This window comes from Streptomyces sp. A0642, assembly GCF_004795105.1.
Taxonomy (GTDB): Bacteria; Actinomycetota; Actinomycetes; order Streptomycetales; family Streptomycetaceae; genus Streptomyces.
Window position 1 is genome coordinate 1 of sequence record NZ_SSBL01000034.1, and the last position, 57,671, is coordinate 57,671.

Below are 57,671 nucleotides of genomic sequence, written 5' to 3' on the forward strand. Positions count from 1 at the left end.
GTAGTAGGTGCGGTCGGTTTCTTTGCCCGCCATCAGCTCGGCCACGGGCCCGTAATCGGCCTCGTGGCCTTCCTTCGCCGACTTGAAGTCCGCGGCCATTTCCTCGGCCTCGTTGGCGAGCGATTCCCGGCTCGGTGACCCGATCGAGGCCAACGCGCTGCTGGCCACCTACGGCCAGGACCGCGTCGAGCCGCTGCGGCTCGGATCGATCAAGTCGAACATCGGCCACACCCAGGCCGCCGCCGGTGTCGCGGGCATCATCAAGATGCTGATGGCGATGCGTCACGCGGAGCTTCCGGCGACGCTGCACGTGAACGAGCCGACGCCGCACGTCGACTGGTCCACCGGTGCGGTGGAGCTGATCACCGAGCACGGCGCCTGGCCGCAGATGGCGCGACCGCGCCGCGCGGCCGTCTCCTCGTTCGGCATCAGCGGTACGAACGCGCACGTGGTCCTGGAACAAAGGCCGGAGCCGGTCATGGCCGCCCAGCCCGCGGTGGCGGGGCTTCCGCTGGTGGTCTCGGCGAAGAACGAGGCGGCCCTCGCCGCCCGGGCCGGCCAGATACGTGAGCTGCTTGACTCGCAGAACACCGACCCGGCACGCGTGGCGTCGGCTCTCGCCACCCGCGTCCCGCACCTCCCCTTCCGGGCGACGGTCACGGGCGCCGGCCGGGACGAGCTGCTGGCGGGCCTCGACGCGCTGGCCTCCGGCTCGACCGCGCCGAACCTGGTGCAGGGCACCGCCGCGGGCACCGGCAAGACGGTGTTCGTGTTCCCCGGACAGGGCTCGCAGTGGCAGGGCATGGCCCTGGAGCTCTTCGACTCCTCCCCGGTGTTCGCCGCCCGGCTCATGGAGTGCGAGCAGGCGCTCGCACCGTTCACCGACTGGTCGCTGCTGGACGTGCTGCGCGCAGTGGAGGGCGCGCCCGGATTCGACCGGGTGGACGTGGTGCAACCGGCGCTGTGGGCCGTGATGGTGTCCCTGGCCGCGCTGTGGCGCTCGGTGGGCATCGAGCCGGACGCGGTGATCGGCCACTCGCAAGGCGAGATCGCAGCGGCCGCGGTGGCCGGCGCGCTGTCGCTGGACGACGCGGCGAAGGTCGTGGCGCTGCGCAGCCGGGCGATCGTGAAGCTGGCGGGCACGGGCGGCATGGTCTCGGTGGCCCTGCCCGCCGACGAGGTCCGCGCACTCATCACCCGCTGGGACGGCGCCATCGACATCGCCGCACACAACGGTCCGCGCTCCGTCGTGGTCGCCGGAGAGGTGACCGCTCTCGACGAGCTGGTCGCCCACTGCAAGGACAACAAGATGCGCGCCAAGCGCATCCCGGTCGACTACGCCTCCCACTCCGCGCACGTCGAGAGCCTGCGGGACGAACTTCTCGACGCCCTGTCCTCGCTCACTCCGCGCGCGGTCGAGGTCCCCTTCCTCTCCACCGTCACCGGTCAGCCGCTGGAGGGCACGGAGCTCGACGGCGCCTACTGGTTCCGCAACCTCCGCAGGACCGTCCAGCTGGAGGAGGCCACCCGGACGCTGCTCGACCAGGGCCACCGTGTCTTCATCGAGGCCAGCGCCCACCCGGTGCTGACCATCGCGCTCCAGGAGACGATCGACGACACGACCCACGACAGCGCCGTCACCGTGCCCTCGCTCCACCGTTTCGAAGGCGGACTCGACGACTTCCTCGCCTCCGCGGCGCAGGCCCACGTCTCGGGCGCCCCGCTCGACTGGACCGCGGTGCTCGGCGGCCCCGGCGCGGTCGTCGACCTGCCGACCTACCCCTTCCAGCGCCGGCGCCACTGGCTGGAGGGCCCGGTGACGGCCGGGGACGCGGGCGGGCTCGGCATGGCCGCCGAGCGGCACCCGCTCGTCGGCGCCGCGCTCTGGCTGGCCGACGCGGACAGGCTGGTCCTCAGCAGCAGGATCGCCCTGAACACCCACCCCTGGCTGGCCGACCACGCCGTGGCCGGCACCGTACTGCTCCCCGGCACCGCGTTCGTGGACCTCGCCATCCGGGCGGGCGACCACACGGGCCTCGACCAGCTCGACGAACTGACCCTCCAGGCACCGCTGGTGCTGTCCGGCCGAGGTGCGGTACAGCTCCAGGCCGTCGTCGACGCCCCGGACGAGGAGGGCCGGCGCGCGCTGTCGGTGCACTCCCGCCCGGAACCCGACTCCGACGACGCCCTGAGCCACCCGTGGACCCTCCACGCCACCGGCGTACTGGGCCACGCGGAAGGACCCCCCGACGTACCGGCCGACACCGCCTGGCCGCCGGCCGGCGCCGAGCCGGTCGACCTGACGGCGGCGTACGACACGCTCGCCGAGCGGGGCTTCCACTACGGGCCCGCCTTCCAGGGCCTGCGGGCGCTGTGGCGCACCGGCCGGGAGACCTTCGCCGAGGTCGCGCTCCCGGACGGCGTCTCCCCGGGAGAGTTCGGGATTCACCCGGCCCTCCTCGACGCCGCCCTGCACCCGCTGGCTCTCGCGGCCGACGGCCGCCTGGTGCTGCCGTTCGCCTGGACCGGCGTCCGGCTGCACGCGGCGAACGCCAGCGTGCTGAGGGTACGGATCACCCCGGAGGGTTCGGGCGCCGCCCTGTCCCTCGCCGACGCGAGCGGAGCGCCGATCGCCTCGGTGCGGACGCTCGGCCTGCGGGCCGTGGACCCCGCGCAGCTGACCGGCTCGGGCACCTCCCGGCGGCCGGTGCTCCAGGTGGAGTGGACGGCCGCTCCCAAGGCCGCCCCGGCCGCCGGGTGGGCCGTCCTCGACGACAAGGACCACGGTCTGCCCGCCCCCGGCGGCAGGTACGCGGACATCGCCGGCATCGTCGGGAACCCGCCGCTGGTCGTGGTCCCCCTCCCGGGCGAGAACGGCCCCGGCGCCGTGGCACACCAGGCTCTGCGGCTGGCCCAGGAATGGCTGGCCGAGGACCGGTTCGCCGGCTCGCGCCTGGTGTTCCTGACCCGTGACGCGACCACCGCCCGCACGGAGGCCGGACTCGCTTCGGCTCCCGTCTGGGGTCTCGTGCGTACCGCCATGACCGAGCACCCCGACCGGTTCGGCCTGCTGGACCTGACGGACCAGGACCTCTCCGAGGCCGAGCTCGGCCTCGCACTGGGCGTACCGGACGGGCAGGTGAGCCTGCGCGACGGGGCGTTGTTCGTACCCCGGCTGGTCAGGTCGCCCGAGGCGGACGACACCGTGCCCGCCCTGAACCCCGAGGGCACTGTCCTCATCACGGGCGCCACCGGCACCCTGGGGCAGCTTTTCGCCCGCCACCTCGTCGCCGAACACGGTGTACGGCATCTGCTGCTGGCGAGCCGCCGGGGCCGGGACGCGGCGGGCATGCTGGAGCTGGAGGCCGAACTCACGGCCCACGGAGCCTGCGTGTCCGTGGTCGCCTGCGACACGGCCGACCGTGCTTCGCTCGCCGCGATGCTGGACGCGATCCCCGCACCGCACCCGCTCAGCGCGGTCCTGCACACCGCCGGCGTCCTCGACGACGGCACCCTGCACGCCCTCACGGCCGGACAGCTCGACACCGTCCTGCGCCCCAAGGTCGATGCCGCACGGCACCTGCACGAGCTGACGGCCGGCCTGGACCTGGACGCGTTCGTCCTGTTCTCCTCGCTGGCCGGCACGGTCGGCACCCCGGGACAGGCCAACTACGCCGCGGCCAACACCTACCTGGACGCCCTCGCGCAGCACCGCCAGGCCCTGGGCCTGCCCGGTACGTCGCTGGCCTGGGGCCTGTGGGCCGAGGGCAGCGGGATGACCGGCCACCTGACCGACGCCGACCTCGCCCGCATGTCCCGGGGCGGCATCGCCCCCATCGGCAGCGAACAGGGCCTTGCCCTGTTCGACGCGGCCCTCGCCACCCGCCGGCCGGTACTCGTACCGGCGCTGCTCGACTACACCGGACTGCGGGCCCAGAACGAGGACGGCACGCTGCCGGCGATCTTCCGCAGCCTGGTGGTGCGGCGCGCCGCCGCCGGCGAAAAGCCGGGCGGCAACACCCTCCGGGAACGCCTGGCACCCCTGCCCCCCCAGGACCAGGAGCGCACGCTCCTCGAACTGGTCCGAGGCGTGGTGGCCTCCGTACTGGGGTACACCGACGCCGGCCAGGTCGCACCCGACCGGGCCTTCAACGAGCTGGGCTTCGACTCGCTCAAGGCGGTGGAACTCCGCAACCGGCTGAACGCGGCCACCGGCTTGAAGCTGGCCGCGACGCTGGTGTTCGACCACCCGAGCACCAGTGAGCTGGCCGGCTTCCTGAGGACCGAACTGCTGGGCAGCCCGGCCGCCGCCCCGGCCCAGACCGAACCCGCCCACACCGGACCGGCCGCCGGCGCCTCCGACGATCCGATCGCGATCGTCGCGATGGCCTGCCGCTACCCCGGTGAGGCCGGCTCCCCGGAGGAGCTGTGGACGCTGCTGTCCGACGAGCGGGACGCCATCGGCCCCTTCCCGGCCGACCGGGGCTGGGATCTGGAGAGCCTGTACGACGCGGACCCCGATCACACGGGCACCTCGTACACCCGGCACGGCGGATTCCTCTACGAGGCACCGCAGTTCGACCCCGACCTCTTCGGGGTCAGCGCACGGGAGGCCACCGCCATCGACCCCCAGCAGCGACTCCTGCTGGAGATCTGCTGGGAGGCCTTCGAGCGCGCGGGCATCGACCCCACCTCCCTCAAGGGCACCCAGACCGGTGTGTTCGCCGGCGTCATGGCCAACGACTACGCAGCACGCCTCAAGGACACCCCCGAGGGGATGGAGGGCTACCTGTCGGTCGGCAGCACGGTCAGTGTCGCCTCCGGCCGCATCGCCTACACCTTCGGCCTGCAGGGCCCGGCGATCACCGTCGACACCGCCTGCTCCTCCTCGCTCGTCTCCCTCCACCTCGCCGCCCAGGCACTGCGCAACGGCGAATGCGAGCTGGCCCTGGCCGGCGGCGTGACCGTGCTGGCCGCGCCCACCCTGTTCGTCGAGTTCAGCCGGCAGCGCGGCCTGGCACCGGACGGCCGGTGCAAGTCCTTCTCCGCGCGGGCGGACGGGGCGGCCTGGGCCGAAGGCGCCGGAGTCCTCCTGCTGGAGCGGCTCTCCGACGCCCGGCGCAACGGCCGCCGGATCCTCGGCGTGATCCGTGGAACCGCCGTCAACCAGGACGGCGCGAGCAACGGCCTCACCGCCCCCAACGGCCCCTCCCAGGAACGGGTGATCCGCCAGGCGCTGACCAACGCGGGCCTGACCACCGCGGACGTCGACGCGCTGGAGGCCCACGGCACCGGCACCACACTGGGCGACCCGATCGAGGCCCGGGCCGTACTCGCCACCTACGGGCAGGAGCGTACGTCCCCCCTGCTGATGGGCTCCCTGAAGTCCAACATCGGACACTCCCAGGCCGCCGCCGGAGTGGCCGGCGTCATCAAGATGGTCAAGGCGATGGAGCACGGCGTGCTTCCCAAGAGCCTCCACATCGACGAGCCCAGCCCGCACGTGGACTGGTCCGCGGGCGAGGTGGAACTGCTCACCGAGGCGGTGCCGTGGCCCGAGACCGGCCGGCCGCGCCGCGCGGGCGTGTCCTCCTTCGGCATCAGCGGCACCAATGCCCACGTCATCGTGGAGCAGCCGCCGGCCGAGGAGACATCCCAGGCGGCCGAGCCGATGCCGGTCGTGCCACTGCTGCTGTCCGGGCACAACGACGCCGCCCTGCTGGCACAGGCCGGCCAGGTGGGCGCGGCGCTCGCCGACGCCGGGCCGCAGGACCTGGCGGCGACGGGCCGGACCCTGGCCGTCGGACGCGCCGGCCTCCCGCACCGCGCCGTGGTGGTGGCCGCCACCACCGCCGAAGCGGCCGACGCACTCGCGGCACCGGCCGTGCGGGGCACACCCGTGGACGGGCGCACCGCCTTCCTGTTCACCGGCCAGGGCAGCCAGCGGCTCGGCATGGGCCGGGAGCTGTACACCGCCTACCCCGCCTACGCCCAGGCCCTGGACGCCGTATGCGCGGAGCTCGACCCATGGCTGGGCGAACCGCTCCTCGACATCCTCTTCGGTGCGGACCCGGCGCCGCTGGACCGGACCGGCTACGCGCAGCCCGCCCTCTTCGCCACCGAGGTCGCCCTCTTCCGGCTCCTCGAACACTGGGGCGTACGGCCGGACTTCCTCGCGGGTCACTCCATTGGTGAGCTGGCCGCCGCGCACGTCGCCGGCGTCCTCTCGCTGGCGGACGCGGCGCGGCTCGTCGCCGCCCGCGGCCGGCTGATGCAGGCACTGCCCGGCGGCGGCGCGATGCTCGCCGTACAGGCCGGGGAGCAGGAGGTGCTGCCGCTGCTCGCCGGCCGGGAGGACCTGCTGGACATCGCCGCCGTCAACGGCCCCGCCTCCGTGGTGCTCTCGGGCGACGCGGAAGCCGTCGAGGCCGTCGGCGCCGAACTCTCCGCCCGGGGGCGCAAGACCAAGCGGCTGCGCGTCAGCCACGCCTTCCACTCCCCGCACATGGACGCGATGCTCGACGAGTTCCGGATGGTCGCCAAGGGGCTCACGTTCACCGCGCCGGTCATCCCGATCGTCTCCACCCTGACCGGTCAGCCGGTCGGCGCCGGGGAACTGACCACGCCCGAGTACTGGGTCCGGCACGTCCGCCGGCCCGTGCGCTTCCTGGACGCGGCACGCGCCCTGGAGGCCGAAGGCGTACGGACCTTCCTGGAACTGGGCCCCGACGGCGTGCTCAGCGCGATGGGACAGGACTTCCTGGACGCGCAATCGCTCCTTATCCCGCTGCTGCGCGCCGGGCGCCCCGAGCCGCACACCGCCGTCACCGCCCTGGCCCACGCCCACGTACGGGGCGTGCCGGTCCACTGGCCCGCACTGTTCGGCGAGAACACCGGACCCGCAGCGGACCTGCCGACCTACCCCTTCCAGCGCCGGCGTTACTGGCTCACGGAAGGACCCGGCGGCGACAACGTCACCTCGGCCGGACTCGACTCCGCCCGGCACCCGCTGCTCGGGGCCGCGGTGCCGCTCGCGGACTCCGACGGCGTCCTGTTCACCGGCCGGATCACGGCCCGCAGCCACCCCTGGCTCGCCGACCACACCGTCGCGGGCACCCTGCTGGTCCCCGGCACGGCCCTGGTGGACCTCGCGCTCCACGCGGGCGCCGCACTCGGCTGCGAGCACCTGGAGGAACTCACCCTCCAGGCACCCCTGGCCCTCCCCGACGAGGGCGCGCTCCAGCTCCAGATCACCATCGGCGGCCCCGACGCGGACGGCCGCAGGCCCGTCGCCGTCCACTCGCGCGCAGAGGGAGAACAGGAGGACACGGCCTGGAACCGGCACGCCACCGGAACCGTGACGGCCGCCCTCACCGCCGTACCCGGACCCGATCTCGCGTCCTGGCCGCCGGCCGGCGCCGAACCCCAGCCGGTCGATGACCTGTACGACCGTCTCGCGGACCAGGGCTACGGTTACGGCCCCGCCTTCCAGGGCCTCCAGGCGGCATGGCGCTCGGGCGACGACCTCTACGCCGAGGTACGGCCGCCCGCCGACCCCGACGGATTCGCCCTGCACCCGGCAGTGTTCGACGCCGCGCTGCACGCACTGCTCCTGGAGGATTCGGCCGGACTCCGGCTGCCCTTCTCCTTCGGCGGCGTCCGGCTGACCGGGACCCGGAGCGGCACCGGCACCCTGCGGGTCAAGCTGTCGGCCGGCCCGGACGCGACGGTCGCGGTCGACATCGCGGACGAGACGGGTGCACCGGTGGCCACCGTCGCCTCGCTCGCCCTGCGCGCCCTGCCGGCGGGGACCGCGCTGACCCGGCCCCGCGATCAGCACGTGTACGCGGTGGAGCGGGCCGGTACGGAACTCTCCGCCGCCGGCGACCGGGGCATCGTGGTCCTCGGCGAGACCGCCCTCGGACTCGCCGCCCCGCACCACCGCGGTCTCGCCGAACTGGCCGCCGCGACGGCCGACGGCGCGGCCGCACCCGACGTCGTCGTCCTTCCCGTGGCCCCGGCCCCCGTCCACGAGACCGGCCGGGTCACCCAGGAAGTGCTGGCGGTCCTGCGGCAGTGGCTCGCCCCCGACGCGCCGGCCGGAGCACGGCTCGCCGTGGTGAGCACCGGGGAACTGGCGCACAGCGCGCTGTCCGGACTGATGCGGACCGCCGAGTCGGAACACCCGGGACGCTTCCAGCACGTGATCACGGACGGCCTGCCGGCCTCCCGCGAACTGCTGGCCGCGGCCCTGGCCGACCCCCGTCCGCAGCTCGAACTGCACCGGGGACAGGCCTACGTGACCAGACTCGCCAAGGTCCCGCACCCGGTGCCGGCCCCGGACACCGGCGACGTGTTCGACCCGGAACACACGGTGCTGATCACCGGCGGCACCGGCGCGCTCGGAGCCCAGGTCGCCCGCCACCTGGTGACCGGCCGAGGCGCCCGCCACCTGCTGCTCACCAGCCGGCGGGGCGGGGCCCAGGAACTGGTCGCCGAACTGACGGGACTCGGTGCGCGGGTACGGGTCGCGGCATGCGACGCGGCCGACCGCGACGCCCTGGCGGCGCTGCTCGCCTCGGTCCCGGACACCCACCCGCTCACCGCGGTCGTGCACGCGGCCGGAGTCGTCGAGGACAGCACACTGGAGGCCCTGAGCCCGCAGAGCCTGTCCCGGGTCCTGCGGCCGAAGGTGGAAGCCGCCTGGAACCTGCACGAGTTGACCGCCGGACTGGACCTGACGGACTTCGTTCTCTTCTCCTCCGTCGCCGGCCTGGTGGGCAACGCCGGACAGGCCAACTACGCCGCGGGCAACACCTTCCTGGACGCGCTTGCCGCACACCGGCACGCCGAGGGCCTGCCCGCCGTGTCCCTCGCCTGGGGCATGTGGCAGGACGGCATGGCGAACGACCTCGACGATGCCGACCGGGCCCGGCTCGCCCGCAACGGGATCCTGCCGATGCCGGCCGGCCAGGCCCTGGCCGCCCTCGACACGGTCCTGACCGCAGCCGGCGCACCACGGCCCGGCGCCGACGCGGTGCCGGGTCCGGTGCTCGCCCCGGTGGCGCTCGACCTCGCGGCCCTGCGCGGCCTCGGCGACGCACTGCCCGAGCTGTACCGGGGCTTGGTGCGCACCGGACGCCGGACCCCCCGGCCCACCTCCGCTCCGGCACCGATCCCGCTGGCGCAGCGGCTCTCCGGCCTGGACGGGGAGGAGCAGCAGCACCTGCTGCTCGACTTCGTCAGGGAACAGGTCGGCATCGTCCTCGCCCACCCGGCCCCGCGGACGATCGACGTCCAGTGCGGACTGCTGGACCTGGGCCTGGACTCCCTCACCGCGGTCGAACTGCGCAACCGGCTGAACATCGCCACCGGACTGCGCCTGCCCAGCACGCTCGTCTTCGACCACCCGAGCACCCGGGCCATCGCCGCGTACCTGCAAGGCGAACTGGCCGGCGAAACGCCGGACCCGGTCCAGGCGGCCCTGGACGTACTGGAGGCCGCTCTCTCGGCCGCAGGCCCGGCGGACGGCGACGGACAGGCAGGGACGTACGCCACGCGACTGCGCGGCCTGCTCCGCACGGTGGACGGCGGCCCCGACGCCGCCGACATCGATCTGGCGAGCGACGACCAACTCTTCGCAGCACTCGACAATGAACTCGGCAGGTAGACATGAGCAACGAGCAGAAACTCCGGGACTACCTCAAGCGGGCGACCGTCGACCTGCGGGAGAGCCGTCAGCGTGTGCAGGAGCTGGAGGAGCGCGCACACGAGCCGATCGCGATCGTGGGGATGGCCTGCCGCCTCCCGGGCGGTATCGCCTCTCCCGACGACCTGTGGGAGCTGTTGCGCGCCGAACGCGACGCGGTCGGTCCCTTCCCGGAGGGCCGTGACTGGGACCTGGAGAAGCTGTACGACCCCGACCCCGAGCGCCTCGGGACCTCGTACGCCCGCGAAGGCGGCTTCCTGTACGAGGCGGATCAGTTCGACGCCGAGTTCTTCGGCATCAGCCCCCGCGAGGCGGCGGCGATGGATCCCCAGCAGCGGCTGCTCCTGGAGACGGCGTGGGAAGCCGTCGAGCACGCGGGCATCGACCCGACCGCGCTGCGGGGCACCCGCACCGGGGTGTACGCGGGCGTCATGTACGACGACTACGGCTCCCGGACGCCCCGTGCGCCCGAGGACTTCGAGGGCTACCTGCTGACCGGCAGCGCGGGCAGTATCGCGTCGGGCCGGCTGTCCTACACCTTCGGCCTGGAGGGGCCGGCGGTGACGGTCGACACCGCGTGCTCGTCCTCGCTGGTCGCGCTGCACCTCGCGGCTCAGTCGCTGCGCGGGGGCGAATGCTCCATGGCGCTGGCCGGCGGTGTCACGGTGATGGCGACACCGGGCACGTTCGTGGAGTTCTCCCGGCAGCGCGGGCTGGCGCCGGACGGGCGCTGCAAGGCGTTCTCCTCGTCGGCGGACGGCACCGGCTGGGCCGAGGGCGTGGGCGTCCTGGTGCTGGAGCGGCTGTCGGACGCACAGCGCGACGGGCACCGGGTGCTGGCGGTGCTCCGTGGTTCCGCGGTGAACCAGGACGGTGCGAGCAGCCAGCTGACCGCACCGAACGGGCCCGCGCAGGAGCGGGTCATCCGGGCCGCGCTGGCCGACGCGCGGCTGACGCCGTCCGAGGTGGACGCGGTGGAGGCGCACGGTACGGGCACGCGTCTGGGCGACCCGATCGAGGCACAGGCGCTGCTGTCCGCCTATGGCCGGGCCCGTGCGGACGACAACCCGTTGTGGCTGGGTTCGGTCAAGTCGAACATCGGTCACACGCAGGCCGCGGCGGGTGTCGTGGGCGTGATCAAGATGGTCATGGCGATGCGGGAGGGCGTCATGCCCTCGACCTTGCACGTGGACGAGCCGACCCCCGAGGTCGACTGGTCGGAGGGCACCGTGAAACTCCTGACACGGGCTCGGCCCTGGCCCGTTCTCGACCGCCCGCGCCGCACGGGTGTGTCGTCGTTCGGGATCAGCGGGACCAACGCGCACGTGATCCTGGAAGAGGCGCCGCCCGCCCGCGACGCTGTCGCACAGGAGCCGCAGCCGCAGCAGGGCCGCCACGCGCCGCCGGCGCCGTGGCTGCTCTCGGCCAAGTCGGAGCCCGCGCTGCGGGCCCAGGCGAGCCGGCTGCTGGCCTGGCTCACCGACCACCCCGAAGCCGAGGACGCCGACGTCGCCGCCGTCCTGATCACCGCGCGCGCCCAGCTGGGCCGGCGTGGCGCGGTGCTCGGCGCCGACCGGGCCGGCCTCCTGGCAGGCCTCACGGCCCTTGCCGCGGGCGCGGAATCCCCGCGTGTGGTGTCGGGCGCCGCCACCCCGGGCGAGACGGCCTTCCTGTTCACCGGCCAGGGCGCGCAGCGCATCGGAATGGGCGCGGGGCTGGCTGCCGTGTTCCCCGTGTTCGCCGCCGCCCTCGACGAGGTGTGCGCGGAACTCGATCCCCTGCTGGGGGTATCGCTGCGCGAGATCATGTCCGGCGGGACCGGTGATGCCGAACGCCCCGCCCTGCTGGACCGGACGGAATTCACCCAGCCCGCGCTGTTCGCGTTCGAGGTGGCGCTCTACCGCCTCCTGGAGTCGTTCGGCGTGACCCCGGACGTGGTGGCCGGGCACTCCATCGGTGAGCTGGCCGCGGCCCATGTGGCCGGGGTGTGGTCGCTGGCCGACGTGTGCCGGCTCGTCGCCGCCCGGGGCCGGCTGATGGGAGCGCTGCCGGCGGGCGGCGCGATGCTCGCCGCCGCGGTGCCGGAGGACCGGGCGCGGGAACTGCTCGCGGCCGGGACGGTCTCACTGGCGGCGGTGAACGCGCCCGGGGCGGTGGTGTTCTCGGGCGAGACGGCGGCGGTTCACGCGCTGGAGGACCGGCTGGCCGAAGAGGGCGTGAAGACCAAGCGGCTGACGGTCAGCCACGCCTTCCACTCGGCCCTGATGGAGCCGATGCTCGCCGAGTACGAGCAGGTCGCCGGATCGGTGGAGTACCGGATGCCGCGCATCGGCGTGTGCTCCACGGTGTCCGGCGCGATGGCCGGCTCCGAGCTGTTGACGCCGGGGTACTGGGTGCGACAGGTGCGTGAGGCCGTGCGGTTCGCACCCGCGGTGCGCTCGCTCGTCGATGCCGGCGTGCGCCGGTTCGTCGAGGTGGGCCCGGACGCGGTGCTGGCGGCGATGGTCCGTCAGACACTCGGCGATGAGGAGGAGTCCCGCTCGCTGGTCACGGCGGCGGCACGGCGCGGTGTCGACGAGGCCGGCCAGTTCCTGCGGCTGCTCGCCGCCGTGCACTGCTCGGGTACCGGTATCGACTGGGCGCCGCTGATGCCGGAAGGCCCGGCCCGCCACCTCGATCTGCCCGGCTACGCTTTCCAGCACCGCCGCTACTGGGTACAGCCCGACGACGACGCGCTCGGTGACATGAGCCGCGCAGGCCTGCACGCGCTCGATCATCCGATGCTGCGTGTCGCCGCGCCGCTCGCGGGACGCGACGAATGGCTGTTCAGCGGCCGGCTCTCCGTCGCCGACCTGCCGTGGATCGCCGACCACACGGCTTTCGGAACGGTACTCCTGCCCGGCACCGGTTTCGTCGACCTCGCCCTGGCCGCGGGGCGCCGGCTGGACCTGCCCGTCCTGGACGAACTCGTCCTGGCGACACCGCTGGTCTTCGACGGCACCGCTGCCGTGGACGTGCAGCTCTCGGTGAGCGAACCCGATCACACCGGCCGCCGACGCCTGTCGGTCCACTCACGTGCTGTCACCGCCACCGCGCCGTCCCACCCGGGCGAGCCGGAGTGGACGCTCCATGCCACCGGCGCCCTCGCCCCTGCCGACGGCGTGACACCGCACTGGACCGGCCCCGACTGGCCGCCGGCTGAGGGCACACAGGTCGACGGGGCCCGCCTGTACGACCGGCTCGGCGACCTGGGATTCGGATACGGCCCGAGTTTCCAGGGCGTGCGCGCTGCCTGGACCAGCGGTGACGAGGTGTTCACCGAGGTGGCTCTCGACGAGACGGCGGCGGGCCGGGCGGCGGGCTTCGGGGTGCATCCGGCGCTCCTGGACGCGGTCTTCCACGCCGCTATCGACGTGCTCGCCGAGGACCTGCCCGATGGCAGGCTGCCGCTTCCGTTCTCCTTCGGCGGCGTCCGGGTGTTCCGGCCCGGCGCCACGTCGGTACGGGCCCGCATCATCCGCTCGGGTCCCCAGAAGGTGCGTATCGACGCCTGCGACGCCGACGGCGCCGCGGTGCTGTCGATCGACGCCGTACTCGCCCGCCCCGCCGACGCGAGCGCCCTCGCCGGTGCCAGTGACCCGCTCTACGTCCTGGACTGGACGCCGGTGACGGTGACGTCGCCGGCGGCGCCGGACCGGCAACTGGTCGCACTGGGGCAGCCCGTCGCGGGCTGCGCCGAGACCTTCGAGGACGTCGCCGCGTACGCGGCGGGCGGTGGTCGCAGCGGCGCGGCGGTCCTCTGGTCGCCCGAGACGGCACCGGCGGACGGCGAGGAAGTCCCCGCGGCCGTTCGCAGGGCCGTGCACAGCGCCCTCGCGGTGCTGCGCGACTGGCTCACGGAACCGGGCTGCGCCGACTCGGCACTGGTCGTGCTGACCCGCAACGGGGCAGGTCTGCCCGGGGAGATGCCGGACCCCGCGGCAGCGGCCGTCCGGGGCCTGGTACGCAGTGCGCAGTCGGAGAACCCCGGACGCATCGTGAACGTCGACCTCGGCCCCGACGACGTCGGGGACCTGCGTCAACGGATCGCCGCCGCGGCCGCCATGGACGAACCACAGCTCGCGATCCGCGACGGTGCGACCCTGGTACCGAGGCTGGTGCGCGCGGCCACCGGGGAACCGGCCGGCGGACATTTCGGTGACGGCACGGTCCTGATCACCGGCGGCGCGGGCGGACTGGGCGCCGTCACCGCACGCCACCTGGTCGCCCGGCATGGGGTGCGCACGCTGCTCCTCGCCTCACGCCGCGGCGCGGCCGCGCCGGGTGTCGAGGAACTGGTCGCCGAACTGACCGCGCTGGGCGCCGACGTACGCGTCGCCGCGTGCGACGTCAGCGAGCGCGCCGAGGTCGCCGCGCTGCTGGAATCCGTACCCGCACACCAACCGCTGACAGCCGTGGTGCACACCGCCGGCGTGTCCGACGACGGCACGATCGAGACCCTGACCGCCGAGCAGGTGGACCGCGTGCTCGCCCCGAAGGTCGACGCCGCCTGGCATCTGCATGAGCTGACCGGCGACCTGGATCTTTCGGCGTTCGTGCTGTTCTCCTCCGCCGGGCCGCTGCTCGGCGGGCAGGGCCAGGGCAACTACGCGGCCGCGAACGCGGCGATGGACGCGCTCGTCCAGGCGCGCCGCAGCGCAGGCCTGGCCGCGCACTCGCTGGCCTGGGGACTGTGGAAGCTCGGCATGGCCGAGGCGCTGAACGACGCGGGCGGCGAAAATCTGGTGCGCCAGATCCGCACCCGGCTCGGTCTGTCCCCGATCGAGCCGGACACCGGCATGCGGATGCTCGACTCTGCGCTGACCTGCGATGAACCGATGCTGATGACCGCGCTGCTCGACACGCCGGCGCTCACCGCGCTGGGCCGGCTCGGCACGCTGCCCGCGCTCCTGCGCGGCCTGATCCGCCTGCCCTCGCGCGAGCGGATAGCCGACAGCCCGCTGCGTCAGCGGCTGCTCGATGCCCCCGCCGAGCAGTGGGAGTCGCTGATCCGCGATGAGGTCCGCGTGATCGCCGCCGCGGTCCTCGGCCACGAGTCGGCCGATGCCATCGCCCCCGAGACACCGTTCTCAGAACTGGGCTTCGACTCGCTCGGCGGAGTCGAGTTCCGCAACAAGGTGACCGCCGCCACCGGTGTCCGGCTCTCGGCCACCCTGGTGTTCGACTATCCGAACGCCGCCGCTGTCGCGGGCTTCCTGCGCACCCGGGTCGACGGTTCGCAGCCGGCCCGGCCGCGTCCCGCCCCGGCCAGGACCCGGTCCACGACCGCCGGCGGGGCCGACGAGCCGATCGCGATCGTCGGCATGAGCTGCCGGTATCCCGGCGGCGTCGAGAATCCCGGCCAGCTCTGGGACCTGATCGACGGGCGTGTCGACGCGATCACCCCGATACCGGGAGACCGCGGCTGGGACGTCGACCACCTGTACGACACCGACCCGGGCAAACCGGGCAAGATCTACACCCGGGAAGGCGGATTCCTGCACGCCGCAGGCGACTTCGACGCCGCCTTCTTCGGGATCGGCCCCCGCGAGGCGGCGGCGATGGACCCGCAGCAGCGGCTGCTGCTGGAGGCGTCCTGGGAAGCGCTCGAGGACGCCGGTATCGATCCGGCCGCACTGCGGGGCAGCGACACCGGGGTCTACGCGGGCGTCATGTACCAGGACTACGGGTACACGGCGCGCGAGGCCGCCGACGGCGCCGCGGAAGGCTATCTGGCGACCGGATCGGCCGGCAGTGTCGTGTCCGGCCGGGTCTCCTACTCCCTCGGCCTGGAAGGGCCTGCGGTGACGGTGGACACGGCGTGCTCGTCGTCGCTGGTGGCGCTGCACCTGGCGGTGCAGGCGCTGCGCGCGGGGGAGACCTCGCTGGTCCTGGCCAGCGGAGTGACGGTCATGTCGACTCCGCTGCTGTTCCTGGAGTTCTCCCGGCAGCGGGCGCTGTCGCCGGACGGGCGCTGCAAGGCGTTCTCCAGCAGTGCGGACGGTGTTTCGTGGGCCGAGGGTGTCGGTGTGCTGGCCCTTGAACGGCTGTCCGACGCGCAGCGCAACGGGCGCCCGGTACTGGCCGTGATCCGTGGCAGCGCCATCAACCAGGACGGTGCGAGCAACGGCCTGACCGCACCCAACGGCCCCTCCCAGGAGCGGGTGATCGCCCAGGCACTGGCCAACGCGGGTCTGGCCGCGGCCGAGGTGGACGCCGTGGAGGCACACGGCACCGGCACCACGCTGGGCGACCCGATCGAGGCGCAGGCGCTGATCAACGCCTACGGGCAGGAGCGCACCGAGCCGCTGCGGATCGGTTCGCTGAAGTCGAACATCGGGCACACGCAGGCGGCGGCCGGTGTCGGTGGTGTGATCAAGATGGTGCAGGCGCTGCGGCACGAGGTGCTGCCGGCCACTTTGCACGTCGATGCTCCCTCGCCGCACGTGGAGTGGACGCCGGGCGCGGTACGGATCCTGACCGACGCGGAGCCGTGGCCGGCCGTGGAGCGCCCGCGCCGGGCGGGTGTGTCGTCGTTCGGGATCAGCGGGACCAACGCGCACGTGATCATCGAAGAGGCGCCTGCGGCCCCGCCGCAGCCGGCCGGCGCACCGGACCCGGCGGCCGTGCCGCTGCTGCTGTCCGCGCGGACGCCCGCCGCGCTGCGGGCCCAGGCGCGGCGCCTGCACGACACACTGAGCGAACGCCCCGGGCTCGACCTGACCGACGCCGCAGCGACGCTGGCACTGCACCGCGCGCAACTCGAGGAGCGCGCCGCGGTCGTGGGCCCGGACCGGGAATCGCTGCTGGCGGCCCTGGCCCGGCTGGCGGCCGGCGAGCCGGGAACGGGCATCGTGGACGGCGTCGGCCGCACCGGTACGACAGCGTTCCTGTTCACCGGTCAGGGCGCGCAGCGGACCGGGATGGGCGCCGGACTGTACCGGGAGTTCCCGGTTTTCGCCGCCGCGCTCGACGAGGTGTGCGCGGAGTTCGACGCGCACCTGGAACACCCGCTGCAGGACGTGATGTTCGGTGCGGATGACGGGGCCCTGCTCGATCGCACCGAGTACGCCCAGCCCGCGCTGTTCGCGTTCGAGGTGGCGATGTTCCGCCTCGTGGAGTCGATGGGCGTGACCCCGGACGCGGTGGCCGGGCATTCCATCGGCGAGCTGGCCGCCGCATACGTGGCCGGTGTGTGGTCGCTGCCGGACGCGTGCCGGCTCGTCGCGGCCCGGGGCCGTTTGATGGGGGCGCTGCCGGCCGGGGGGAGCATGCTGGCCGCCGCGGTGCCGGAGGCGCGGGCCGAGGAGCTGGTGGCCGAGGTCAACAGCTCCTCGGCCGCCTCGGTGTCCCTGGCGGCGGTCAACGCTCCCGAAGCAGTGGTCTTCTCCGGGAACACCGGCGCGGTGTCGGCGCTCGATGCGCTGCTGAGGGCCGAGGGCGTCAGGACCAGCCGGCTGCGGGTGAGCCACGCGTTCCATTCCGCCCTGATGGATCCCATGCTGAGCGACTTCGCGGAGATCGCCGCGGACCTGACGTACCACGAGCCGTCCCTCGCCCTGTGCTCCACGGTCACCGGCGCCTTCGCCCACGCGTCCCTGGGCACACCCGAGTACTGGGTCCGGCAGGTGCGTGAGGCGGTGCGCTTCGCTCCGGCCGTGCGCTCCCTCCTCCAGTCGGGCGCCGGCCTCTTCGTCGAGCTGGGCCCCGACGCGGTGCTGACCACCATGACCCGTGCCACGCTGGCAGCCGATCCCGCCCAGCGCGCATCGGTCGTCGCGGGCTCCCGCCGTACGGCCGCCGAACCCGAGCAGCTGGTCACCGCGCTGGCCGCCGCCCACTGTGCGGGCCGGCCGGTGCGGTGGGCCGACTACTTCGGGGCCCGGCCGCAGACACGGATCGCCCTGCCCACCTATCCCTTCCAGCACGAACGCTTCTGGCTGCGGCCTGCGGAGAGCGCCGCGCCGCTCGCCGGCGCCGACTCCGCAGGCCATCCGCTGCTGCACGCCCAGGTACAGCTCGCCGGCACGGACGAGTGGCTGTTCACCGGCAGGCTCTCGCAGCGCACCCACCCCTGGCTCGCCGACCACACGGTTCACGGCACGGTCGTGATGCCGGGGACCGGATTCGTCGAACTGGCGCTGGCCGCCGGTGCCCGGCTCGGCGTGCCGCGCCTGGCGGAACTGACGCTCGATGCGCCGCTGATCCTTCCGGCCGAGGGCGGCGCGGATCTTCAGCTCGCGGTCGGCGGACCCGACGCCGAGGGGCACCGGACCGTGACCGTCCACGCCCGCGTCGCCGACACCTGGGTGCCGCAGGCCCGTGGCCTGCTCACTCCCGCCATACCGGCCGCGGCGCCCGGCTGGCACCGGGTCTGGCCCCCGGCCGAGGGCGAACCGGTCGACGGGGCAGAGGTGTACCGCGTGCTCGGCGACCTCGGGTTCGCGTTCGGACCCGCGTTCCAGGGCGTCCGTATGGCGTGGCTGCGCGGGGAGGAAGTCTTCGCCGATCTGTCACTCGATGCCGCAACCGCGGCGGGCGCCACGGCGTTCGGGCTGCACCCGGCGCTGCTGGACGCGGTGTTCCACCCGGCTGCCGGCCTTCTCGCCGGGAAGGGACCCGACGGCCGGGCGCCCCTGCCGTTCGCCTTCGGCGGTGTTCAGCCGGCGCAGTCCGGCGCGGCCGCCCTGCGCGTGCGTATCGCCCGCACCGCGCCGGACACCTTCCGCGTGGACGCCGTCGATGCGACCGGCGCCCCGGTACTGAGCGTGGAGTCGGTGCGGGTCCGCCCGATCGAGCGGGCGGCGCTGGCCCAGCTGCAGGGCGCGGCACCGCTGTTCGACCTCGAATGGGTCACCGTGCCCGCCGCCCGCGAGGCCGACGCCCGGCGCATCGCCGTGCTGGGCGACCCCGCGTTCGTCGAGGCTCCTGAGCCTCCCGCCAGCTGTGCCGGCCTCGCGGAGCTCGGTGCGTTGCGGGAGGTCCCCGACACGGTGGTGTGGCAGGCGCCCCGCGAAACGGACGGCGGCGCGGCGGACGTCCACACCGGTGTGCTGAGGGCGCTCGCCCTCCTGCAGAGCTGGACCGGCGCCGAACACCCCGGCCGGCTCGTGATCGTGACGCGCGGGGCTGCCGGGCTGCCGGGCGAGGAACCCGATCTGGTCGGGGCCGCCGTCGCCGGTCTGGTGCGCAGCGCACAGGCGGAGTACCCGGGCCGGTTCCAGCTCATCGACCACGACGGCGACGCCCTGCCGGTCGCGTCGCTCGTCGACGCCGTGGCCCAGGGCGAACCGCACCTGGCCGTTCGCGAGGGCCGGCTCCTCGCGCCGCGCCTGCAGCCGCTTCCCGTAACCGAACCGGGCGTGCCGCCGTCGTTCGACCGTGGCACGGTCCTCATCACCGGCGGCACCGGCGGCATCGGCGCGATCGTCGCCCGGCATCTGGTCACGGAGCACGGCGCACGGCACCTGCTGCTGGCCTCCCGGCGCGGTCCGGCCGCGGAAGGTGCCGACGAACTGGTTGCCGAGCTGACCGCTCTCGGCGCCCGGGTCCGGGTCGTGGGATGCGACGTCACCGAACGTGCCGCCGTCCAGGCCCTGCTGGACGGCATCGGCCCCGACGCCCCGCTGACCGCCGTCATCCACACGGCGGGCGTCCTGGACGACGGCACACTCGACAGCCTCACCACCGCGCAGACGACGCGGGTGCTGGCGCCGAAGGTCGATGCGGCACTGCACCTGCACGGGCTGACCCGCGACCTGGATCTTTCGGCGTTCGTGCTGTTCTCGTCCGCGGCGCCGCTGCTCGGCGGACAGGGACAGGGCAACTACGCCGCCGCGAACAGCGCGCTGGACGCGCTGGCACGGGTGCGGCGCAGCGCGGGCCTGCCCGCACACTCACTGGCCTGGGGACTGTGGACCGTCGGGATGGCAGGGGCGCTCGGCGGAGACGGCGGCGAGCAGCACACCCGCCGGATCCGGACCAGGCTCGGCCTGGTCCCGATCGACGCGGAGTCCGGCATGGCGCTGTTCGACAACGCACTCGCCACGGACCGCGCGACCCCGGTGACCGCGCTGCTGGACACGGCGGCCCTCACCGACCTGGCGCGCGGCGGCACCCTGCCCGCGATGCTGCGCGGCATGATCCGGGTTCCCGCGGCCGCCGCGGGTACCGAGGTCAGCCTGGCGCAGCAATGGGCCGCACTGCCCGACGCGGACCGCGACGGTGTGATCTTGCGGGAGGTGCGCAACGTCGCGGCTGCGGTCCTCGGTCACCGGTCCGGTGAGGCCATCGACCCGCACGCGCTGTTCACCGAGCTCGGGTTCGACTCCCTGGGGGCGGTGGAATTCCGTAACCGGCTCACTCAACTGACCGATCTGGAGCTGCCGTTGACGCTGATCTTCGATCACCCGACCGCCGCCGATGTGGCGAAGCTCGTGCGATCGCGGATCGAGGAGCCCGGCACCGAGGTGGCCGAGCAGGAACCGGCCGGGGTGCGCGGCACGCTCACCGACCTGGTTTCGGCGGCACACCGCCGCGGCGAACTGGCAGCGGCGATGCCCCTGCTGACCGCGAGCTCGGCCCTGATGCCCGCCTACACCGCCGGCGAGGCCGCCGCACGCCCCCCGGCCGCGGCGCAGCTCCTGGCGCGCGGCGCCGCGGCACCGGCACTGATCTGCATCCCGTCGTTCCTCGCGGGATCAGGGCCCCACCAGTTCGCCCGCCTGGCCCGTGAACTGGGCGGCGAGCGACAGGTCAGTGCGCTGCGGCTGCCCGGGATGCGCGCGGGCGAGGACCTGCCGGCGACCTGGGATGCGGCGATCGAGAGCCTCGCCGCGGCCGTCGTATCGGAACTGGAGCGGGGCCCGGCGGCGCTCATCGGCTATTCGGCAGGCGGCGCGGTCGCGCATGCGGTCGCCCGGCGGATCGAAAGTCGCGGCCGCGAGCTCGCGGGCCTCGCGATGATCGATACCTACGCCCCGGACGAGCCCGAAGCGACCCGCCGCGTCCTCACCGACGCGCTGGGGCAGATCCTGTCCCGGGACAATGCGCTGACCCCCCTGGACGACCACGGTCTGGTTTCCATGGGCGGCTACGTGCGGATCTACCCCGAGCGCGAAGCCGAGCCGATCGCCGCTCCGACACTGAACCTGCGGGCCACCGTGACGCTGAGCAGCTTCGGCGCGTTCGAGCCCGTCCCCGACTGGCAACACCGAGGACCGGCCGAGTACATCGAGGCAGACCACTTCTCGATCATCGAGGACCGGGCGGCGGAGACCGCCGCGAGTCTGCGGCACTGGCTCGATTCGATCGAGAGTGATTCCGTCCAGAATTCTGATATACGGAGAAGTCAAATGCGTGACGCGTAAACGCGGTCGACCGTGCAGGGGCCAGGGGCATAGCCCCAACAAGTAAGTCAAGACTTACCTTTAGGGAGCTTCGTCCGTATGGTGTGGCTCGAATCGAAGGAGCTTCTTGTTGTCGAAAAGGATTGATTCTGCTGTGCGCGCGGTTGAATCGGAGCAGGATTATGTGTCCTCGTTGTACGAGTTGCTGACCGAGCGGCTTTCCGAGGCGCGGGCAAGCAGAGCGAGCGTGCTGAAGGCCCCGGCCGACAGCGCCGGCGAGGCATACGAGAGGGAAATCGCCGCCGAACGTCTGGCCAAGGAAATCGGCCGGCTGGAGGGCGCCGAAAAGGGGCTGGTCTTCGGACGCATCGACTGGACGGACGGCACCGCCCTGCGCATCGGACGGATCGGACTGCACACGGAGGAGGACGACCTGCCGCTGCTCGTGGACTGGCGCGCGAACGCGGCGCGGCCCTTCTACGAGGCGACACCGGTCCACCCGATGGACCTGCGGCGCCGCAGGCACCTGCGCCTCGATGACCGCACCGTCGTCTCGGTGAGCGACGAACTGCTGGACGGGACCGCCCCGACCCACGAGGACGTCGTGGGGGACGGCCCGCTGACCGAGGCCCTGTCGGCCAGGCGCACGGGCAAGATGCACGCCGCCGTCGCGACGCTCCAGGCCGAGCAGGACGAGATCGTCCGCTCCCGCCACCGAGGGGTGACCGTGGTCCAGGGCGGCCCCGGCACCGGCAAGACGGTCGTCGCCCTGCACCGGGCCGCCTACGTCCTGTACGCGTTTCCGCGCGCCGCGGAAGAGGGCGTCCTGGTGGTGGGCCCGAACGCCCGGTTCCTCGACTACATCTCCCAGGTCCTTCCCTCACTGGGAGAGAACGACGTGGTTCTGGCGACATGCCAGGAACTGGCCGGAGTGTTCACGGAGGCGGCCGACCCCTTCGACACGGCACGCCTCAAGGGCGGCATCGGCCTCGCCGAGGCCCTGGCCGGTCTGCTGCGCGTCCATCAGGCCCCCGCCGGTGACTTCACCGTGCGGGTCGGCCGGGAAGTGGTCCACCTGTCCGAGAAGGAAGTGGCCACGGCACGCGACGCCGCAGTGGCAGCCGTACCGGGGCACAACCCCGCGCGCCAGGTGTTCAAGGAGCTCCTGGCCGACGCCGTCACCGAGGCGATGCAGCGGGACATGGGCGACATCCTGGAACAGATCGACGCCGATACCGAGAAGATGACGGGCCTGAACCTCGACCGGTTCACCGGAGCCGCCCAGCGCCGCACCGAAGGCGCGGCCGACCCGGACCCGGCTCACGAGCTGGACCTGGACGCCATCCGGGCCGACCTCCTCGACGACGCCGGCGTCGACCGGGCGGTCGAGGCGCTGTGGCCGCGGCTTGCGCCGGGCGGCCTCGTGGAGGAGCTCCTGACGGATGCCGGCGCTCTCGCCGAGCACCTGCCCGGCCTGACCGAGCAGGAACGGTCCCTGCTGCTGCGAGGCCCGGACGACCCGTGGACCAGTGCCGACGTCCCGCTGCTGGACGAGGCGGCGAGCCTGGTCGAGGGACCCCCCCAGCGGACGTACGGGCACGTCGTCGTCGACGAGGCGCAGGAACTGACGGCCATGCAGTGGCGGATGATCGTCCGTCGTTGCCCGGCAAGAGCGATGACACTGGTGGGCGACTTCGCCCAGGCAGGCCCGGTCGCGACGGCACGCGACTGGACGGAGGCCTTGAGCCCCCACGTCGGACCGAGGTTCAAACTGCACAACCTGACCGTCAGTTACCGCACCACGCAGGAGATCCTGGAGAGCGTCCGGGACCTGCTCACCCGGATCGCTCCGGACCAGAAGCCCACACGGTCACTGCGAAGCGGTGAGAGCCCTCGCTCCGTGACCACACCTCAGGACGGGTCGGTCGCCGCCGTCGTCCGGGAACTCCGTGCGCAGAGCGCCGCGCACCCGGACGAACTCCTGGGGGTGATCTGCGCGGATGCCAGGGTGGGCGAGCTGACGGCCCGGGGGATCGTGCACCAGGCGCGCATCGTGCCGGCGTCCGAAGCACGCGGCCTGGAATTCGACGGGGTCGTCGTCCTGAACCCCGAGGAGATCATCACGGCCCGCCCCGGCGGGGAGAGAGACCTGTACGTGGCCCTGACCCGGGCCACCAAACGACTCTGCACCATCACCGCCCAGCCCGCCTGACGCTCCGCGCCCGCGCTGCCACGCGGGCGCATCGGGTGGTCACAGCAGCCGGTCGACGAGCCCATCGACGTAGTCGGGGGCGAGTTCCATGCCGAACAGGACGCGGATGTACATCGGGGCCAGGATGTGGTCCAGCACGTCGAGCGCGTCGGGTGCGGGCTCACCGCGCTCGACGGCACGGTCGAGCATGGACTGCATCTGCCGGGTGCGCTCGTCGCGCAGGCCGTCACGTGCCTGCCGGCCCTGCCTGCCTGTGCCGGTGAGGACGACGGCGAGGCGGACGAGTGCGAGGCCGTCGGGTCCGGTGATCTCCCGGGCGACGTTGGCCGCGTAGGCGTGCAGGTCACCGGCGAGGGTGCCGGTGTCGGGCATGGGCGACTGCGCGTTGAGGCGGGTGAGTGCCACCTCGGACAGGAGGTCCTCCAGGCTTCCCCACCGGCGGTAGATGCTGCTGTCGGCCACACCCGCACGGGCTGCGACCTCCGCGACAGTGAAGTGGCCGTAGCCCCGCTCGCTGATCAGGGCGGTCACCGCCTGATGTACCTGTGCGCCGACGCGGGCGCTGCGCCCGCCGGGCCGCCGGGTCCGCTGTCGTTCATCCATGTCGTTCATCCATGCTCCCACCTTAACGCAGTCGAGACTTGCGTTTAAGGGTAGCCCTCTGTACAGTCTGCTAACGCAGCTAAAGACTGCTTTAAAGCGTCCAGGGGCTGACCACGCCGGTCGTGGCCGGGCGCAATCGTCGATTGAGAGGAATCCCCATGGCTGCATCGCCTGCGACAGTAGGCAGCCGACCGAACCGGGCCGTGCTGCTCGCGGTGACCTGCCTGGGCCAGTTCATGGTCCTGCTCGACAACACGATCGTCGGAGCAGCGCTGCCCGACATGCAGCACCGGCTCCACACGGAACTGACCGGCCTGCAATGGATCGTCGACGCCTACGTACTTCTGGTCGCCATGCTGCTCCTGACCGGCGGCGTCTTCGCCGACCGGTTCGGCCGCAAGCGGGTCTACCTGACCGGCGTGGCGGTGTTCACCGCCGCATCACTGGTCTGTGCCCTCGCGCCCTCGGTCGGCTGGCTGATCGCCGGCCGGGTGCTGCAGGGCATCGGAGCCGCGGCACTCGCCCCCGCCTCGCTCGCCCTCCTCGCCGCCGCCCACCCCGTACCGCAAGAACGCGTCAAGGCGATCGGGCTGTGGGCCGGACTCAGCGGAATCGGCCTCGCCGCAGGCCCCGTGGCCGGCGGCGTGCTGACCCAGGCCTTCGGCTGGCCCGCCATCTTCCTCGTCAACCTGCCCTTCGGCGTCGCCCTCCTCCTGCTCGGCCTGCGCCACCTCGACGAGTCCCGCAACCCGAACGCCCCCGCGATCGACGTCCCCGGCACGGTGCTGTCCGTCCTGACCGTGGGCACCCTCACCTACGGCCTCATCGAGGGCGGCGCCCGCGGGTGGACATCACCGCTGATCCTGTCCAGCTTCGCCGCCGCGGTGATCCTCCTCGCCGCCTTCATCACCGTCGAAGCCCGCCGCACCGCACCCATGCTCCCCCTGCGCCTGTTCAAGCAGCGCCTGTTCACCGTGTCCAACACCGCCATGGTCGTGGTCGGGTTCGCCCTCATGGGCTCCTCGTTCTTCTTCTCCCAGTTCTTCGTCTACGTCCAGGGCAGCTCGATCCTGCGCGCCGGCCTGCAGACCCTGCCCCTGTCCCTTGCCATGGTCGTCGTCAGCCCGTACGCGGGGCGGCTCGCCGCCCGCTACGGCTACCGCATCGTGGTCACCACCGGCCTCGCCCTGGCCGGACTGGGACTGGTGGCACTCGGCACCGTCCACGCCGAGACCGGATACGAGAACGTGTGGTGGCGCCTGGCAGTCGCCGGCACCGGGTTCGCCCTGGCCATGTCCCCCCTCACGGGAGCCGCCATCCAGGCGGTCAGCTCGCAGGAAGGCGGCCTCGCATCCGGCGTCAGCACCACCACCCGACAGATCGGTGCCGTCTTCGGCGTGGCAGTACTCGGAGCCATCGTCCGCACCCGGCAATCCAGCGGCGCCACCTTCGAGACCGGCCTCAACAGCGCCTTCCTCGCCGCAGGCATCGTCACTCTGGTCACCGCCGTGTTCACCGGACTGCTGCTGACAAAGCCCAAGCCCGCACAAGAGCCCACACCCCCGCAGCGTTCCACTGACCCAGACGCGGTCCCCGCCCTGAACGACGTATCCGCAACCAGCCACTGAGTTTGTCATCTCACGACCCGCACCGAACGCGGCTCGAACCTGATCAGCGTTTTCGGAGTTCGGCGGACGTACAGGCGGCCTTCGTCTGATCCTGTGCTCCAGAGCGGATCACCACGAAGGCCGTGGTCGTGAGTTTGGTGCATCAGTGCCTGTCTGACATCTGCGGACGCGTTCACTGAACAGCCCGCCCCCCCCGGAACCGCACGGGTGGATCATGAGGTGAGGACCACAATTACCGTGGAAGTGCTGAGTGAAAATCCCGATCCGGCCTGCCGCGCCTGAAGAAGCGAACTTCTTACTGATCCAGCGCTCCGCCCGAAGGCTCACTGGGGGTATCACGCTGATGCAGCGGCTCGCTCGAAGGTGAGCAGGACAGAGTTCTCTGAGCTGGGCCTTGCTCACCTTGGTGATTCGCATCGCCTCATAGGGACATGCTGCATACGGCTTCAAATGGCCGTAGATCAGCTCGTCTATGGAGCCGTGGGCCCGCGTTTCCCCCCTGCTTGTCGGCGGTCGCTCACACGGAGCGAATGCTGCGCGGCTTCACCGAGCCGCCGGTGTAAGTGATTGAGCGCCCACCCCCGGGGGGACTGCTTCTGCTGGCTCCGGGGTGGGTCTGGGCGCTCGGGGGGTTTGCTTCCCGACCCCACTGGGGACGAGTCACCACCTGCTCGCGGGGCATTGCCGCGCGGACGCCGAGCCCTGGGAGCGATGCGGCGCTGGGCGGGAGACCGCGGATCGATGCCCGTGCCGCCGCGCGGCTCCAGCCCTCGAGCCCGAACCGCGCCACGTTGCGTCTGACTGGTGTGCGAGCTCTCATGTACAGAACCAGGCGTGTCTGCCGCCTGGGTACACTGCCTCGTCGGGGGAGCATTTCCTCTGCCTGTGCCGGGACGGTCGGCAGGCGGCTGGACGTGAAGGAGTCCGAGCGTGGATGCCCCACGTGCGGTGGGCGGGCCCGCCCCGGTGCCCGAGAGAGCCGCGTTGGAGGTGAACCCGTTGTCTGGTCGTTGCGGGATATGTGCCCGCGGTGAGATCAGCGCCGGCACTCGCCCTTCTTGGGAGCAGGCTCTGTCCGAGCTGGCCCGGCGGCACGCGGACGTGTCGTACGTGGAGCTGTCGGATGTGGCGTTCGTCGACGTGGCCGGGGTAACCGCGCTGGCGGTCACCGCCATGAACCTGCCCGACGGGAGGGTTGTGGTCGAGAATCCCCCGCCGCAGCTGCCGCGGGTTCTGGAGATGTTCTGGCCGGGCCTGGACCGGATCGAGGTGGCTCCGGGATGAGCACAGTGACCACCCACGAAGCGTTCGTGCACCCTGCCCTCTTCTACCGCACCGAGCAGGAGTACACGCAGCAGACGGTGGCCTTCCTGCGCGAAGGCCTGACCGACGCCGAGCCGATGGCCGTGGCGGTGCCCGGCCCCAACCTGGAGCTGATCAAGACAGGGCTGGGCGGGGACGCCGAGGGCATCCTGTTCCTGGACATGACCGAGGCCGGCCGCAACCCGGGGCGGATCATCCCCAAAGTGCTGCGCGGATTCGCCGATGCCCACCCGAAGGGGCGTGTGCGGATCATCGGCGAGCCGATCTGGGCCGGGCGCAGCGCGGTGGAGTACCCGGCGTGCGCGCAGCACGAGGCGCTGATCAACGCTGCGTTCGAGGGCCGAGCGGTGACGATCCTGTGCCCCTACGACGAGGTACGGCTGGACCCGCAGGTGATCGCTGACGCGAAGGTCACTCACCCGACCCTCATCAGCGGGCAGGGACGTGAGTCGGTCAGCGACGCCTACGACTGGCAGTCGGTCGTCGATCGGTACAACCAGGCACTTGCGCCTGCACAGGACGCCGCGGCCTTCTCCTACGGCCGCGACGACCTTCCGGCGGTCCGCGTGTTCGCTGTCGCTCAGGCGAAGCGGCTGGGCATGACCGGGCAGCGGCTGATGGATGTGGAGCTGGCGGTCGCGGAGCTGACGACCAACAGCGTGGTCCACGGCGGAGGCGACGGGACAATCGCCATCTGGGCCGAGCAGGAGCAGCTGGTCTGTGAGGTCCGCGATGCGGGCCGGCTGACCGATCCGCTGGCCGGCCGCCGCCCGCCGGAGCCCGGCCAACTGGGCGGCCGAGGCCTGATGCTGGTCCACTACGTCGCCGACCTGGTGCGCATACACACCAGCGACGACGGCACGACGGTGCGCTTCTACCTCAGCTTGTGACAGCACGCGTGGGCGGCCCTCCTGGGCGGGTGGCCGCCCGCCCCGCTTCTGCTTCCACGCCGCAGCGATCCCCGATTCCAGACGGCGCCGGGGCCGGCCGGCGAGGAGCGGGGGAGGTCATGCCGCAAGCAGGACACGCGTCCACGTGGGGGTGACCTCCCCAGCAGCAGGCAGTGCTCGGCGTGGCGGATGAAGCCGACCGGCTGTCCGTGGTGGCGACGACGGGCTGGTCCTGGACGCCGCCGCGGCGGTAGTCGTTGACCCGTACGAGCATCCCGGCGGCGCGGGCGGCCTCGACCAGGCGTCGCCGGAGGGCCGGATCGGTGACAACCAGTTGGGCGGCGGCCGTCGCACTGCCGCCCACCTCGCGGAACTACCTCGTTTCGACCTTGGCCATCGGGTCTTCCCCGTTCTCCAGGGCGTTCACCGCGTTCTTCCAGGACGGGTCGGCCGAGTAGAGCTGGCTACGCAAGTAGGCCCACACGAGAGCCCGCAGAGTCGCCACGCGCTCGGGATTCTCGTCGTCCGTCTCTGCCGCGTCGTATCCGGATATGCCACCGAAGATGTGACCAGCGCCGTACATGGTCACCATGGTCTTGTTGCCGCCGGGGCTGGCCGAGTAAGCGTCAGCACGATAGCTGAGCCGATTGGAAAAGTTGGGGTTGAGGTCCTGATCCCCCACGATGACCAGGCTGGCGCCTGTCATCTGCTCGAAGTCGGTGTAATACAGCACCGGGTAGTTCGTCTTGGCCCACTCGGCGAAGTGCTCGTCGTTGCCGATGCCTGGAGCTCCGATGAGCACTCCCGCCTTGACACGAGAGTCGGAGAGGTCCTTCGGCCGGTCGTCGTCCGGGTCCAGCATCTGGGCTCCGAGGAGGAGGGAGACGGTGTTGCCGCCCAGGGAGTGTCCTACGGCACCGACACGGTCCCTGTCGATCCGCCGTTCGGCAAGACCAGGGACGGCGGCCTCGATGTCGTCGAGGCGGTCGAGGATGTTGTGCATGTCGGTGGCGCGGTCGCGCCAGAACAGGGGCGCGTCCTTGAGGTCGGTGTCGCGCAGACCGAGGGCCGTCGAGTCCAGGTGGGTCGGCTGGATGACCGCGAACCCGTGGGCGGCGAAGAAGTTCGCCAGCGGCCCGTAGCCGTTGTAGGACGACAGGAAGTTCGCCAGCCCGTGCCCGTGGGACAGGAGGATGAGCGGCAGGTCCGTGCCGGTCGCGGGGATCGACACCTTGACCTCCAGCGGCACGGGCCGGCCGGGAACGTCGAGGGTGACCGGGTGGTAGGTGAGGACGGGTTGCGACGCGTTGACGGGGATGTTGGCGGCGTCGCTGTACGGCTTGCTCATCGGAGCCCTCTCGAGGTCGGTGTTGACATAGCGCCTGTCGTAACGGGCGGTAGGCATGGAACTGTCGGTCGTGGCCGCGAGCCTTATGGGCCAGGAACCGCCGCCCGGCACCTGGATCGGTGTGGACGGTGATCTCCGCAGCGGTGCACAGATCTCGTCAGGTGTTGGTCCCGCGGTCTGACGGCAGGGGCAGGGCGACTGGCTCAACCATCGACTGTCATGCCTCCCTGGCTCGACGGATGCACTTGTCTTGCCGGGAACTGTAAGATCAACCGAACAAACCGGACTAGGGCGAAAGTGACATGACTGAGTCCGCAAGCGATGGGTGTCACAGAAGAGCGCGGTTCGGAGTCGAGAGCCTGGTTGTGCGTGCTGCCGATGGTGTCTTCCCGACCGTTGTGAACGGTGGGTACACTGTCAAGATCACACATGGCGGCTCTGCACCCCCTTTTCAGTACCTCGGGCGAACCCAGGGCCCCCCTGTTCCAGGCGCGGTGACGGTGATCGAGCCCCATGAGGTCGTGAGCTGCCTCGATCAGGACAAAGCCGCCGCTGACGGCCAGGCCATTGTGCAACTGATGTTCATAGACGCCGATCTCATGCCAGTCGGCACAGGCCGGCCGCGCTTTCGTGAGGTGACCTATCCAGACCGCAGCCTCTTCAACGGCATTGCTGCGCTGCACAGGGGTTTGGCGCACGGCGAGGACGAGTTGGATCTCGAGTCGTCGCTGATCCGCTTGCTGACCGTCTTACTCGCCAGGCATGCGGATGCTCCCGGCGCAGCGAGTCCGACACTTCGTCCTCGAGCGCTTCGTCAAGTACGGGAGATGCTCCACAGCCAACTGAACTCCAACATCAAGCTCGACGACCTCGCGGCAGTCGCCGGTTGCAGCAAAGGCCACTTGCTCAGGAGTTTCCGGCAGGCTTACGGGGTTCCACCGCACCATTACCGGACCCTGTTGCGCTTGGCACGCGCCAAGTCCATGCTGGCAGCGGGACGATCCGTGGCAGAGACCGCCGCCGAGCTTGGTTACTGTGACCAGAGCCAGCTCAATCGGCACTTCCGGCGGGAGTTCGGCATGAGCGCAGGTGGCTATGCCAGGAGCGTGCGTTAGACCTGCGATGTCTTGGCTCAACTGCCACCTTGTCGGCCCCATGGGAAAACGCTGACCGGTGGGCCGGATCACGTCCGCTGGAGTGGTGTATCGACGGCCACTCGGTGATCTCGGTCTGAGGCTGTGCGGTGAGTTCGGTGGGCAGGGCGGGGTCGTCGGTTTCTGACTCGTTCGGGTGGAGTCGGGCCTTGGCGAGGAGCGCGCGACGCCTACGGAGGTCTGGTGACCCAGGGCCTGCCCGGCGGCTTCATGAGCCAGCAGGAAGACCTGGCGGGCACTGCCACCGACCGGACCTACACCCGCATCAGCGACGGAACCGTCCTGGTCTCCGACAGCATCAGCGAGACCGCCAATAGCCAGCAGGCCACCCATATCGGCACCCCAGGGGTCACCGCGTCGCAGAACAACACCTACGACAAGGCTTGTTGTTCAACCCACTTGGCTCTGCCGATGACTGCTGGCAGCAGCAACGGATGCTTCAGGGCCAGACTGCGATGGCGACGGCGGTTGGGATAAAAATGCCGGTGAAGGAGAGGAGCCAGTAGCGGGATGCGGTGAGTTGGGTTCGGCGGGCGAGGGGACGGTTGGCGATCCACCAGAGGACGGCGCTCGCAGCGATCACGGGACCGAAGAAGAGAAGTGCCGCATTCGGACTGTCGTCATGCTCGTTGTTCGGAATTCTTGTCGTCACCCCCATGCCGGCGAGCGGCCAGTTCGACAGCAGAAACCAGAGCATCAGCATGGGCACGATGGCTGGTATGCCCAGGAGCTGGCTGCCGCGCGCCTCGCGGCGTGTTCATCGCATGGCTGGCGCGCGGGCCTGTGGACAGAGACCAGGGATTTCTCCCTGTTTCAAGTGAGGGCGAATGTGGCGACGCAGATCAGTTGGCACATCAGCACGCCTGTTGGCCACCGCCGAGATCCGGGTCTTGTACATAGCTCATGTGGCGAGGGCTGAAGGGGGCCCGCCTATGGTTCGACGATGTGCCGCAGATAGGTGTGCGGGTCGGCGAGATAGCGGCGCCAGTGATCTACGACCTCAAGCTCCCGCCAGGCGACCCTGCGCATACCGTGTTCACCGACCTCGATGATGTCCGCGCCCGGCAGTGCGGTCAGCAACGGGGAGTGCGTGGCACAGATGACCTGGCCGCCCTCCCTGGCCAACCGGTCGATGTGCCCGATCAGCTCGAGGCACGAAGAGAAGGAGAGCGCTGCCTCCGGCTCGTCGAGAACATAGAGTCCGGCGTGAAGGAACTTCCCGCGGAACGCCGCGAGAAAGCCCTCACCATGGCTGACCGAGTCCGGCGAGAACCCCTCCCTGTCCAGGGCATCCAGCGCGGTCTCAGCGCGCAGGAAGAAGCCCTTGCGGGCTGACCAACTAGTGGCCATACGGCGCCCGCGCCCCGAGGCGGCGTCGAATTTCATCCGCTCGCCGAGGGCCGACTTGCCGCGAGGGGAGGCGTAGCGCCAGTCGTGGGAGCCGCCGTAGGAGTCCAGACCGAACCCCTCCGCCAGCCCCTCGACCAGGGTCGACTTCCCTGAGCCGTTCTCACCGACCAAAAAAGTCACCGGTGCGGTGAACCGCAGCCCTTCCTTGAGCAGCTGTCGGACGCAGGGCACTGACCAAGGCCAGGCTGCCTCGTCGTGCGAGGAAAGATGGGCATACGCGCGTTCGATAATCACGCAACCAGTGTCACCTGGACGCGTAAGCGTACGTGTCCCGTGTAGCCGGCATCAGTACCTCCCGCTCGCTGTTGCCGACGCTCCGGTCGGTCACGCAGCCGTTCCCATGCGTTGCGCGGTGGTGCCCTCAACGTCTCCTGAACTCTGCACGTTCGAGTCGTCGGGACGCGCCAACTGTGACGAGCGGCCACGATTCGTCACCTGCGCTACGCCGACATGCGCGACCTGGTCGCCCGACGGCGCGCCCGCGGCCGCGGCGACGGTCCTGCGTACGGCGCGCGAGCTGCTGCGCCAGTCGTACTACTGCTACGAGTTCTCCACCGTGGCGGTCATGCACTCCCCGATCGCGGTGGAGATCGTGATCCGCGACCGGATCCCGGACGCGGGCAAGATCCGCTGCACGGCCTCATCAAGCAGGGCCCGGCCGACGGCAGGAGTTTCGCCATGACGTACACCAGCAGGGCCCGGCAGCGCGACCCGGAGCCGCGCCCGACCTGGACAAGGGGTGCTGAGCGCCTTCCGGGCGGCCCGGAATCCAGTGCCGTGGACGGTGCCGTGAACGATTCCAACGTCGTGCCGATTACAGCCGCGGGGGCCGTGCCGGCCTCGTTCAGCCCGCCGTCGACGTCGTTGCGTAGGCGCAGTGGCCAGGAGGCCGGAAGACCGTCGATCTCGGCAGGGGAGGATGTGATCCGGGTGCCGTTGCCGAAGGGTCTGCGCCCGGCCGCCGGGCATCAGCCATGGCCTCCACGGCCCGGTCATGGAGGCGGCCCAAGACCACGTCCAGGAGAGCCCCAGCTCACCGAGCAGAGGGGCTGCAGGGCGGCGCTCGCATGCCCGGGCCGGTCCGAGGTGACCGAGGTGGACGTTCCAGGCCGCGGGAAAGCCGGTGTCGTCGGCGGCCGAGATCGCCGACGGTGTCAGTCCCCAGCGGGACTACCACGGCCATCACCAAGTGGTACCCAGCGACGTGCCGCTGGCGGGGCCTTGTACGTGACAGCCCCTTTTAGGCGACGAATTCGGTTGCCGCTGGGGCGGCGGGTGGGTTGACTGACCGGCTATGAACCTGGCGCAGGCGGCCGAGCGGCTCGGGTTGGGGCGGGTGCTGGATGCCCCGCTGCTGCTCAAAGACGACGAGCAGAGCCCGGTGGGGAAGGTTGCTACTGATTCCGGCTCATGGGTGGTGAAGATGGGCCAGCCCTGGGGTGACTTCTGGCTACCCATGGCTGCCCAGGCAGGGGCGCTTGAAGTCGCCGCGTGGGAGACCGGTGTCGCGATGCCCGAGCCGCAATCGACGATTCTGGAAGAAGCGGGTCTGTGGCGGCCGATCGGTGACGGTTTCTACGCCCGCGCGGTGCGCTTCGTCGAGGGCACGCATCCGACCGCGCCGACGTGCGAACCGTTGGCGGCCTGGGCCGGCGGGCTCGTTGCCCACCTTGCACGGTGCGCGATTCCAGCTGACCCGACCGTCGATGGCGACTACCGATCATACTCCCAGGAAGAGTGGGAGGAGTGGTTCGCTCAGGCCGAACGCCTCGAGGTCCTCAGTGCCGAGCATGTCCGCATCCTCAGGCAGTCGGTGGAGCGGACCGAGGCCATGGTCGAAGATCAGCGGGACCTGGGGCGATCCAAACTGGTCATGCATCGCGATATCCGGCACCAGAACATTCTGACCGGCTCCGGTGGACCGGTGCTGTTGGACTTCGATGCGGCCGGGGCGCAGGACCCGTGGTGGGAACTGGTCTTCACAGCTTTCCATCTCGCCGGCTTCGACCGCGGCCTGGGAGTGCCCGAGCGCCGTATCGTCGATGCGTGCCTCTCCGGGTATGTCGCAGCGGGAGGGGCAGTCGGGGCGGTCGACGAGACGGCGTTCACCGGTATGTTCGCCGGACGCGTGGGAGTGGCGGCCTGGCAGCTGTGGATGGCCTGCGGCCACCGGGGCGGGAGTCCGGAGTACCAGGCCGGCTTCGCTCAGACACTCAGGGAGTCGGTGACGGCGATGGCCATGATGCGCCGGGCTATGCCGACCTGGGCCACTTGGCTCAAGGCGTAAGCGGGCCGAAACTGGACGACACCTTCGGAGATGACGCCGAAGGCAAGGAGATGATCGACTTCCTGCACCTGCTGCTCGGGTATTCGATCACCGGCGACGTCGGGGCGCAGGTCCTGCCCTTTCTCCACGGACAAGGCAAGAACAGCAAGTCCGTTCACCCGAAGCAGATCTCCCCGGCCGTGACCGAGGCATAGAAGTTGGTCCCTGGCCAGCCCGGTGTTGATCAAGCGGCCGTGTTGTCACGTTCGATGGCCGCGAGGTTCTTGAGCCGGTAGCTGGGGCCGTTGATGGAGACGACTTCGCAGTGGTGCAGGAGAAGGTCGAGGATGGCGGTGGCGAGGACTTCGTCGCCGAACATCCCCATTCGCTGAAGAACCGACTCAAAGCCATCGAGCGCGAGACGGAAGTCGCCTGATCCGAGAGCTCACTCCTGCCCCAGCTCCTCACCTGGCAAGATGAAAGCATCGGCTCTGTCGGCATCGTCAACAGGCCCGTGCGCGCCCATCGTGATGGCCGTCGCCCGGCCCTGCGACGTGATCAGCCACGCGAGCACCTGTTCCGTGCCATGGCCGGCTCACCGGATCTCCGCGCTGCCGCAGATGAAAGCGGTGTTCTGGAGGAGTTCCGGTGTGATGCGGACACCGGTCAGGTGCTCAGCAAGGGCGAACGCTGCTCCTGCGGCCGAGTGTTCCGCGGTGTCGGAGGTCTCGTTCCAGAACTGGAAGCCGCAGTGATGCATGGCCTCTAGGAGTTCGTCAGGGGTTGTTCCCCAGCGGCGGTCGGGCACAGCGGGCTCGAACATCAGGCGACCGGCCCTGTCCTGAGCCCACAGGAACGAGTCGAGGCCGTTGATGTTGACGAAGTGCGAGACCCAGCGGGTGCCCGCAGATGCGGGCAGGGCTCTCTCTTCGGTGACGCCGATGTAGCCGACGGGCTCAATCAACAGGGTCCAGTCCCCGACAGTGGTCATGGCGAAGAACTGCCGGGTGTTGTCCGAACGGGCTAGGAGCTCAAAGGCCGCGTCCACTATCGCCTCCACCCCGGTCTGGGAAGGCTCGCTCTGGCCTTGGAGGCGGGCAAGGACGTCCACAGGCGCCAGGTTGTGCACCAGCGTGAAGCAATACGCCTCCGCGAGGTCGGGGAAGCGCTCGTTGAGCCATACGTAGTCGGCAGCAGTTGCAGTCATGGCCAAGATCCTTGCGCATGCCTCAGACATTGGCCGAGAGAAGTGGCGCGGTCGGCGCTGACGGGGCGATTCGCAACTTCCTACGAATGACTGGGACCGGACCCCCATCATCTCGCACGGCAATGGGGGCCAGCCGGCCGCTACTTGCTCTGCACGTTCATCCGTACCTACCTCTGCACATGCGCGTGTACGCCGACAGGTGTGGCTGCGTAGGTCACGAGCAAGAACGTTTGTCGACGCGTTGTGAGAACGAGGGGGGTCAGAGGCTTCGGAAATGTTTGTGAGAGGGAGGAGCGGTCGGGTGGTTCGTGTCGACCCGGTGGTGGTCTTCGTTGGCTGGTGGTTGGGGCAGCCCGATTGGTGCGGACCTCAGCGGGTGACCGTGCAGCTCGCCGCAGCCCTCTTCGTCCCACCACATCCCACCTGTCGCGGTGAGGTAGGGGTGTAGTCCGCGGACGTCTCCACCTACATGAAGTGCCTTCGCGACCGCGTGGAGAAGGCTCGCCAGATCAGGCCAGGAATCGGTGAAGTCACCGCCACCGCTGTGGCCCGCCCAGCCAAGACGCCCCGTGTCAGAACCAGGACGTTGGTCGATGACCTGGGCCGCGCCATCGGCGCTCTCAGCCCAGGGAATCCAGAGGCGGTGCCACCAAGGCTCCTCTTCCCAGGGGCGAGGGGTCAGGCCTTCGTTCTCCGCCGCGACGTCCATGCAGGTCTGCCATTGGTCCACGATGCCGCTCACTGTGAGCGGGGACTGTTCCGGCAGGATCGTTGTCCAGGCGCTCACGCCGTTGTGGCATCGCAGAGATTCAGCGAGGTCATCGGGCAGGCGGGCGCCGAGGATCCGTTCCGCATGGCGGATCTCGTCCGGTGTCGCCGGCGGATTGAGAAGGGCGAAATCGGAGGCCACGTGCGTAGCCAGCCAGGCGTCGATCAGGCGCCAGGACTCCGACGGGGGCAAGATCTGCTGTGCCATGGCGGCATCCTGCCCCACACGTCTGACAAGGCGAAGAGAGGCCCCTGCCGAGTGATGAAGCGAGGTCAGTCAGCGGCCTGCTGTTCGGCGCGGGCGCGGGTGGTGGCGAGGCGGTAGGAGTCGGTTCCGGTCTCGATGGTGTTGCCGCCGAAGGTGAGACGGTCGACGATGGCCGCGCAGAGGCGGGGTCGGTGAACATCTTTGTCCACTCAGAGAAGGATTCGTTGGAGGCGATCGCCACGCTGTTCTTCTCCTCCCGCTCGGTCAGAACCTGGATGAGTTCGGCGCCGCGGCGGTCGAGTTCCATATAGCCGAGCTCGTCGATGCACAAAAGATCAACGCGGCCGTAGCGGGCAATGGTCTTGGTCAGCTGCTTCTCGTCAGCTGCTTCTCGTCAGCGGCCTCGACGAGCTCGTCGACCCCGGCGGCAGCAACTGGCGGGCCCAGGCGGACTCCCGCCCGGCCACCCGTTTGGTCAGCCGATGGCCGACGTTGCGCAGGGACGTGAGGAGTGCCATGCTTCGCCGCCTGCCCGCCCGCGGCCGCGCGACACGGGACTCATTCCATGCGGCGGCAGTCATCATCACTCCACTTCCGAGTGTCCCTGGGCTCGACGTAGGGTTCCTGGTTCTCGGGGTGCCCGCCGGCGATGGCGCGCTGTCGGATCATCTCGGCGTCGAACTCCAGGCCCAGGAGGATCGCCAGGTTCGTGATCCACAGCCAGATCAGGAAGATGATGACGCCCGCGAGAGTGCCGTACGTCTTGTTGTACGAGCCGAAGTTCGCGACGTAGAAGGCGAAGCCGGCCGAGGCGATCATCCAGGTCATCAGCGCCAGGAAGCTGCCGGGGGTGATCCACTTGAAGCCGCGGCCCTTGGCGTTGGGCGCGGCCCAGTACAGGATCGCAATCATGGCCGTCACCAGCAGGACCAGGACCGGCCACTTCGCGATCGACCACACGGTCATCGCCGTGTCACCCACCCCGAGCGCGGCGCCCGCCTGCCGGGCCAGGCCTCCGGTGAAGACCACGATCAGGGCGCTGACCACCGCGAGGATCATCAGCGTGATCGTCAGGGCCAGACGGAGCGGCAGCACCTTCCACACCGGGCGGCCCTCGGGCATGTCGTAGACGGCGTTCGAGGTACGGATGAATGCGGCCACGTAGCCCGAGGCGGACCAGATCGCGACCGCAAGGCCGACGAGGGCCAGGATGGAGCCCACACCGCTGTTGCCCTGGAGCTGCTGCACCGCGTCGCTGATCACGTCACGCGCGGAGCCGGGGGTCAGCTTCTGCAGATTGTCCAAGACCTCCTTGGTCGCGGACTCGCCGGCGACGCCCAGCAGCGACACCAGCACCAGCAAGGCCGGGAAGAGCGCCAGCACGCCGTAGTAGGTCAAGGCAGCGGCCCGGTCGGCCAACTCGTCGTCCTTGAACTCCCTCAGTGTGCCGCGCAGCACCGCCCTCCATGACCGTTTCGGCATCTCCGAAAGCTGATCCGGCCTCCTCATCGGGACCCGCCCTCTCCGGAGCACCCACAGGGGGCTCGCGGTCGTCACGGTGCTCTGGTTTCGGTGTCCGCGTCATGGCTGGCGGCTTTCCACTCGCACCCGCCCCATGCACCGAGAGGCCGGGCGGCCTGAACGGGTCGCCCCACACAGCACACTGGGGAGAACCCGACCATGGGACGTCTGGTTGGCCGGATGGTTCGCCAGACGTGTCGTTCTTAGCGTTGCCTTATGCCGATCATGCGAAGTCGGACCAGTCGTCGGCCAGTGATCATGCTCGCTGTCGCCCTTCTGGCATTAACCATTCCCGCAGAGTCCAGAGCGACGGCACCCGATCGCCTCCTGTCCCGACTGCAGCGTGATGCCGACGCCCTGCGGGAGGACGGTGTTACAGGCGTCTCGGTGAGCCTGGAGACGCCTCACGGGGTGTGGACCGTGCGTAGCGGGGTCGGTGATCTCAGCACCGGGCAGCCTGTGGCCACGGACGGCTACGTGAGGATCGGCAGCACCACGAAGACGTTCGTCGCGGCCACACTGCTCCAGCTCGCCGGCGAAGGCCGCCTGTCGCTGGACGACACGGTGGACACGTGGCTGCCCGGCCTGATCCGCGGCCACGGCAATGACGGGCACCGGGTCACGCTGCGCCAGTTGCTCCAGCACACCAGCGGGCTGCCCGACTACGTCGGCGATGTCGTTCCTGATCTCAGCGCGACCGGTTATGTTGCGCACCGCTGGACCACGTACACCTCCCGGCAGCGTGTGGCCCTCGCGATGAAGCACCAGCCGTCCTTCGGACCCGGTGCCGGCTGGGAGTACTCCAACACCAACTATGTTCTCCTTGGCATGGTCATCGAGGCTGTCACGGGTCATTCCTGGGAGTACGAGGTCCGGGCCAGAATTCTTCGTTCGCTGCGGCTCACCCGCACTTTCACCCCCGGCAACTGGCCATTCCTGCCCGGCCCTCATGCCCGGGACTACCAGCAGTTCGAGCCGGGTGGTGCCATGACCGACACCACGGTCGCCTACCTGCCCTTCGACGCTGATGCCGACGGGTCGATGATCAGTACATCTGCGGACACCAGGACGTTCTTCACGGCACTCATGCAAGGCAGGCTTCTGGCCCCCGCCCAGCTGGCTGAGATGCAGCGCACCGTCGAAGTTCCCGCCGACCGAGGCTTTCCACCGGGTACTCGCGAGGGGCTCGGCCTGTTCTGGACACCACTGTCCTGCGGCGGCGGCTACTGGGGGCACAGCGGCGACGGATTCGGATACCTGGTGTGGCCTGCCACGACCCCGGACGGCCGGACCGTCGTCACGGTCTCCCTGCACAGCCGACCGGGCGATGAAAGCAGCGCCACTCGGCAGATCCAGGACGTTACGGCTCTCGTCGACCGCGCACTGTGCTCCGCTCGTCGATCGCCGGCCTCCACATGAACAGCCCTCGGGCGGGTCCGAGTCGGAGAACGCCCGTGTCGGGGTCGGGATACCGATCCAAATGTGGCATACGCCGGACTGCCCGCAGTGGACCGTCATGCAGATCGAGGTGCCGTGGGGTCCACCTCGAGCGTGAACGGGACGGGGTCGAGGTCCTCGAAGGACAGGGTGGGCGGTACGGGGCACACAAGATCACCTGGTGGATGCTTGTTCATCGCGGTTGGTGGGTGGGGAAGGGGTGGCACCGAAGCGACGGTCGCGGCGGGTGTAGGTGTCGATGGCCTGCCACAGGTGGGTGCGGTCGGTGTCCGGCCACAGGGTGTCGAGGAAGACGAGTTCGGCGTAGGTCGACTGCCAGGGCAGGAAGTTCGAGGTGCGCTGTTCGCCGCCGGTGCGGATGAGCAGGTCCACGTCTGGCAGGTCGGGGTGGTGGAGGTGGGCGGCGAGGTGGCGGGGGGTGATGTCGTCGGGCTGGATGGTCCCCGCGGCCGCTTGACGGGCGAGTTCACGTGCGGCTTGGGTGATTTCGCTGTGGCCGCCGTAGTTGATGCACATGTTCACGGTCAGGCCGGTGCGGTGGCGTGTGAGGTGTTCGGTCTGGCGCAGCGCGTGCACCAGGTCCGGTGGCAGTCCTTCGGGGAGGCCGGACCAGCGCAGCTGGACGTCGCGTCGCCAGACTTCCTCGGTTTCCATGACGAGGCAGTCTTTGACCAGGCGCAGGATGGCCTGGATCTCGGCGGCGGGGCGTGCCCAGTTCTCCGAGGACAGGGTGTACAGGCTGAGGTGGGGCAGGCCGATTTCGAGGGCGCCGTAGATGACGTCCCGCACCGCGAGCTGGCCGGCTTCGTGGCCGGCGGTGCGCGGCTGGCCTTGGTGCGTGGCCCATCGTCCGTTGCCGTCCATGATGAGCGCCACGTGTTGGGGGGCCAGGTGGGCGGGGAGTTGGGGCGGCTGGACACCGCTGGGGTGGGGCACCGGTGGTAGCGGAGGGGGCGTGCGCGCTGTGTCGTGGTGGCCTTCTGCGGGGTGCGGCAGGTGGATGGTGGCAGGAGTGGTGGTAGCGGTCTGGGTGTGGCGGTGCCAGGACCTGGCCGTGCGGAGGCGGCCGCGGGCCAGCGTGAGGTGGAAGCGGACCGGGTTGGCCCGGGAGCGGCTCTGCAGCAGTGCGTGGGGTTTGCGGTCGATGCGGTCCAGTTCGAGCAGGTGAAGGTCGATGACGGTTTGCAGGGCTGCGGCCATGGGTGGGTGCTGGGCGCCGACGGTCGCGGCCTGAGCCAGCCACCGGCGGGCCTGGGCGGTCATGGCATGGACCATGTCGGCATACCGGCCGTCCGCCCGGCCTTGGGCGAGGTCCTCAGGGCTGACGTCGTGCTCGTCGAGCACGGCGGCGGGCAGCCTGACGAAGCTCTCCGCGGCGTCTTCCCGTAGGTCGCGCAGCGCGTCGATGAGGTTGAGCGCGTCGGTCCACACGCGCAGTGCCTGGGCGTCGTCGGGCGTGAAGGCCAAGCCGGGGGTGGTGAGCAGGGCCATCAGGCGCTTCACGCCGAAGGGGAAGGTGAGGGTGTGCCAGTAGGTGTACCAGTCGTCCCAGGAGGTGATGGCGCTCTGGCCTTTGGCGTCCTGGCGGTATACGGCGTTGGCTGCCGTTACTCCGTCGCTCGGCAGGTCCCAAGTCCATACGGCGTGCACGAGGGCCGCGCGCAGGGGGTCTTCGCTGTGGCCTGCCCGCAGATCGGCCTCCAGTAGTCCGCTGAACCGGCTGACGCGTTCGACTCGTTCCTGCCGGTCGAGGTGCTGGGTGTCGGAGAGGTCGTCGATGTGCCGGCCGTATCCGTACATGGCCCAGAACAACGGTCGCAGCCGGCCCGGCAGGAGCTTGGTGAGAGCTGCTTCCACCGGACCCGACCGGTGCATCAGGCGGCGGCAGATTTCGTAGCCGGTGATGACCGTGGTGTCGTGGATACCGGCTTGGCGGTAGATATTCATACGGACCGGGTGCAGTAGACGCAGGGCGATCTGGCGGCCCCGGGGCCTGGTGGCGCGCCCGCCCAGGAGTCTCTGTGTGATGGTGCGCCGGCTGGTGCGGGCGGTGAAAGCGGCCAGGCCGGCGGCGGTCAGTCCTGCCGACCAGCACAGGCCGAGCAACAGGTGCCGCCAGGGGGTGTGGGTGAGGTCGACCGCGGACACGGCGGACTGCATCGCCCCGTAGGCGGGCAGCCACTTCAGCAGTGGACTGTCCGCAGAAGGGTTGGCGACGGGGTTCTGCAGCGTCAGATCGATGAAGCTCAGCATGATGACGGCAAACATCCCCGCCAGCTCACTGCGCAGCAGCGCCGCCAGGAGGATCCCGACGCCCCCGTACGTCAGGGCTCCCACCATGAACGCCGCCGCCAGGACGTCCAGGCGCTCAGGCCGGTAGAAGAAGCACACCCATGCCGTGGCATACGAGGCGGTCAGTGCCGCGGTGAGGAGCAGTACGGTGCTGCGAGCCAGCAGCAGGCAGATGCGCGGGTAGCCGGCGAGCACCATGCGGTGGTCGAATTCCGCGGAGCGGCTGGCAGCGAGGAACATCATGAACCCGACGATCAGCGCGAGGGAGTGCAGCCCACCGGACAGCTGGCTGACCGTGTTGGCACCCAGGGCCACGGGCTGATCGGCCGCGCGCAGGAAGAACCGGACCGGGTCGCTGGGCAGGACCTGGTAGGCGAGCGTCAGCCACAGCGGAACGAAGAAGAGCACCAGGACGAGCGCGAGCCGGTTGCGGGCCTGCTCCAGCGCAGCGTGGCGCACCGCCGTCCCCAGACACCGCCCCCACCACCTCATGCGGCACGCCCGGTGACGCCGCGTCGGGCGGCGGTCGGGGTGCCGTCCTGCGACCGGGGCAGGTGGCCAGGGTTGTGCTGGGTCGTTGACACTTTCACTCCATGAATTCGGTGGGAGGCCGGCTCTGGCCCCAGGGGTGCGCACGGGTGACAGGACACGGTCACTGGGAGAGCACGCCTGTCATGCGGTTCGGTTGTGCACGGCCTGGATCAGGTCGCGCAGCGCGAATGCCGCCGTGACAGGCAGGTGAGCACGGTTCAGGCGTTCCAGGGCCTGGTGGTGGCGCTCTTGGATGAGGTCCTCCACCGCTTGGCGGGCGCCGCACTCCTCCAGCACCCCCTGGACGCGGGCTGCCGTATGGGCGTTCAGATCCGCAGCGCCGCCCGTGCGGAGAAGCAGTTCCTGACCGGCCCGGTCCCGGCGCAGAGCGCAGGCGAGCAGGGCTCCGCCGGAGCCCACGGAGCGGGCAGGCCACAGCAGCGCGGACATGGAACTGGAGGCGTCGTCGCGCACCGCGGTGACCGGAGACTGCCGTCGGCTCATGCGACCCTTCCCGCGGCGCTGCTGTGGTCGACGGCCAGAACGCCGTCCTGGAGCCGGTGCAGCACGTCCAGACGCTCGCGGTCGTAGGCGAGGTGGGAGACGACCACGACCGCCCGGCCCTGCTCCCGCAGCCTCTGAGCGATGTCCCAGAACCGCAGGTAGGTCTCCCAGTCGAAACCCTGATACGGCTCATCCAAGAGCAGCACCTCAGGGTCGTGCATAAGCCCCAGGGCCAGGTTCAGCTTCTGTCGTGTCCCGCCGCTGAGCGTGTGCATGCGGCTGCGAGGGCTCTCGTCGAAGCCCAGCTCTTCCAGCAGCTCCCACACGCGCGCACAGCTTTCGAGCCGGTAGGCGGCCTGGAAGGACCGCACGTGCTCAGCGACCGTGAGTGCCGGGTGCAGCACAGTGTTCTGCGGGCAGTATCCGATCCGCCCTCGGCACTGGACCGTCCCGCTGTCGCCCGCGGCCTGACCCGCCAAAATGCGCAGCAGTGTGCTCTTGCCGGCACCGTTCGCGCCGACGATGCCCAGCAGACAGCCCCGCGGCACGTCCAGGCTTACCCCGCGCAGTACCGGGCGCCGGCCATAAGCCTTACAGACGCCATGGAGACGCAGAAGGGTACCTGCGGACGCCCGGGTTGAATTGTTCACACCATAAGCAACGACTGGGCTGCACGATGGTAGCGCGGTAACAAGCACTCCATAGCTTGCGATCAGCACCCCACGTCCACGGTGCCACCCATCAACCCTGCGAACCCGCTCGCAAAGCCCGCCCCTGGCACCTCCGACACTCGGGTTCAAGCGTGGGCACTCCCCAGATTCCGCGAACCCGCGTGCTTCGCGGAGGCCGGCGCGGAACGGTCCGTCGGATCGGAGGTCGTGGACGAAGGCGGTTACGGCTTGAGGGAAGGCGCGGTGCTGTCCGGAGGTGAGGCGCTTCAGGTGGGGTGGCGAAGTGGAGGCAGGGCCTCGTGGGTGGGCACGGCGAATTCCTGCAAAACAGCCCTGGCGGACCGCTGGCCGTCAGGCGTCCGCATCCGCTCCGGTGCCGTCACTTCTTCTCGGCGAAGAAGGCCACATCACCAGGCCCTGGGCCTTCAAAAACACCTACTAATAGCGCTTTGCAGAGCGGGCAAGTGCCAGCCGCCGCCTCCGACTACGGCAAGCGACTCACTCAGTGTCGTGTTCGCACCCCAGCGGGCGCTTCTCACGCCGCGCAGGAAGTACACGCGTTCTGTACGCAATAGGTACGCTATCCGTACGCTTCATGGGTTAGGGTCTTGCTCAGGAGGGGCTTTATGTCCGAGTTGTTCGACCGGATCGATGCGCTGGTCGCGTCCCGGTCTGTGCTGCCGCCGTCGGCGGAACGCAGGCGGCTGCGCCAGGCGCACGGGCTGACGCTGGACGAAGTGGCCTCAGCCCTGGGCGTGCGGCGTGCGACGGTCGGCGGCTGGGAGGCCGGTAGGACCGAGCCACGGCCGCCGGAGCGCGAGGCGTACGCCCGGCTGCTGGACAAGCTCGCAGAGCTTTACCCCGCCGACCTCAACGCCTTGGCGCCCGTTGAGGACACGGCGGTGCCGGACGTGCGGGGAGCCGCGAACGAAACGAAGGGGCCGCATTCGTCCGTCGGCCCTTCGGCGTCCGCGCCGCCAGCTGAGACCGCAAAGGTCCAGTCCGTATCCACCGGCTCAGCCCCTGCGGGTGCGGCCATGCCGGCAGTCGAGAACACCCGGGGCGCTGCTCCGGCGGCCGCGCCGAGTTCGACGCGCACCACCAGGCCGATGTCGTCGACATCGGGCCGCTCGGGTGCGTCGGAGGCGGCCCCGGCCGCGATCGTAGCGAGCGAGGGGGACTCGCGGTTTGCCAACGGGCCGCTGGCGGTCGTCGATGTCGACGCCGACGGCCATGCACTTGCGTATTGCGTCGGTGGCCTGGTCCTGGACCTGCCCGCCAAGTCCATCCCGGCCCTGGTCGACTGGACGCTCAAGGAAGCCAGGCTCGGGGCGCCGAAGCTGTCCGGGCCAGGCAAAAACGCCGACCCCCTGCTCGTACTCACCGAGGCGGCGCTTAAGCGCTACGGCCTTCCCGTCGCCCTCACGGACGAGGAGCGGCTGGCCGGGCGGATTCCGGAGGGCCACAAGGTCATCAAGCAGCTGGTCCGTGCGGAGTGGAAGCTGACCAAGCGCGGGTTCGGGCCGTGGGCGCGGATCTACCGCCCCGCGACCGGTTCCGAGCGGGCCTGCGTGCAATTGTGCATCCCGTCTTGGAACGCACTGGACACCCGGCACTGGGGCGAGGCCGCCCACCTCCCGCCCGCCGAACTCGCCCGCGTCCTGGGCACGTACGCGTCCCGGGTGATGACGCCGCGCGGTTCGACCGCTGTCACCGGCCTGGAGCTGATGACCGCGCTGCACCCGCCGACACGGGCCTCCGAGCCGGACGCCGACGGCCGGCAGCACTCCGAGCGCAACCCCGGCAGCCTGGGCAAGGACCCGGTCGACTGCGCCCCGTGCGAGGCCCCCGACGGCCACCCGCTCCTCAAAGAGCTGCCGCGCTTCCACGTTCGGGGCCCGGCGGAGAAGTTGTTCGAGGAGGCGTGCGACTGGGCGCGGCCGATGACGGATGCCGAGTGCACCCTGCGGCACCTGGTCGGCATCGACGTGAACATGGCCTTCGCCGCCGGCGCGAACGGCCTGGTCGTCGGCCTCGGCGCGCCCACCCATGTGAAGGCGCCGGTGTTCGACGCGAAGCTGCCCGGCTCATGGCTGGTGGACCTGTCCCATGTGGACCTGTCGCGGGTGAAGGTCGGCAAGGACAAGTGGGCGGACCTGGACGCGAGTCTGCTGCCCTCCCCGTTCACACCCAAGGGCGAGCAACCGCAGGGCCCGGCCTGGTACGCGACCCCCACCGTTGCCTACGCGGTGGAGCTCGGCTACGACGTCGCACCGACCGAGGCGTACGTCCGGTACGACAACGGCCGCTACCTGGACGGCTGGTACCAGCGGCTGCGCGACGCTTTCCTTGCCACGATGGCCGACCTCGGCGTGCACGCGGACCTGGCACCGGCCGACTTCCTCGCGGCGATGGACGGCTGGCGGCAGCCTGACCCGGAGCTCGCGATCGTCGTGGACGCGGTGAAGGCGACGGTGAAGGGCGGCCTGGGCAAGCTGCGCGAGCGACCCCGTGGCGAGGGCTGGAAGCCCGGGCAGCCGTGGCGGGCCCTTGCCCGCCCGACGTGGCGGCCGGACATCCGCGCGGCGGTCATCTCCCGCACCCGGATCAACCTCCACCGCAAGATCGTCAAGCACGCCGCGTACACCGGCCAGTACCCGGTCGCGGTCCTCTCCGACTGCGTCGTATACGCAGCCAACGGCACCAGTCCCCTGGACTTCCTGCCCTACCGGGACGCCAAACCGCTGCCCGGCGGGTTCAAGCTCGGCATCAACCCCGGCCTGGTCAAGCACGAGGGCACCCAGAGCCTCCTGTGGGGCGAGGAGGTCCGCGAACGATTTGACGCCCCGGCACTCAACCTCGCCCGCTACATCAAGGACGGGCAGGTCACGGACAAGGACAGCGGGGAGTAGCAGGCGATGAGCATGTTCGCAGACGGCCTGGACCAGGCGGTGCAGCGGGCGTTCACCCGCCCGGTCCCGAAGTCGGCCGGCGCGCAGATGCGGTACCTGGTCAAGCAACTCAAGGGCACCAGGGCGGTCGCCCAGATGCTGCGGATCTCCCAGCGCACCGTCGAGCGGTATGTGAAAGACCAGATCAAAAAGCCCCGCCCAGACCTCGCCATACGCATGGACCGCGAAGTGAAGGCCCGCTGGCAGCCGCAAGTCCGGGCCAGGGCAAAGGAACGGGCGGCGACGACCGGAGGCATCGTCATCGACACCCGCGCCCGCCTCGGCTACACCGCCCCGATCGGCTCCACCGACCAGGACCGCATCCGGCACCTGACCGTCGCCCTGCCCCCCCACTACGCGGCACGCCTCTTCGAAGCCCAGGAGCAGGGCGCCACCGAGGAGCGCCTGAAGGAGCTCGCGGCTGAGGCACTCAAGGACGTGTACTTCCAGGACGGCGGCCGCCGCGCCGGCAGCCTGGAAGAGGTCCGCTTCACCGACATCGAGCACCTCGACTTCGACCTGTAGATCTCGAACATCCGCGAGCCCCGCCGACAGCAGCAGGCATGGGCCAGAGCCGATCGGCCGCACGGAACTCGCTGTCCACGACAGCGCAGGCGATCTCGCCGCCCGCGTAGGCCATGCGCAGCAGTTCTGCCTTGGTGTGGTCGCGCATCAACTCGTTCATCCACTACGCCCGCGCCCGGCCCCGTGCTGCCTGGCTCTCGCGCTCTTCCCGCGTCACCGTGCCGCCCTGGCCGTGGTCTCCCTGCCCCTGTGCGTCCGACAACGCGGGCCGGACGGAACCGGCCTCAATACTGCCGGACGGGGCAGCCACCGCTGCGGCCTTCGCCCAGAGCACACCCAGGGCAGCGAGGGCGGTGTCCGCGATTGGTCTTTGTGGTCAGCGGATGGCGGTCTGGCCTGCGCTTATCAGTTTGGAGTGGGGAGGTGATGACGTGATGGTGGTGCGTCTGCCCGTTTCAGTTGCTGCGAGCGCTGGCCCTGGGGTGTGTCTGAGCTGTGGGTTTGTCAGTTTGGTGGTGGGGTGATCAGGTCGTGTCGTCTGTGCTGTGCATGGTTCAGGTTCAGTGATCGTTGATATGCGGTGGAGCTTGGACGAGCCGCCTGTGTCTTGGGCTGGTCATGGTGGTGAGGGGCTGGCGCGTTTGGGCTCGAGGTGCCGCTGGCGGTTGGGTGTGGGCGGCGAGAGGGCGGCCGCTCGTGGGCTGAATGGCGGGCGGCATCGGGCCGTTGCGTGGCGTGTCCTGCGGAGGCGGCGGGTCGTTAGGCGGGGGTGGTGCGGCGTGGGCCGGGGGTGCGTACGGCGGGTAGGTCGTCTCGGTCTTCGTCGCCGGCGAGTGTGTCGGTTGGCAGGCGGCGGTAGTGGTGGAGCAGAGCTGCCACTTGTTCGGGCTCGACCTCGATGGCTGCCACCAGCGCGGCCAGTAGTTCGGCGCGGGAGGTACGTTCACCGGCTGCTGCGGCCGCGCGGACCAGGATGTTCAGCCTGCGGTCGATGTCCTCGGGCCAGAGCACTGAAGTTGTGCGGCGTTGCTGATGGCACAGCAGCTCCATGGCTCCTCCTCGGTGACAGCGGGTGTATATCAAATATATATTGCGTGCATGGTGACGCTGCTGCAAGACCGTAAGGCTTCCTCGCGATCGGGCTCTGTGCCGGGAACTGTGCGGGTCGCGGGCCGGGAACTGCGGCCGACGCCGGTCTTCGACACCTACTGGCGATTCGCTTCTGCCCGGCAAGCTGTCTATGAGGCTCGCCTGGCCCGGCGGGCTCAGCCGTGGACCGATGATCCGATCCTGGCCAAGCACCGGTTCACCAACTGCTACCGCGCCGCTGACCGGGTCAGCCAGGCCGTGATCGGCGACGTGATCTACCAGGGCCCGCAGGAGTGGGAGGACGTGTTCTTCCGTACGCTGCTGTTCAAGATCTTCAACAAGGAGTCCACCTGGCGGCTGATTTCGCGCGAGGTGGGGGAGGCGCGCTGGGAGGCGTACGACTTCCGGGCTTACGACCAGGTGCTGTCAGCCGCGTTCGGTCGGGGGGAGCGGTTGTACTCGGCTGCCTATATCGTGCCTCCGCCGCAGTTGGGTGAGGAGCGAAAGCATCGTAACCATCTGCGGCTGCTGGAGAGGATGATGATGTCCAGGGCTCCGGAGAAGGTTCTGAGCGCGCCTACGCTGCGGGAGGCTTACGAGGTTCTGCTGGGCTATCCGGCCATCGGGCCGTTCCTGGCGTATCAGTTCGTGATCGACCTCAACTATGCAGCTGAGATGTCGTTCTCGGAGATGGACTTTGTTGTTCCCGGCCCTGGAGCGCGGGACGGGATCCGCAAGTGTTTCGGTCCGGCGGCGGACGGCATTGAGGCCGAGGTGATCCGGTACATGGCCGATACCCAGGACGAGCACTTCGCCCGCTTGGGGCTTCCCTTCTCCGGGTTGCGGGGACGCTCGTTGCAGTTGATTGACTGCCAGAACCTGTTCTGCGAGGTCGACAAGTACGCGCGCGTCGCCCACCCGGACATCGCCGGCATCAGCGGCCGCAGTCGTATCAAGCAGACTTACCGTTCCTCGACGGCGCCGGTGCCGGCTTGGTTCCCGCCCAAGTGGGGCCTTAACGGTCCCTGTTGACGGGGGTTGTCCCTATGCGGCCAGGATCGGGGTGTCGCTCAGCAGCGGCCGTATGGCGGTGATCGGTCCGTCCAGGTGGGCGTGCCCGGCCACTACGGTCAGCGTGCCGGGGAACAGGTCGGCCTGGTTTGCGATGTAGGCCAGGAGTCTGCCCAGACCCAGGTAGTTTCCGTACGCGCGTTCGAACATGTAGTGGCTGCGGTACAGCGCTGCGGCGTGCACTTGGCCGTCGCGGTCCAGTTGGAAGGAGATGTGGCTCAGACAGGGGAAGCCGCGGTAGAGGTTGTCGCGGTCGGCGGCGTGCACGAGCAGCTCGGCAGGCACGTCGCCGTCGGTGGGGTGTGCGAGGTCAGCTTCGTAGGCGGCGGTCATCGGCCCTTTGCCCGAGGCCTGCTTGCGTAGGCGGTTGATGATGTTGCCGATCTGATCGATGTCGGTCTTCTTCGCGCCGGGATAGGCGACCAGGCGTCCGAAGTAGGTGCCGTGGGTGTTTCCCGGGAACTTCTTCAGCCGCGAGTACATGGCGCGGTATCGGGCCACGAGGTCGGCGTGGTCGGCGGCTCTGGCCGCGAGGCCGGCCGGGAAGAGAGTGCCAGCGACCGTCTCGATCGGCTCGTGACGCTTGCCGAGACGCAGCCGATCCAACTCCTGACGGAAGCCCATGTCGTCGACGGTGGGATTGGTGATACGCACCACCGTGTGCAGGCCTGTGCGTGAGGGGTTGTCCTTGCGGTCCAGAGCGTTGCAGGCGGCGATCCAGGCGCGAGTGACATCACGTCCGGTGACCTCGAAGCTGTTCATGAATCCTCCTAGCGCGGTCGACGGGTCAGCAAGGGGGCCGGCGGCAGAGCGTCAGTCCGGCCAGACGTCGTGCACACCGGCGCGGGGTGCATCACGCACTACCGTCAGCTGCACGGGCTCGTCCAGGCCGGATGCCGACACATCCAGCCCGGCGGATCCACAGAACTCGTCGGTCACCACTACCGCTTCGGCCTCGGGCGCCTGCCCAGCGCCCGTCCAGCGGACCAACCCTTTAGGCACGGAGATCAAGGAGGCCTTGTTCTCCTGGACGATCAGCACATCGCCGACGTCGGCATGCACTTGCTGGAGATGGGAGGCGGCAGTGACGACATGAACATGAGCGTTGGCAGGCAAGGCCGCTCCGCCCACCAGGGAGTTGCGGAGCGCGGCCGGAGAGATCTTCGCCCACTGGCGGGCACGGTCCGCTTCCAGTAGACGAAGATTCTGCATCTGCCGCAGCGTGCCTGTGTAGGAGGTGCCCAGCTCCCTCGCCAGCAGATACACGTGCTCCGGGCTGGTCGGCTGCCCCTGGCAGATCCTTTCGAGCCCTGCCAGGACCGCCGGGCGTGGCATGAGGAACCAGGCGGCGAACGCCTCTGCGGTCTTCTCTTCGTCCGGCCAGCTGCCGTTGCCCCAGCGCAGTGCCGGGCTGAGGTCGTCGTCGGCCGCGCTGCGGTGCCGCAGCTGGTGGTGCCCGAGCTCGTGTGCCGCGGTATGCCGCTGGGTGACGATGTTCAGGTTGGCGTTCAGTAGGACGGCCGGCCCCTTGTCGGCGGGGGAGATGTAGACACCGAACAGGCGCGGCATAGGCTGCGCCATCCCTACGAGGTCGGCCCCCTTCAAGGCCTGGTGCACGGGCACGTAGCGGGTACGGTCAATGCCAAGGTCACGGTGGGCCTGGGCGGCTGCGATTCCGGCGATGCGGTGCGCCACCGTCCAGTTCACCGCCGGTTGTCCTGTTCCGCGGATTCTTCCTGCTCCTGTTCCTTCTCGGCCGCGCGCCGCAGCGAGAGGTACTCGGCGAACTCCATCACCGTCTTCTGGTCGCCGTCGGTCAGCTGGGCCAGCGCGCGCGGCAGTCCCGCCAGGGCGTACTCGCCTGCGTCAGCGTCCTCTTCCTCGGCGAGGAAGTACGTCACCGGCTGCCGGTACAGGCGGGCGAGCTTCTTCAGCTCCAGGCTGTCCACACGTCGCTCACCGCGCTCGATGTCACTGATCGCCGAACGAGGAATGCCGGTGTTATCGGAGACGTACTGCTGCGACATGTTGAGGTAGTCACGAGTCTTCTTCAGCCGCTCGCCGAGCTGGACGAGCTCGGGATCGCGGGTGCGGGCGTCAGAGGGGGAGGGAGTCATGGCTGCTGCCTTTCTGTGATGGCTTCCTGCACCGCGCGGGCGAAGGCCTGCACGGATCGGGTGGCCTGGGCGGACTGGCGGTCGGCCGGGATGGCGATGGAGTAGCGCTCCTCAATACGCGTGAGGATCTCCACGATCAGGAGCGAGTCGACCGGAAGCTCTGCTCCACCGTCCTCGAGCTCGACCCTCATCTCGGGCGTGGTCTTCTCCTGCAGCTCTGCCAGGAACTCGATGACGACCGAGACGATGTCGTCGATGTCCGGTGTGGCGGTACTCAGGACTCCCTCCAATCGTCTGTATTTCCAACGTGGCTGTCCTAGGATACGACAATGTCGGTCGATCCGACAGTGGTGTCCCAAGATCAGACAAGGGTGAGGCATGGACTTCAAGCGCTACCAGCAGGCCGCCATCAAGACCCTCCAACCTCCCGCCGAAGACACCGACCCGGTACTCGTACCTCTCCTCGGCCTCGCCGGCGAAGTCGGCTCTCTCGTCACCGCCTACAAGAAGCGCCTGCGTGACGGGCCTGCCTACGAGCAGGGCAAGCACCAGCTGCGCGAAGAACTCGGCGATGTCCTGTGGTATGTAGCCGCCGTCGCCCACCGCTTCGATCTCGATCTCGACGACATCGCCGCCGCCAGCCTGGAAAAGACCAAAGACCGCTGGCGCCCCACCCCTGACACCGAACACACTCGTTTCGACGCCTACTTCCCCAGCCATGAATGTCTTCCGCGCCAGACCACCCTTACCTTCACGCCCATTCTCCGAGAGGGCCGCACCGTCATCGTCCTCACCCGAGAAGACGGCACCCCTGCAGGTGATCCCCTTACCAGTGCCTCCCACATCGAAGACGACTACCGCTTCCACGACGCCTTCCACCTCGCCCACGCCGCCGTGCTCGGATGGTCCCCCGTCACTCGCTTCCTGCTCGGCCGTAAACGCAAAAGCGACCTCCGCACCGACGAAGCCGAAGACGGCGGCCGTGCCATCGCCATCGAGGAAGGGATCTCAGCCCTCGTCTTTTCCTACGCTGCACGCCACCGCTACTTCGCCGACATCGAGCACATTGACAACGAACTGCTCACCACCATCAACCACATGACTGCTCACCTTGAGGTCAGCGTCTGTCGCGCCGCGGACTGGGAGCAGGCCATCTTCGCCGGCTACACCGCCTGGCGACAGCTGCGTGAACAAGACGGGGGCACCGTCCACCTCGACCTCGACCGGCGCCTCCTTACCGTCGACCCGCTATGACCGAAAGGTCCAGCGGAAGACACCCGCTGCGCATCGAGTGCTGAGGTCCTGAAGCGATACATGTCAGTGCTGCATAGACGAGGGGGTGGGAGCCCCCGCGCCTCCTCGTCTATGCGGATGCTGGTGACTGGCTGGCGGTGTCTGGGTTCGCGGGTGGTAGTGCTCCGGGTGGTGGTTCGGGTGGTGGTTCGGGTGGTGGTTGGGGAGTGGTGGCGGGGGCTGTGGCTTGGCGGTAGTTGATGATTGCTTGGATTCTTTTTTCGGGGTCTGTTATCTGGTCGAGTGTGGCTGCGAATTTCTCATCGACCAGTGTTCCTTTTCGTTGTCGTGAGTGTTCGAGGATGAGGCTGGTGAGGGGGACGGCGAGGTATGCGGCGATGACGATCACTCCGACTGTCCACCAGGGTGCGCCGCCCAGGGCGCCGGCGAGGACGGCGGGGAGTCCGGCCAGGAGGCCGGAGGCAGGGGCGAGGGAGGACGAGTTCATCGCGTGGATGCCCTTCCAGCACGTGACGGCTGGGCCGCCTCATGCCTGAACGAGCCGTGCGTGGACGGCTGGGACGGGGAGAGACGGCACTGGGGTGCCGTGGTGTCAGGGCATGCCGAGGACCGGCGCCGCCGTAGGGCGGGCCGGTGGTGTTTTACGGCAGACCTGTCAGCCCGTTGGGAGACCGGTTCGCTGGTCCCGCAGGGTGTTTTAAAGGCTTTGTTCGACGGTTTTAGCGGAGGTTTTCTTCGGCTTTTTGGGCAGGGTGAGCTATATAGCGTTCGTAATAAAAGGAATGCTGATAAAACCCTTAAGCCGGTTCATTAACCTTTTCCGCGCCGCCTTTTCTTCTGCTCTTCGGCCTCGTGCATCCTCGTGCGGGCACGCCAGACCTGCCCACCAGTATCGGTCATCACGCCGCCGTTTGAGACCTCTTCGGACAGATTACGTCCGAAGTTCGCGCCGACCCAGGCTGGTTGAGGGCCAACCGACCCGAGTCGGAAGGTGCCGGTGCTGACCGGAGGGGGAGTTCAGACGTTGACGAGTTCGGCTGTGGTGAGGAGGTGTTGTTGGTGGGGGTGGAGGAGCAGCCAGCCGCGTTGCTGGTTGTGGATCCAGTTGCGGGTTGCCGGGTGGCGGGGGTGGGTGTGTGCGTGGTGGTAGGTGCGTTGCCACAGGATCGGCCAGGGCGGATTCCACCAGGGGTCGATCACGGCGAGTGCTTGCTGGGTGGGGGAGGGGCTGCTGCGTTTCTTCGCGAGTTCGCGCTGGCGGTTGAGCCATTCGCCGAGGGGGAAGCCGTCGTGGACGGTGTTGATCGGCGGGCAGAGGTGGCCGTGTTGACCGGCCCAGGCACGGGCGTGCAGGAGGGCTTCGGCGTGAGGCCGGGGGCGAGGGCTGGGCGGCCACTGTCCGGCAGTCCGAGCAGTGACGCCGAGGGCGTTCAACAGGTCCTGCTGCTCGGGGTGGAGCTGGTCGTACTGGAGGCAGGCTCGGGTGATCCAGCTGCCCAGGACGGTGCTCGGTGCGGGGATGCGGGCGACGGGATCGAACGGTTCGCCGGCTTCGACGTGGTTGCGGGCGCGGTAGTAGTTGCGCTGCCAGACGGTGTCCCAGGGTGGGTTCCACCAGGGGTCGATCGCGGCGAGTTCGGTCAGGTGGGGTGAGGGTGGCTGTCCGGCGCGGGCGCGTTGTTTGGCGCGGTTGCGCTGGCTGAACAGCCACGTACCCAGGGGGTAGCCGTCGTGCCGGGTATCACGGGGGGCTGCGAGGTGCCCGTGTTCGGCTGCGTAGGCCCGGGCGTGCGCCAGGGCTGTTTCGAAGCCCGGCCTCAAGTCGGGGCGGTGCCCCAGGCGGCTGCGGGGCTCGCGAGGACGCTTCGGTTCGGCGGCACGTCGTGTGCGACGTCGACCAGCGGAAGCGGCAGGATCCGCACCCATTTCGGCCTGGCTGGTCTTGCCTTCGGTCTCCCGGGCCGAGTTCCTGGCTGGTGCTCTCAGAGCTGTCCGGGGGTGTTCCAGGGCCGTGCGGGCTGCCTCGGTGGTGATGCCGATGGTGATGAGGAGTTGTCGCTGTTCGGGGTGGAGCCCGGCGTACATGGCGCACGGGTGCCACAGCCAGTCGGCGGCATCGGAGTCGTCGAGGTCGGTGAAGCCGTTCTCGGCCTGGAGGAGCCGGCCGGCTGCGGCGTCGCGGGCGTGGTAGTAGTGGCGCTGCCATTTCAGGGGCCAGGGCGGGTTCCACCAGGGGTCGATGTCCGCGAGGGCCCGGGCGCGGTTGGCGGCCATGGGCCGGCGACCGGTGCGCCGGTGCGCGCGTTGGTTGCCCAGCCATTGCCCGAGCGGATAGCCGTCATGGACGGTCACTTGGGCGACGGCGGCGAGGTTGCCGTGGAGGTCTGCGAATGCGCGGGCATGTGCCAGCCCGACCTGGAAGCGTTCTGCATAGCTGCGCCGTCTGGGTTGGGCGGCGGCCGCCGCCGTGGCGTCGATGCCGATCTGGGCGAGGAGGCGTTGCTGTTCGGGGTGGAGGGCCGGGTAGCGGGTGCACTGCAGGTACAGCCATTCGCCGAGGCTGTAGCTGGTGGTGGGAAAGCCGCGGGCGGGCTTGAGCGGGCCGTGGGCTTCGGTGTGATCGCGGGCCTGGTGCCAGGTGCGCTGCCACAGGGTGCTCCAGGGCGCGTTCCACCACGGATACAGCGCACCGAGGGCGGCGGCTTGGTGGGCCGGCATTCTGATGTGACTGGTACGCAGGTTGGCGATCCATTGGCCCAGTGGGTAGCCGTTGGGGACGTCTTCCTTCGGCACGGCCAGATGACCGTGCTGCTGGTGGTAGGCGTGGGCCTGGGCCAGGCCTGCCTGGAAGGCTTGCTCGGCCTGGAGACTGTGGCCGCGCAGCCGTTTGGCGGGTGGTGCAGGTGTAGGAGGGGTGCCGCCGGCAGCTACAGGGCGGGGGAGGAGGTCGCTGAGTGGGCGGGGCCGATGGGCCGAGCGCACCTTCCACAACGTGCGCTGCGCTGTGGGGGTCGGGACGGCGCGGGTGCGTACGCAGGAGTGGGCCCAGGTGAACAGAGGCCCGTGGGTGACGGTGGCGAGGTGGCGGGGCAGCCATGGCCTTGCGAGCTGTTCGGCGAGCTCGGCCAGCAACCCGGGTAGCTCGCCCAGCCGGTAGGGCAGATGGCCGTCCGATTCGGTGATCGTGCGCTCCTGCAAGGGATGGCCGGCCAGCAGGCCTGCGAGGGCCACGGTCTCGGGGTAAGTGATCAGGTCGCGGGCGGCTACCTTCCACCAGCCGGGATCGGCATCTTTCGGCCGCGTGACCTCAAGACGAGCTGGCCAACGCTGTTCCTCGCTCGGCCAGGGCTGCTCCCACCAGGCGCCGGTGACGGCGCGGGCGACCTCGAAGGCATCCACGGCGGCGGGGGAGCGGTGCAGCAGCCGGGCATGCCGCCGCTGGGCCTCGATCACCTCCAGGCAGCGGCCGAGCGGCACAGGCAGCCCACTGGTCCCGGGCAGGTACAACAGCCAGTAGCGGTGGCGTGCGCACACACGGTCCTCGGGGGCCAGGTACCGGCGGGCGGGCACCTCTCGTCCGGTACGGGCGGCGGTGCATGCGGGGCAGGCCGGCCCCCATGCGGCGACGACCTCCTCCCCGCGCATCAGCCGCCCGACCGGGCCACCCCCGTACTTGCCGCACGGCTCTTCCCTCCTCCATGCGGGCAGCGCCTGCTCGAGCACATGCTGCGGAACACGGCAGAGTACAGAAACCCGTGCGCGGGCCTGTGCGTTGAGATGGATCTCGCTGTCCGGGTACAGCATCCCGGTGAGGTTCTGGAGCCCGCCGACATCGGTGACGGCGGCCAGCACGTCACGGATGCCGAGGTGGTACCGGGCGGCGATTCTGGTCAGGAACGACAGGGTCAGCTCCCCGTTCAACGGAGCGATGCGTCCTGCTGCGCCGCCACTGATGGCGGGCACGATCCCGCCGGATGCTGCCCGTTCGCGCCCCGCTCGCCTACTCCGGGGCAGGCGTGCGGGTACGGGCGTGTTGGACCGGTGCGCCATGCCGGATGCCCTACTGCTTCCGTCGTGCGGGCCGTGTGGGCCGGGCCTGGGCTTCGGCGGCCGCGTCGAGCTCCACCTCGCCCAGCAGTTGCTTGGTGATGCGTTCGGTGCCTTCGGTGATGGCGACCAGGGCGGCTTCGCGGATGAGGTGGGAGAGGCTGCCGATCCGTCCTGCGGTGCGGGAGTGGAGGTAGGCGGCGTGCTTGACCAGGGTTCCGGGCCGGTGCGCGCGCAGCCGCAGCAGGTCTTCCATGGCCCCTACGAGGTCGTTCCAGACAGTCCGGTCCTGCTCGGTCGCGTACGCCAGCGGGCGGTGGCGGAAGATCTTGAAACGACCGGCGATCTGCGCCCCGCGCACCCCGCTGAGCAGCGAGGAGGCCTCGACGTCGATCGCGGAGTACACAAAGGTGGCCGGGATGCGCTCGCCGAGGTACTTCAGCTGGTCGGAGGTTTCCGCCCCGGCACGCCGCTGGGTGTCCAGGAGGTGCACGTCGTCGATGAGGACCAACTGCGTGCCCAGCTCGCACAGCAGGTCGCACACGGCCCCGGTGATCTGCGTCTGATTGAGGCGGTCGGTGATCGGCATGCCGAGGAACCGGGCGAACTCGCTGACGAGCATCTTCGGGGTGGCGGCCGGCGGCACGCTGATGAACAGCACAGGCCTGCGCTCTGCCTGGCCTGGATGCTGGCGGGCATCGGCCAGCTGGAAGGAACGCCCGAGCGCCATCATCGTGGTGGTCTTACCCGTCGTGGCCGGCCCGGAGATGATCAGCCCGCGCCGGGCGCCGGCCTGCTGGCGGCGGTTGACCAACAGGAGCCGACGTACGGCGGTGAACACGCTGTCCATGGCCGGGGTGCGCATAACGGAGAGTTCGGAGTGGTAGTCCTCGCGCTCCGTCTGCTGCCAGGCTGGGTCATCCGCGTCGCGCGCGGACGCCGGGGCTCGGTGGACGAAGGCATCCCATCCCTGCCATACGGTCGCAGGGGCCAGCGGGGCGAAACCCACGGCATCGGTGGAGACCGGGCTCACCATCGCAGGGACTCCTCGAAGGGGTCGTAGACCGTGACCTGGGGACGCCTCGGCGCAGGCACGTCAGCTTCCTGAGCTTCCTGCGCCGCGCAGCTTGGGAAGCCGCCCAGTGGTTCGGCCGGCCAGACACTCGGGGCGCTGTCGTCGGTCAGGAACTCCTCGTCGTCGCTGGTGCCGAAGACGTCCTCCCCAGCCTCGTCAGCTTCCGCCTCCGGCTGCTGGCCGTACAGGATCCCCCACACCGCGCCACCGGTCGCGGCAGTGCGGGCGCGGGCGACGACGACCTTCTCGCGGCGGGTGCCATGTCCGGCAGCGGCGCGTTCCAGCAGCTCGCGCAGGGCGAGCGCCAGGTCGTGTTCGTGCTGGGCGCGGTCTGCGCGGCGGGCGACGGTGCGTTTGATGTGCTGCCAGGTGAAGTCGGTGAACGGGGCGCTGACAAGGGTGTGGTGGATCCACGGCACTGCCTCCCACCCGTATCCGCGCGGCTGGTCAGG

The 57,671-nt window shown here is 70.0% G+C and carries 33 protein-coding genes and 4 pseudogenes (1 of these 37 running past the window's edge); 16 read left to right on the forward strand and 21 right to left on the reverse strand.

All coding sequences use genetic code 11. The features are described from left to right. Window positions 1-112 precede the first annotated feature (112 nt). The 3 genes from E6R60_RS37645 (at window position 113) to E6R60_RS32845 (ending at window position 23,308) form a co-directional block, all read left to right on the forward strand. Window positions 113-9,670 (forward strand): type I polyketide synthase, encoded by a 9,558-nt coding sequence (locus E6R60_RS37645; RefSeq protein WP_168713714.1) that lies wholly within the window; start codon window positions 113-115, stop codon window positions 9,668-9,670. 2 nt (window positions 9,671-9,672) lie between these two features. Beyond that, window positions 9,673-21,117: a type I polyketide synthase gene (locus tag E6R60_RS32840; RefSeq protein WP_136330365.1), complete on the forward strand. Its 11,445-nt coding sequence runs from the start codon at window positions 9,673-9,675 to the stop codon at window positions 21,115-21,117. 163 nt (window positions 21,118-21,280) lie between these two features. Further along, entirely contained in the window at window positions 21,281-23,308 is a 2,028-nt protein-coding gene (locus tag E6R60_RS32845; RefSeq protein ID WP_136330395.1) for an AAA family ATPase, read from the forward strand. A gap of 39 nt (window positions 23,309-23,347) precedes the next feature. Here the strand turns inward: E6R60_RS32845 and E6R60_RS32850 are convergent, their stop codons facing one another. After that, entirely contained in the window at window positions 23,348-23,911 is a 564-nt protein-coding gene (locus E6R60_RS32850) for a TetR/AcrR family transcriptional regulator (protein ID WP_136330396.1), read from the reverse strand. Between the two features lie 158 nt (window positions 23,912-24,069). On the opposite strand from E6R60_RS32850, the gene E6R60_RS32855 reads away from it, so the two are divergent. From E6R60_RS32855 to E6R60_RS32865, 3 genes are all read left to right on the forward strand, one after another. Next, window positions 24,070-25,539: an MFS transporter gene (locus E6R60_RS32855; protein WP_136330366.1), complete on the forward strand. Its 1,470-nt coding sequence runs from the start codon at window positions 24,070-24,072 to the stop codon at window positions 25,537-25,539. 930 nt (window positions 25,540-26,469) lie between these two features. Continuing rightward, window positions 26,470-26,823 carry an STAS domain-containing protein gene (locus E6R60_RS32860; protein ID WP_136330367.1) on the forward strand — a complete coding sequence of 118 codons (354 nt, stop codon included), beginning with the start codon at window positions 26,470-26,472 and terminating at the stop codon, window positions 26,821-26,823. Next, window positions 26,820-27,752: an anti-sigma factor RsbA family regulatory protein gene (locus tag E6R60_RS32865; RefSeq protein ID WP_136330368.1), complete on the forward strand. Its 933-nt coding sequence runs from the start codon at window positions 26,820-26,822 to the stop codon at window positions 27,750-27,752. Before E6R60_RS32860 ends, E6R60_RS32865 begins: the two co-directional genes overlap by 4 nt. Window positions 27,753-28,125: 373 nt before the next feature. Here the strand turns inward: E6R60_RS32865 and E6R60_RS32870 are convergent, their stop codons facing one another. Continuing rightward, complete coding sequence (locus E6R60_RS32870) at window positions 28,126-29,100, reverse strand: alpha/beta fold hydrolase (protein ID WP_136330397.1); 975 nt, start codon at window positions 29,098-29,100, stop codon at window positions 28,126-28,128. Between the two features lie 494 nt (window positions 29,101-29,594). Here E6R60_RS32870 and E6R60_RS32875 point away from each other — a divergent pair, with 494 nt between their 5' ends. Both E6R60_RS32875 and E6R60_RS32885 read left to right on the forward strand, forming a co-directional pair. After that, window positions 29,595-30,215, forward strand: a complete 621-nt coding sequence (locus E6R60_RS32875) for an AraC family transcriptional regulator (protein ID WP_136330369.1) — start codon at window positions 29,595-29,597, stop codon at window positions 30,213-30,215. A 222-nt stretch (window positions 30,216-30,437) separates the two neighbouring features. After that, window positions 30,438-30,731, forward strand: a complete 294-nt coding sequence (locus E6R60_RS32885; protein ID WP_136330370.1) for a hypothetical protein — start codon at window positions 30,438-30,440, stop codon at window positions 30,729-30,731. Here E6R60_RS32885 and E6R60_RS32890 read toward each other — a convergent pair. Both E6R60_RS32890 and E6R60_RS32895 read right to left on the reverse strand, forming a co-directional pair. After that, window positions 30,694-30,957, reverse strand: coding sequence for a hypothetical protein (locus E6R60_RS32890; RefSeq protein ID WP_240802782.1), 264 nt, complete (start codon window positions 30,955-30,957; stop codon window positions 30,694-30,696). The genes E6R60_RS32885 and E6R60_RS32890 overlap by 38 nt on opposite strands. A 227-nt stretch (window positions 30,958-31,184) precedes the next feature. Continuing rightward, the gene (locus E6R60_RS32895; protein WP_136330372.1) at window positions 31,185-31,898 is read right to left on the reverse strand and encodes an AAA family ATPase; all 714 of its coding nucleotides are present in this window, start codon (window positions 31,896-31,898) and stop codon (window positions 31,185-31,187) included. Between the two features lie 118 nt (window positions 31,899-32,016). Here E6R60_RS32895 and E6R60_RS32900 point away from each other — a divergent pair, with 118 nt between their 5' ends. The 3 genes and pseudogenes from E6R60_RS32900 to E6R60_RS32910 all read left to right on the forward strand — a co-directional run. Next, complete coding sequence (locus E6R60_RS32900; protein WP_240802774.1) at window positions 32,017-32,346, forward strand: hypothetical protein; 330 nt, start codon at window positions 32,017-32,019, stop codon at window positions 32,344-32,346. Window positions 32,347-32,958: 612 nt separating this feature from the next. Continuing rightward, window positions 32,959-33,951, forward strand: coding sequence for a phosphotransferase (locus tag E6R60_RS32905; RefSeq protein ID WP_136330373.1), 993 nt, complete (start codon window positions 32,959-32,961; stop codon window positions 33,949-33,951). Window positions 33,952-33,962: 11 nt separating this feature from the next. Continuing rightward, window positions 33,963-34,106: pseudogene (locus E6R60_RS32910) on the forward strand (DNA primase); the annotation flags it as partial. Between the two features lie 68 nt (window positions 34,107-34,174). Here the strand turns inward: E6R60_RS32910 and E6R60_RS32915 are convergent. From E6R60_RS32915 to E6R60_RS32935, 6 genes and pseudogenes are all read right to left on the reverse strand, one after another. Continuing rightward, window positions 34,175-34,309 (reverse strand): annotated as a pseudogene (locus E6R60_RS32915) (ATP-binding protein); the annotation flags it as partial. Between the two features lie 216 nt (window positions 34,310-34,525). After that, entirely contained in the window at window positions 34,526-35,137 is a 612-nt protein-coding gene (locus E6R60_RS32920; RefSeq protein ID WP_136330374.1) for a DUF6461 domain-containing protein, read from the reverse strand. Window positions 35,138-35,396: 259 nt separating this feature from the next. Further along, entirely contained in the window at window positions 35,397-36,113 is a 717-nt protein-coding gene (locus E6R60_RS32925; RefSeq protein ID WP_136330375.1) for an SMI1/KNR4 family protein, read from the reverse strand. Between the two features lie 65 nt (window positions 36,114-36,178). Beyond that, window positions 36,179-36,533: pseudogene (locus tag E6R60_RS32930) on the reverse strand (ATP-binding protein); the annotation flags it as partial. Then, window positions 36,494-36,631, reverse strand: coding sequence for a hypothetical protein (locus E6R60_RS36880; RefSeq protein WP_168713715.1), 138 nt, complete (start codon window positions 36,629-36,631; stop codon window positions 36,494-36,496). The pseudogene E6R60_RS32930 and the gene E6R60_RS36880, both read right to left, overlap by 40 nt. A gap of 40 nt (window positions 36,632-36,671) precedes the next feature. Then, window positions 36,672-37,698, reverse strand: a pseudogene (locus E6R60_RS32935) (YihY/virulence factor BrkB family protein). A gap of 194 nt (window positions 37,699-37,892) precedes the next feature. Here E6R60_RS32935 and E6R60_RS32940 point away from each other — a divergent pair. Further along, complete coding sequence (locus tag E6R60_RS32940) at window positions 37,893-39,053, forward strand: serine hydrolase domain-containing protein (protein ID WP_206309577.1); 1,161 nt, start codon at window positions 37,893-37,895, stop codon at window positions 39,051-39,053. A gap of 192 nt (window positions 39,054-39,245) precedes the next feature. Here E6R60_RS32940 and uppS read toward each other — a convergent pair whose 3' ends face one another. The 3 genes from uppS to E6R60_RS32955 form a co-directional block, all read right to left on the reverse strand. Next, a complete protein-coding gene (gene uppS / locus E6R60_RS32945; protein ID WP_240802777.1) occupies window positions 39,246-41,843 on the reverse strand; it encodes a polyprenyl diphosphate synthase in 2,598 nt (865 codons plus the stop codon). A gap of 213 nt (window positions 41,844-42,056) precedes the next feature. Further along, window positions 42,057-42,419 carry a hypothetical protein gene (locus E6R60_RS32950; protein ID WP_136330378.1) on the reverse strand — a complete coding sequence of 121 codons (363 nt, stop codon included), beginning with the start codon at window positions 42,417-42,419 and terminating at the stop codon, window positions 42,057-42,059. Beyond that, a complete protein-coding gene (locus E6R60_RS32955) occupies window positions 42,416-43,069 on the reverse strand; it encodes an ABC transporter ATP-binding protein (protein ID WP_136330379.1) in 654 nt (217 codons plus the stop codon). The genes E6R60_RS32950 and E6R60_RS32955 overlap by 4 nt, the downstream gene beginning before the upstream one ends. A gap of 647 nt (window positions 43,070-43,716) precedes the next feature. Between E6R60_RS32955 and E6R60_RS32960 the strand changes: the two genes are divergently transcribed. Further along, complete coding sequence (locus tag E6R60_RS32960) at window positions 43,717-46,002, forward strand: helix-turn-helix domain-containing protein (RefSeq protein ID WP_136330380.1); 2,286 nt, start codon at window positions 43,717-43,719, stop codon at window positions 46,000-46,002. A 6-nt stretch (window positions 46,003-46,008) separates the two neighbouring features. Then, window positions 46,009-46,566: an XRE family transcriptional regulator gene (locus E6R60_RS32965; protein ID WP_136330381.1), complete on the forward strand. Its 558-nt coding sequence runs from the start codon at window positions 46,009-46,011 to the stop codon at window positions 46,564-46,566. Window positions 46,567-47,325: 759 nt separating this feature from the next. Here E6R60_RS32965 and E6R60_RS32975 read toward each other — a convergent pair. After that, complete coding sequence (locus E6R60_RS32975) at window positions 47,326-47,616, reverse strand: hypothetical protein (protein WP_136330382.1); 291 nt, start codon at window positions 47,614-47,616, stop codon at window positions 47,326-47,328. A 48-nt stretch (window positions 47,617-47,664) separates the two neighbouring features. On the opposite strand from E6R60_RS32975, the gene E6R60_RS32980 reads away from it, so the two are divergent. Further along, the gene (locus tag E6R60_RS32980) at window positions 47,665-48,687 is read left to right on the forward strand and encodes a nucleotide kinase domain-containing protein (protein ID WP_136330383.1); all 1,023 of its coding nucleotides are present in this window, start codon (window positions 47,665-47,667) and stop codon (window positions 48,685-48,687) included. A gap of 12 nt (window positions 48,688-48,699) precedes the next feature. Here the strand turns inward: E6R60_RS32980 and E6R60_RS32985 are convergent, their stop codons facing one another. From E6R60_RS32985 to E6R60_RS33000, 4 genes are read right to left on the reverse strand one after another with little or no spacing between them, the layout of a single operon-like run. After that, a complete protein-coding gene (locus tag E6R60_RS32985; protein WP_136330384.1) occupies window positions 48,700-49,488 on the reverse strand; it encodes a thymidylate synthase in 789 nt (262 codons plus the stop codon). Between the two features lie 51 nt (window positions 49,489-49,539). Beyond that, window positions 49,540-50,433, reverse strand: a complete 894-nt coding sequence (locus E6R60_RS32990) for an ImmA/IrrE family metallo-endopeptidase (protein WP_136330385.1) — start codon at window positions 50,431-50,433, stop codon at window positions 49,540-49,542. Next, window positions 50,430-50,843, reverse strand: coding sequence for a helix-turn-helix transcriptional regulator (locus tag E6R60_RS32995; protein ID WP_136330386.1), 414 nt, complete (start codon window positions 50,841-50,843; stop codon window positions 50,430-50,432). The genes E6R60_RS32990 and E6R60_RS32995 overlap by 4 nt, the downstream gene beginning before the upstream one ends. Further along, window positions 50,840-51,133 carry an acyl carrier protein gene (locus E6R60_RS33000; protein WP_240802778.1) on the reverse strand — a complete coding sequence of 98 codons (294 nt, stop codon included), beginning with the start codon at window positions 51,131-51,133 and terminating at the stop codon, window positions 50,840-50,842. The genes E6R60_RS32995 and E6R60_RS33000 overlap by 4 nt, the downstream gene beginning before the upstream one ends. A gap of 88 nt (window positions 51,134-51,221) precedes the next feature. Between E6R60_RS33000 and E6R60_RS33005 the strand changes: the two genes are divergently transcribed. Next, complete coding sequence (locus E6R60_RS33005; RefSeq protein ID WP_136330387.1) at window positions 51,222-52,097, forward strand: nucleoside triphosphate pyrophosphohydrolase family protein; 876 nt, start codon at window positions 51,222-51,224, stop codon at window positions 52,095-52,097. A gap of 1,017 nt (window positions 52,098-53,114) precedes the next feature. On the opposite strand, the gene E6R60_RS33015 is transcribed toward E6R60_RS33005, so the two are convergent. The 3 genes from E6R60_RS33015 to E6R60_RS33025 all read right to left on the reverse strand — a co-directional run. Next, a complete protein-coding gene (locus tag E6R60_RS33015) occupies window positions 53,115-56,060 on the reverse strand; it encodes a Helicase associated domain protein (protein ID WP_240802779.1) in 2,946 nt (981 codons plus the stop codon). A 97-nt stretch (window positions 56,061-56,157) separates the two neighbouring features. After that, window positions 56,158-57,180 (reverse strand): ATP-binding protein, encoded by a 1,023-nt coding sequence (locus E6R60_RS33020; protein ID WP_136330389.1) that lies wholly within the window; start codon window positions 57,178-57,180, stop codon window positions 56,158-56,160. After that, on the reverse strand, window positions 57,174-57,671 hold the 3' end of the coding sequence (locus tag E6R60_RS33025; protein ID WP_240802780.1) for a transposase. Its footprint extends 1,719 nt past the window's final position; only the last 498 of its 2,217 coding nucleotides appear in the window; the start codon falls outside the window, past its right edge; it ends in the stop codon at window positions 57,174-57,176. Before E6R60_RS33025 ends, E6R60_RS33020 begins: the two co-directional genes overlap by 7 nt.

Excerpts from the sequence above, each read along its gene's own strand:
- E6R60_RS32840 (WP_136330365.1), top strand. The coding sequence starts at position 9,673 with ATGAGCAACGAGCAGAAACTCCGGGACTACCTCAAGCGGGCGACCGTC.
- E6R60_RS32850 (WP_136330396.1), bottom strand. The coding sequence starts at position 23,911 with ATGGATGAACGACAGCGGACCCGGCGGCCCGGCGGGCGCAGCGCCCGC.
- E6R60_RS32855 (WP_136330366.1), top strand. The coding sequence starts at position 24,070 with ATGGCTGCATCGCCTGCGACAGTAGGCAGCCGACCGAACCGGGCCGTG.
- E6R60_RS32865 (WP_136330368.1), top strand. The coding sequence starts at position 26,820 with ATGAGCACAGTGACCACCCACGAAGCGTTCGTGCACCCTGCCCTCTTC.
- E6R60_RS32870 (WP_136330397.1), bottom strand. The coding sequence starts at position 29,100 with ATGAGCAAGCCGTACAGCGACGCCGCCAACATCCCCGTCAACGCGTCG.
- E6R60_RS32890 (WP_240802782.1), bottom strand. The coding sequence starts at position 30,957 with ATGCTGATGCTCTGGTTTCTGCTGTCGAACTGGCCGCTCGCCGGCATG.
- E6R60_RS32905 (WP_136330373.1), top strand. The coding sequence starts at position 32,959 with ATGAACCTGGCGCAGGCGGCCGAGCGGCTCGGGTTGGGGCGGGTGCTG.
- E6R60_RS32920 (WP_136330374.1), bottom strand. The coding sequence starts at position 35,137 with ATGACTGCAACTGCTGCCGACTACGTATGGCTCAACGAGCGCTTCCCC.
- E6R60_RS32925 (WP_136330375.1), bottom strand. The coding sequence starts at position 36,113 with ATGGCACAGCAGATCTTGCCCCCGTCGGAGTCCTGGCGCCTGATCGAC.
- E6R60_RS36880 (WP_168713715.1), bottom strand. The coding sequence starts at position 36,631 with ATGGCACTCCTCACGTCCCTGCGCAACGTCGGCCATCGGCTGACCAAA.
- E6R60_RS32940 (WP_206309577.1), top strand. The coding sequence starts at position 37,893 with ATGCTCGCTGTCGCCCTTCTGGCATTAACCATTCCCGCAGAGTCCAGA.
- E6R60_RS32950 (WP_136330378.1), bottom strand. The coding sequence starts at position 42,419 with ATGAGCCGACGGCAGTCTCCGGTCACCGCGGTGCGCGACGACGCCTCC.
- E6R60_RS32960 (WP_136330380.1), top strand. The coding sequence starts at position 43,717 with ATGTCCGAGTTGTTCGACCGGATCGATGCGCTGGTCGCGTCCCGGTCT.
- E6R60_RS32965 (WP_136330381.1), top strand. The coding sequence starts at position 46,009 with ATGAGCATGTTCGCAGACGGCCTGGACCAGGCGGTGCAGCGGGCGTTC.
- E6R60_RS32975 (WP_136330382.1), bottom strand. The coding sequence starts at position 47,616 with ATGGAGCTGCTGTGCCATCAGCAACGCCGCACAACTTCAGTGCTCTGG.
- E6R60_RS32980 (WP_136330383.1), top strand. The coding sequence starts at position 47,665 with ATGGTGACGCTGCTGCAAGACCGTAAGGCTTCCTCGCGATCGGGCTCT.
- E6R60_RS32985 (WP_136330384.1), bottom strand. The coding sequence starts at position 49,488 with ATGAACAGCTTCGAGGTCACCGGACGTGATGTCACTCGCGCCTGGATC.
- E6R60_RS32995 (WP_136330386.1), bottom strand. The coding sequence starts at position 50,843 with ATGACTCCCTCCCCCTCTGACGCCCGCACCCGCGATCCCGAGCTCGTC.
- E6R60_RS33005 (WP_136330387.1), top strand. The coding sequence starts at position 51,222 with ATGGACTTCAAGCGCTACCAGCAGGCCGCCATCAAGACCCTCCAACCT.
- E6R60_RS33020 (WP_136330389.1), bottom strand. The coding sequence starts at position 57,180 with ATGGTGAGCCCGGTCTCCACCGATGCCGTGGGTTTCGCCCCGCTGGCC.